The sequence below is a fragment of the Caulobacter sp. Root1472 genome, from assembly GCF_001426985.1.
GTDB classification, from domain to species: domain Bacteria; phylum Pseudomonadota; class Alphaproteobacteria; order Caulobacterales; family Caulobacteraceae; genus Caulobacter; species Caulobacter rhizosphaerae.
The window spans coordinates 54,657-102,968 of the sequence record NZ_LMFX01000007.1 but is presented as its reverse complement, the minus strand read 5'-3'; the positions used below and the strand labels follow the sequence as shown (position 1 = coordinate 102,968).

47 protein-coding genes and 1 pseudogene are annotated in these 48,312 nt (G+C 69.2%); 23 read left to right on the top strand and 25 right to left on the bottom strand.

What is annotated here, in order from left to right; all coding sequences use genetic code 11:
- Positions 1–266: 266 nt before the first annotated feature.
- From ASD47_RS26030 to ASD47_RS06785, 6 genes are all read right to left on the bottom strand, one after another.
- Entirely contained in the window at positions 267–719 is a 453-nt protein-coding gene (locus tag ASD47_RS26030; protein WP_082564501.1) for an SMI1/KNR4 family protein, read from the bottom strand.
- Positions 720–722: 3 nt separating this feature from the next.
- Positions 723–986: an HNH/ENDO VII family nuclease gene (locus ASD47_RS28145; RefSeq protein WP_369800263.1), complete on the bottom strand. Its 264-nt coding sequence runs from the start codon at positions 984–986 to the stop codon at positions 723–725.
- 217 nt (positions 987–1,203) lie between these two features.
- A partial coding sequence (locus tag ASD47_RS28140) for an RHS repeat-associated core domain-containing protein (protein WP_369800262.1) occupies positions 1,204–1,496 on the bottom strand: 293 nt, incomplete at its 3' end.
- A gap of 119 nt (positions 1,497–1,615) precedes the next feature.
- Positions 1,616–4,970: DUF6531 domain-containing protein (locus tag ASD47_RS28135; RefSeq protein WP_369800261.1), on the bottom strand; the 3,355-nt coding region annotated here is incomplete at its 3' end.
- 368 nt (positions 4,971–5,338) lie between these two features.
- Positions 5,339–5,770 carry a DcrB-related protein gene (locus ASD47_RS06790; protein ID WP_255355503.1) on the bottom strand — a complete coding sequence of 144 codons (432 nt, stop codon included), beginning with the start codon at positions 5,768–5,770 and terminating at the stop codon, positions 5,339–5,341.
- 192 nt (positions 5,771–5,962) lie between these two features.
- Complete coding sequence (locus tag ASD47_RS06785) at positions 5,963–6,766, bottom strand: hypothetical protein (RefSeq protein WP_056753432.1); 804 nt, start codon at positions 6,764–6,766, stop codon at positions 5,963–5,965.
- 136 nt (positions 6,767–6,902) lie between these two features.
- Here ASD47_RS06785 and ispG point away from each other — a divergent pair, with 136 nt between their 5' ends.
- Positions 6,903–8,042 (top strand): flavodoxin-dependent (E)-4-hydroxy-3-methylbut-2-enyl-diphosphate synthase, encoded by a 1,140-nt coding sequence (ispG, locus tag ASD47_RS06780; RefSeq protein ID WP_056753428.1) that lies wholly within the window; start codon positions 6,903–6,905, stop codon positions 8,040–8,042.
- 86 nt (positions 8,043–8,128) lie between these two features.
- A complete protein-coding gene (locus tag ASD47_RS06775; RefSeq protein WP_162251625.1) occupies positions 8,129–8,704 on the top strand; it encodes a YajG family lipoprotein in 576 nt (191 codons plus the stop codon).
- Between the two features lie 62 nt (positions 8,705–8,766).
- On the opposite strand, the gene ASD47_RS06770 is transcribed toward ASD47_RS06775, so the two are convergent.
- The 3 genes from ASD47_RS06770 to ASD47_RS06760 all read right to left on the bottom strand — a co-directional run bounded on the left by ASD47_RS06770 (position 8,767) and on the right by ASD47_RS06760 (position 11,216).
- Entirely contained in the window at positions 8,767–9,249 is a 483-nt protein-coding gene (locus ASD47_RS06770; protein WP_056753422.1) for a hypothetical protein, read from the bottom strand.
- Positions 9,250–9,370: 121 nt separating this feature from the next.
- Positions 9,371–9,757, bottom strand: a complete 387-nt coding sequence (locus tag ASD47_RS06765; protein WP_056753419.1) for an OsmC family protein — start codon at positions 9,755–9,757, stop codon at positions 9,371–9,373.
- Between the two features lie 70 nt (positions 9,758–9,827).
- A complete protein-coding gene (locus ASD47_RS06760) occupies positions 9,828–11,216 on the bottom strand; it encodes a PLP-dependent aminotransferase family protein (protein WP_056753416.1) in 1,389 nt (462 codons plus the stop codon).
- Positions 11,217–11,346: 130 nt separating this feature from the next.
- Here ASD47_RS06760 and ASD47_RS06755 point away from each other — a divergent pair, with 130 nt between their 5' ends.
- From ASD47_RS06755 to ASD47_RS06745, 3 genes are all read left to right on the top strand, one after another.
- Positions 11,347–12,021, top strand: coding sequence for a LysE family translocator (locus tag ASD47_RS06755; protein ID WP_056753413.1), 675 nt, complete (start codon positions 11,347–11,349; stop codon positions 12,019–12,021).
- Positions 12,022–12,242: 221 nt separating this feature from the next.
- Positions 12,243–13,022 (top strand): hypothetical protein, encoded by a 780-nt coding sequence (locus tag ASD47_RS06750; protein WP_056753410.1) that lies wholly within the window; start codon positions 12,243–12,245, stop codon positions 13,020–13,022.
- A gap of 116 nt (positions 13,023–13,138) precedes the next feature.
- Positions 13,139–13,624, top strand: a complete 486-nt coding sequence (locus ASD47_RS06745) for a molybdopterin-dependent oxidoreductase (RefSeq protein WP_056753407.1) — start codon at positions 13,139–13,141, stop codon at positions 13,622–13,624.
- A 42-nt stretch (positions 13,625–13,666) separates the two neighbouring features.
- Here ASD47_RS06745 and ASD47_RS06740 read toward each other — a convergent pair whose 3' ends face one another.
- A complete protein-coding gene (locus ASD47_RS06740; RefSeq protein ID WP_056753403.1) occupies positions 13,667–14,179 on the bottom strand; it encodes a DUF1993 family protein in 513 nt (170 codons plus the stop codon).
- A 161-nt stretch (positions 14,180–14,340) separates the two neighbouring features.
- Here ASD47_RS06740 and prfA point away from each other — a divergent pair, with 161 nt between their 5' ends.
- A complete protein-coding gene (gene prfA, locus ASD47_RS06735) occupies positions 14,341–15,411 on the top strand; it encodes a peptide chain release factor 1 (RefSeq protein ID WP_056753400.1) in 1,071 nt (356 codons plus the stop codon).
- 158 nt (positions 15,412–15,569) lie between these two features.
- Here prfA and ASD47_RS06730 read toward each other — a convergent pair whose 3' ends face one another.
- On the bottom strand, positions 15,570–16,532 hold the full coding sequence (locus tag ASD47_RS06730; protein ID WP_056753397.1) for a VCBS repeat-containing protein: 963 nt from the start codon (positions 16,530–16,532) through the stop codon (positions 15,570–15,572).
- Positions 16,533–16,788: 256 nt separating this feature from the next.
- Between ASD47_RS06730 and ASD47_RS06725 the strand changes: the two genes are divergently transcribed.
- Positions 16,789–19,584: a TonB-dependent receptor gene (locus ASD47_RS06725; protein ID WP_056753394.1), complete on the top strand. Its 2,796-nt coding sequence runs from the start codon at positions 16,789–16,791 to the stop codon at positions 19,582–19,584.
- Between the two features lie 132 nt (positions 19,585–19,716).
- Positions 19,717–20,583 carry an alpha/beta hydrolase gene (locus tag ASD47_RS06720; RefSeq protein ID WP_056753392.1) on the top strand — a complete coding sequence of 289 codons (867 nt, stop codon included), beginning with the start codon at positions 19,717–19,719 and terminating at the stop codon, positions 20,581–20,583.
- A gap of 152 nt (positions 20,584–20,735) precedes the next feature.
- Here the strand turns inward: ASD47_RS06720 and ASD47_RS06715 are convergent, their stop codons facing one another.
- Positions 20,736–21,260: a GNAT family N-acetyltransferase gene (locus ASD47_RS06715; RefSeq protein ID WP_056753389.1), complete on the bottom strand. Its 525-nt coding sequence runs from the start codon at positions 21,258–21,260 to the stop codon at positions 20,736–20,738.
- 184 nt (positions 21,261–21,444) lie between these two features.
- The gene (locus ASD47_RS06710) at positions 21,445–22,707 is read right to left on the bottom strand and encodes a YihY/virulence factor BrkB family protein (protein WP_056753387.1); all 1,263 of its coding nucleotides are present in this window, start codon (positions 22,705–22,707) and stop codon (positions 21,445–21,447) included.
- Positions 22,708–22,807: 100 nt separating this feature from the next.
- Here ASD47_RS06710 and ASD47_RS06705 point away from each other — a divergent pair, with 100 nt between their 5' ends.
- Positions 22,808–23,569: an MOSC domain-containing protein gene (locus tag ASD47_RS06705; RefSeq protein ID WP_156402139.1), complete on the top strand. Its 762-nt coding sequence runs from the start codon at positions 22,808–22,810 to the stop codon at positions 23,567–23,569.
- Here the strand turns inward: ASD47_RS06705 and ASD47_RS06700 are convergent.
- Positions 23,566–23,862 carry a type II toxin-antitoxin system RelE/ParE family toxin gene (locus ASD47_RS06700; protein ID WP_056753381.1) on the bottom strand — a complete coding sequence of 99 codons (297 nt, stop codon included), beginning with the start codon at positions 23,860–23,862 and terminating at the stop codon, positions 23,566–23,568. The two genes, ASD47_RS06705 and ASD47_RS06700, sit on opposite strands and share 4 nt — an antisense overlap.
- Complete coding sequence (locus ASD47_RS06695) at positions 23,859–24,110, bottom strand: type II toxin-antitoxin system ParD family antitoxin (RefSeq protein WP_056753378.1); 252 nt, start codon at positions 24,108–24,110, stop codon at positions 23,859–23,861. Before ASD47_RS06695 ends, ASD47_RS06700 begins: the two co-directional genes overlap by 4 nt.
- Positions 24,111–24,194: 84 nt before the next feature.
- Between ASD47_RS06695 and prmC the strand changes: the two genes are divergently transcribed.
- Together prmC and ASD47_RS06685 are read left to right on the top strand one after the other, a co-directional pair.
- Complete coding sequence (prmC, locus tag ASD47_RS06690; protein WP_056753375.1) at positions 24,195–25,043, top strand: peptide chain release factor N(5)-glutamine methyltransferase; 849 nt, start codon at positions 24,195–24,197, stop codon at positions 25,041–25,043.
- 307 nt (positions 25,044–25,350) lie between these two features.
- Positions 25,351–26,505, top strand: a complete 1,155-nt coding sequence (locus tag ASD47_RS06685; RefSeq protein ID WP_056753372.1) for a DUF4167 domain-containing protein — start codon at positions 25,351–25,353, stop codon at positions 26,503–26,505.
- A 116-nt stretch (positions 26,506–26,621) separates the two neighbouring features.
- Here the strand turns inward: ASD47_RS06685 and ASD47_RS06680 are convergent, their stop codons facing one another.
- Genes ASD47_RS06680 through ASD47_RS26545 form a run of 3 tightly spaced genes read right to left on the bottom strand, consistent with a single transcriptional unit; the run spans position 26,622 to position 27,672 of the window.
- The gene (locus ASD47_RS06680; protein ID WP_056753366.1) at positions 26,622–27,116 is read right to left on the bottom strand and encodes a hypothetical protein; all 495 of its coding nucleotides are present in this window, start codon (positions 27,114–27,116) and stop codon (positions 26,622–26,624) included.
- Positions 27,116–27,517, bottom strand: coding sequence for a hypothetical protein (locus ASD47_RS06675; RefSeq protein ID WP_056753363.1), 402 nt, complete (start codon positions 27,515–27,517; stop codon positions 27,116–27,118). The genes ASD47_RS06680 and ASD47_RS06675 overlap by 1 nt, the downstream gene beginning before the upstream one ends.
- 8 nt (positions 27,518–27,525) lie before the next feature.
- Positions 27,526–27,672, bottom strand: coding sequence for a hypothetical protein (locus tag ASD47_RS26545; RefSeq protein WP_156402138.1), 147 nt, complete (start codon positions 27,670–27,672; stop codon positions 27,526–27,528).
- Between the two features lie 156 nt (positions 27,673–27,828).
- Between ASD47_RS26545 and ASD47_RS06670 the strand changes: the two genes are divergently transcribed.
- The 7 genes from ASD47_RS06670 to ASD47_RS06640 all read left to right on the top strand — a co-directional run bounded on the left by ASD47_RS06670 (position 27,829) and on the right by ASD47_RS06640 (position 35,953).
- The gene (locus tag ASD47_RS06670; RefSeq protein ID WP_056753360.1) at positions 27,829–29,244 is read left to right on the top strand and encodes a M20/M25/M40 family metallo-hydrolase; all 1,416 of its coding nucleotides are present in this window, start codon (positions 27,829–27,831) and stop codon (positions 29,242–29,244) included.
- Between the two features lie 89 nt (positions 29,245–29,333).
- Positions 29,334–30,377, top strand: a complete 1,044-nt coding sequence (locus ASD47_RS06665; RefSeq protein WP_056753357.1) for a sensor histidine kinase — start codon at positions 29,334–29,336, stop codon at positions 30,375–30,377.
- Between the two features lie 10 nt (positions 30,378–30,387).
- Positions 30,388–30,726: a response regulator gene (locus ASD47_RS06660; RefSeq protein WP_082564498.1), complete on the top strand. Its 339-nt coding sequence runs from the start codon at positions 30,388–30,390 to the stop codon at positions 30,724–30,726.
- Between the two features lie 86 nt (positions 30,727–30,812).
- The gene (locus ASD47_RS06655; RefSeq protein ID WP_056753354.1) at positions 30,813–31,556 is read left to right on the top strand and encodes a M48 family metallopeptidase; all 744 of its coding nucleotides are present in this window, start codon (positions 30,813–30,815) and stop codon (positions 31,554–31,556) included.
- Positions 31,557–31,593: 37 nt separating this feature from the next.
- The gene (locus tag ASD47_RS06650) at positions 31,594–32,346 is read left to right on the top strand and encodes an RDD family protein (RefSeq protein ID WP_056753351.1); all 753 of its coding nucleotides are present in this window, start codon (positions 31,594–31,596) and stop codon (positions 32,344–32,346) included.
- A gap of 114 nt (positions 32,347–32,460) precedes the next feature.
- On the top strand, positions 32,461–35,055 hold the full coding sequence (clpB, locus tag ASD47_RS06645) for an ATP-dependent chaperone ClpB (RefSeq protein WP_056753348.1): 2,595 nt from the start codon (positions 32,461–32,463) through the stop codon (positions 35,053–35,055).
- A gap of 328 nt (positions 35,056–35,383) precedes the next feature.
- On the top strand, positions 35,384–35,953 hold the full coding sequence (locus ASD47_RS06640; RefSeq protein ID WP_056753339.1) for an OmpA family protein: 570 nt from the start codon (positions 35,384–35,386) through the stop codon (positions 35,951–35,953).
- Positions 35,954–36,132: 179 nt separating this feature from the next.
- Here ASD47_RS06640 and ASD47_RS06635 read toward each other — a convergent pair whose 3' ends face one another.
- The 3 genes from ASD47_RS06635 to bla all read right to left on the bottom strand — a co-directional run bounded on the left by ASD47_RS06635 (position 36,133) and on the right by bla (position 40,393).
- A complete protein-coding gene (locus tag ASD47_RS06635; RefSeq protein WP_056753337.1) occupies positions 36,133–36,768 on the bottom strand; it encodes a glutathione S-transferase family protein in 636 nt (211 codons plus the stop codon).
- 85 nt (positions 36,769–36,853) lie between these two features.
- A complete protein-coding gene (locus ASD47_RS06630; protein ID WP_056753335.1) occupies positions 36,854–39,364 on the bottom strand; it encodes an MASE1 domain-containing protein in 2,511 nt (836 codons plus the stop codon).
- 129 nt (positions 39,365–39,493) lie between these two features.
- Positions 39,494–40,393, bottom strand: a complete 900-nt coding sequence (gene bla / locus ASD47_RS06625) for a class A beta-lactamase (protein ID WP_056753332.1) — start codon at positions 40,391–40,393, stop codon at positions 39,494–39,496.
- A gap of 94 nt (positions 40,394–40,487) precedes the next feature.
- On the opposite strand from bla, the gene ASD47_RS06620 reads away from it, so the two are divergent.
- From ASD47_RS06620 to ASD47_RS06610, 3 genes are all read left to right on the top strand, one after another.
- On the top strand, positions 40,488–41,354 hold the full coding sequence (locus tag ASD47_RS06620; RefSeq protein WP_056753329.1) for a LysR family transcriptional regulator: 867 nt from the start codon (positions 40,488–40,490) through the stop codon (positions 41,352–41,354).
- Positions 41,355–41,524: 170 nt separating this feature from the next.
- On the top strand, positions 41,525–42,814 hold the full coding sequence (locus tag ASD47_RS06615; RefSeq protein ID WP_056753326.1) for an amidohydrolase family protein: 1,290 nt from the start codon (positions 41,525–41,527) through the stop codon (positions 42,812–42,814).
- Positions 42,815–43,009: 195 nt separating this feature from the next.
- Entirely contained in the window at positions 43,010–43,249 is a 240-nt protein-coding gene (locus ASD47_RS06610) for a hypothetical protein (protein ID WP_056753323.1), read from the top strand.
- Positions 43,250–43,278: 29 nt separating this feature from the next.
- Here the strand turns inward: ASD47_RS06610 and ASD47_RS28130 are convergent.
- From ASD47_RS28130 to ASD47_RS06595, 4 genes and pseudogenes are all read right to left on the bottom strand, one after another.
- Positions 43,279–43,379: pseudogene (locus ASD47_RS28130) on the bottom strand (hypothetical protein); the annotation flags it as partial.
- Between the two features lie 13 nt (positions 43,380–43,392).
- On the bottom strand, positions 43,393–44,277 hold the full coding sequence (locus ASD47_RS06605; protein ID WP_056753320.1) for a DMT family transporter: 885 nt from the start codon (positions 44,275–44,277) through the stop codon (positions 43,393–43,395).
- 80 nt (positions 44,278–44,357) lie between these two features.
- Positions 44,358–44,621, bottom strand: coding sequence for a GIY-YIG nuclease family protein (locus tag ASD47_RS06600; protein ID WP_369800260.1), 264 nt, complete (start codon positions 44,619–44,621; stop codon positions 44,358–44,360).
- A gap of 233 nt (positions 44,622–44,854) precedes the next feature.
- A complete protein-coding gene (locus tag ASD47_RS06595; protein ID WP_056753316.1) occupies positions 44,855–45,052 on the bottom strand; it encodes a hypothetical protein in 198 nt (65 codons plus the stop codon).
- 143 nt (positions 45,053–45,195) lie between these two features.
- Between ASD47_RS06595 and ASD47_RS06590 the strand changes: the two genes are divergently transcribed.
- Complete coding sequence (locus ASD47_RS06590) at positions 45,196–46,848, top strand: NAD(P)/FAD-dependent oxidoreductase (RefSeq protein WP_056753313.1); 1,653 nt, start codon at positions 45,196–45,198, stop codon at positions 46,846–46,848.
- 214 nt (positions 46,849–47,062) lie between these two features.
- Positions 47,063–48,217, top strand: coding sequence for an aromatic ring-hydroxylating dioxygenase subunit alpha (locus ASD47_RS06585; RefSeq protein WP_235525792.1), 1,155 nt, complete (start codon positions 47,063–47,065; stop codon positions 48,215–48,217).
- The last annotated feature ends 95 nt before the right edge of the window (positions 48,218–48,312 follow it).

Below are 48,312 nucleotides of genomic sequence, written 5' to 3'. Positions count from 1 at the left end.
GGGCGGGCTGGTCCGGCGCCGTCCGCCGCGCCAGGGCCAGCGGGCGGAAGCTGCCTGGCTCGTGCAGGTACAGCGTGGCCAGCGGATCGGCGGCCGCGCCGTGATCGCCTAGGTTGTTAAGTCGGTATCAGCTTGGTTGGGGGGCAGTCGCACTATGCTGTTTCCAGCGGCGGGAAGCATGGCCAAGCCCTCGGCAAAGGATTTCTGGGCCGCCTTTGTCAGGTCGGCCTTGATGACCTTCCTCATTTCTGGGGCGCCGAGTTGGCCTAGGTGAATAGCTTTATGCGCTTTTCGACGAATTCAAGAAAATTATCGGCATATTTCTCGCCAGTCGCTAACGATAGGACGGGGTATTCGTTTCCTTTTATGCCGTTTTCGGTTTGAAATACAAAAACACCGTCTATATCGCTATGGCATAAAGGTATTAGGTTCGAATCTAAACCATCTTTCCCAGCCAATTTATACATATATACAATATCGCCACCAACGATATCATCAGGAGTTTCAGCATAGACGCTGAAAATTTCCTCGCCGCCAATTTCTCCGCCACTGTAATTTGTGAGCCACCACTTATAAGACTCAGGCAGAGGGGTTCCGATATTTTTTTCGGCAGCGGCAATCCATTCGGGGTTCACGCCGTCGCCGAAATCCGCGAACTCAGCGATCGATCGATTATGCTCGATTAAATCGATGGTTTTCTTATAGGCAATTTCATCCATGGCTCAAAACCCCGTAGACCGATTCATCCAATAGCTTTCTCTCCATGAATTGAATGCGGATCGATCAATTCCTGAAGGAAGTTGCCCCGTATTGATGTGCAGAGTGCTGTAGTATTTCTGGTGCATGCTGCCCGATACCTCGGCTATTCCACCATTCTGAGTTTGTGTCAGGTGGTGAAGATTAACCGCCTTCCCGTCAGTTCCAATTGGCGCACGTCCGGTCGCCATACGCTCGATGTTGGTTCCCGTAACAGTTTTTCCCCTCACTTTCCAAGAGCTGGTCGCCTGCGGATCGAACAGGTCGTTCCTCTGGAAGACCTTATTTCCCTTGAATGTGGTGGAGGTCTTCCAAAATTTTGGAGTGAATGCACAACCGGCGAGGCCTAGCGGATCCACCCATGCATTGGGATCGAACACATACGCCGCCGCGTTCAGTCCGCCTTCGAGTCCGATCGGATCCGGCGTGACATACCGCGCGACGCCNCCTAGCGGATCCACCCATGCATTGGGATCGAACACATACGCCGCCGCGTTCAGTCCGCCTTCGAGTCCGATCGGATCCGGCGTGACATACCGCGCGACGCCKGGGTCGTAGTACCGGAAGCGGTTGTAGTGCAGGCCGGTCTCGGGGTCGGCGTACTGGCCCTGGAAGCGGATCGGGTTGTCGATCGCCGCCTCGGCCTTGCGGGCCACCGCGCCCCAGGCGGTGAAGTCCTCGCGCCAGGTGACCACGCCGTTGTCGTTGGTCAGCTCCTGCGGGGTCCCGGCCGCGTCCAGCTGGAAGTGGTGCAGCTGGGCGGGCTGGTCCGGCGCCGTCCGCCGCGCCAGGGCCAGCGGGCGGAAGCTGCCTGGCTCGTGCAGGTACAGCGTGGCCAGCGGATCGGCGGCCGCGCCGNCGGGCTGGTCCGGCGCCGTCCGCCGCGCCAGGGCCAGCGGGCGGAAGCTGCCTGGCTCGTGCAGGTACAGCGTGGCCAGCGGATCGGCGGCCGCGCCGCCGGCGTCGGCCGGCGCTTCGGCCAGCAGCACGTCGCCGTCCCAGTAGAAGACGGTCCGGGTCGGTGTCAGCGCGGGCGGCGCGGCGCCGGGCGCGGCGTTGGCGGCCGCCGGGGGCGCGTAGCCGGACTCCTTCCAGGCGCGCCGGCCCAGGGCGTCGTAGCCGAAGCGGGTGACGCGCAGGCCCTTGCGGGAGCGCTCGACCACCTCGGCCAGCATGCCGGCCCCGTCATAGGCGTAGCGCAGCTCGCGGCCGTCGCCGGCTCCGCGCAGCTCGCGGACGCGTCGGCCGTCGGCGTCGTATTCGAAGCGCCGGTCGCCCCACACCCGCAGCCGGTCTCCCGTCGCCACGCCCTCGACGCCCAGCGGGCCGGCGGGCAGGACGTTGCCGGAGGGATCGACGACGAACGCTTCCGGCGTCGCGCCGTCCACGCCCACCAAGCGGTCATTGACGTCGTAGCGGTAGCGCTTGGCGCCCCGTGCCAGGTCGTCGAGCGCCAGCAGCTGGCCGTAGGGATCGTAGGTGTAGCGGCGCTCGATCACCGGCGCGGCGGTCCCGCCGCGCAGGCCGCGCTGGTGGACCAGGAAGCCGGCCGCGTCGTACTCGCTGTGCACGTTCAGCGCCCCGGCCTGGCGGGCCACCTCCCGGCCGGCCTGGTCGCGCGCCACGGCCGCGACTTGGCGGCCGTCCAGCGACAGGGTGCTGAAGTCGTCGCCGGCGTCGTAGGCCACGGCGATGGTCCGGCCGTCGGGCAGCCGGGTGGCGATCCGGCGACCGCGCGCGTCGTAGCGGTGGACGAGTTCGACCTCGTCCTGCTTTTCGCTGACCAGCTGGCCGGCCGCGTCGTAGGTCAGGCTCACCGCGCGGTCGGCGGTGGTCGCGCCGATCATCCGCCCGGCGGCGTCCCAGGCGAAGCGGTGCAGCCGGCCGTCGGCGAAATTGGCCTGGATCACCCGTCCGGCCTCGTCGCGGCGGTAGCGGGCCGTTCCGGCGGCGTCGCGCCGTTCGACCAGTTGGTCGCCCGCGTCCCAGCCGTACTCGACCTGACGTCCGTCGAACCCGGTCTCGCGCACCACCCGGCCCGCCGGGTCGATGTCGAAGCGGTGGACCTCGCCCTTGGCGTTGGTCAGGGCGACCAGCTGCAGCGTGCCGTTGTAGGCGTAGCGCAGGGTGTCGCCGGCCGGGTCGGTGCGGCTGACCGGGAACGGCAGGCCGGCATAGTCCCAGGCCGTCTCGCGGCCGCGCGGATCGACGTGGCGGACCACCTGGTCCTCGGCGTCGTAGTCGAGCCGCACCTGGGCCCCGTCGCGGGCCCGGGTGATGGTGACGACATTGCCGTTGGCGTCGCGCTCGTAGCGGGTGGTCTCGCCGTCCAGGGTGACGGCGCGGGGGCGGCCCAGGGCGTCGTAGCGGACGTCGCGGCGGGCCTCGCGGCCGTCGCTCTCCCAGGCCAGCAGGCCCTGGGCGTCCCAGCCGTAGCGACGCAGCACGCCTTCGCCGTCGCGGATGGCCAGCGGCAGGCCGCGCTCGTCGCGGAGGAACCAGGTCTCGCGGCCCAGCGGGTCGGTGGTCGAGGTCAGCTGGCCGCGGTGGTCATAGGCGTAGTGGCTCACGCCGCCGGTGGGGTGGGTGGCGAACAGCGGCAGGCCAAGGCTGGGCGACGACAGCGAGGCGACGTCCTCGAGCTCGGCGAAGCCTGCCTGGATCGACGCGCCGTCGGGGGCGGTCTGGCGGACCAGCCGGTTCAGTTGGTCGTAGGCGAAGGCGGAGGTGCGGCCTTCGCCGTCCCTGTATTCCAGCAGGGCGCCGGCTTCGGACCACAGCCAGTGCTGTTCGTGGCCCAGCGGGCCGCGCTCCATCACCACCAGGCCGATCCGGTTGTAGGTGTAGAGGGTCACGGCTTCCTGGTCGTCGGTGACCAGGGTGACGTGGTCGTCGGGGCGGTAGTCGAACCGGCAATAGTACAGGCGGCCGTCGCCCCAGGTTTCGACGCACCGGGCCCGCCGGCCCAGGGCCGGGTCGTCCCAGCGGAAGTAGAACCGGAAGCCGCCGCGCCGCTGCTCCTCGACGATCAGGTGGGCGACGCTGCGATAGCGCGTGGCGCCGCCCCGGGCGTCCGTGGCCTGCACCAGGTCGCCTTCGGCGCTGTAGGCGTACGACACCAGGCGCTGGCGCGTCCCGGCCTCGGTGGGGTGGGGGGCGTCGATCTCGACGATGCGACCGGCCTCGTCGCTGAGCACCTGCAGGCGCCGGCCGCCGACATCGACCAGGGCCAGCAGGCGCCCGGCGGCGTCGCGCTCGACCTGGATCAGGTTTCCGGCCGCATCGCGCACGCCGGCCAGGCGGTGGAGCCCGTCGGCGTGGCGGCGGAAAACGTGGCTCAGGCCGTCGTAGCTGGCGATCCGGTAGCTGTCGCCCTCGGCGTGTAGGATCAGTCGTTCCGACAGGTTGATCATCGGCTCGCCCGGACGGGCCAGCGGGAAGAACGCCAGGCGGCCGTCCTCCAGGCGCGCCCTGGCCAGGCCCTCGCGCGGCAGCACTTCCAGCGCCATGTCGAACGGGTGCGACCAGCCCGAGCCGAGGTCGCCGTCGACGCTGGACGACGAGTTCCACCGCCGGGTCCAGGTCAGCGGCAGCGGACCGGGAAGCTCGAAGTCGGTGTGCTCGACGATCAGTTCGCCGGTCGCCACGTCGACCGGGTGGCCGCGCAGGCTGCGGATCGCGTTGCGCGCCCCGGGGATGCCGGCCAGCTCGCCCAGGGTCTCGCCGGCGATGCGTCCCTTCTCGCCCCAGAAGGCCTCGCCGATCGCCCCGCCGATCATCTTGCCGGCCATGGTGGAGACGAAGCCGAACGCCACGTTGCCGGCGAAGGCGGCGAGCCCCGCCAGGCCGCCGAGCGCCGCCCCGAAGAGCCCGGCCCCCAGGGCCACGCCGCCGCCGATGATCATCATCCACTTGGCGGTCGAGCTCATCCACTCGGGGATCTCGGGACTGATCGGCAGGAAGGTCCCGGGCTCGGCGCCGATGCTGACGTTCGGCGAGCCGGCGGCGATCGTGCCGTCGCACTCTGTCTTGTCGCCCTTGCGGGCCGCCGGCATGCCGTTGATGCCCACGGTCCTGCTGCCCTGGGCGATGCGCTTGGGGACCTGGCCGTGCTTGATGCAGGCCACGATGTCGATGACGCCGCGCGCCGCCGGCCGCCCGTTGATCAGGACGTTCGTCGAGCCGGTGAGGATCGGCCCGCTGGGCACGCTCATCAATCCGCCCAGGACCCCGCCCGCCATGGCGCCGGCTCCGACGCCGGCGACGATCCCCCCGAGCGCGGCCACGGCGGCGACCCCGGCGCACAGCGACAGCCCGCCGGTGAACGGCGCGGCGACCACCGCGCCCAGCAGGGCCACGCCCACCGCCAGGCCGACGGCGGCGCCGATCAGGAAGCCGAGCATCGCGTTGGAGTGCTCGATCTGGTCGCCCATCCGGGCGGCCGCCAAGGCGGCTTCCATCGTCAGGCCTCCGTGCCTAGAGCGTTTCCCGACGAAGCGGACACCGGTTCGTCGCCGGAAAATGCGTTGAAACAAACATCCAGAGCCCGTCCCGGCCTGACGCGGTCAGGTCGGGGCAGGCTCTAGAGCCACTTGAATCCGGCGAGCATGTCCACGAACAGCGGGTCGACCGCCTCGAAGTCGCTGTCCAGCGCGGTGTTCACCAGGGTGATCAGCCGCCCGTCGTCGAGCGGCACATAGATCTGGCGCTGGCGCAGCAGGCCCGAGCCGGCGTCCCAGCGGAACAGGATCTCCAGTCCCCTGCGGCCGTCCACCAGCACTTCCCGGCGGCCGATCAGCGAGAACTTCTTGGCCTGGCGGGCCAGGTCCGCGGCCTGGGCGTCGACGAACGCCTCGATGGTCTTGTCGGTGGGCAGACGGTCGTAGGTGGCCAGGATATTGGGAACCACCGCCTGGCCTGGCCGGGGCTGGGCGGACCACGCGATCATCCGTCGATCCTTCCAGTCGTCCGGGACGAGGAAAGAGAACTCGGCGGTTCGGCAATCTTGCGTCATGGCTTCTCCCGGACGGAACGCAGTGCAACGTTGAGTATGTCTTTTTCGCGGCCGATGCGACATCGAAACCGCGACCCGCGCGGGAAATCCGTCGCCGAAACCATCCCCGACCGGGCGCCCTCGAAACAGCCTCAGGCCGAACGCGCGGCGCAGCTAAGCGTTGCATTGGATGCGACCGCAGAGAGCGGGGGATCAGCCTCGGCCGCGGCCCGACTTCGCGAACAGCAGGTCCGACCAGTTCCAAGACCGCGATCCCAGCGCCAGGCGCGGCGCGCCGGGGGCGTCGCTGAGCGAGATCAGGATCAGGCCCCGCATCGGGTCGTCGCGGCAGGCCTTGGGCGCGAACGCCACCTCCAGCATGATCAGCTCGCGCACGCCGGCCAGGCCCTTGCCCTCCTGGCCCGGGCTCTGCACCCAGTCGCCGTTCCAGACCAGCACCGCCTTGCCTCGGGCCGCGGCCTCCGGGTGGGCCTGGGCCAGGGCGGCGCGGACGCGGGGGTTCTTGCGCAGGGCGTCCTGCAGCAGCCGGACCATGTCGCAGCCGCCGCCGCCCGGACCGCTTCCGGCGCCGCCGGCCCCCGATCCGGCGCCGGCGGTCGCCGCGCCGACCAGGTCCGCCTCGCCCAGTTCGGCCGCCACCACGGGCTTGGGCGCCGGCTTGGCGGGCAGGGGCTCGACCTGCGGCGGCGGAACCAGTTTCGGCGGGCGGACGGGCAGCCGGGGCGGCGAGACCTTGGCCGGGGCCGGATCGCCGGTCGGCTCGGGCGCCAGCTTCGGCGGCTCGGGCGGCGGGGGCGGCGGCTCGTACAGGGCGACGCTGATCGGCTCGGGTTCGGGGAGGGTCGGGGGCTGCACCCGCACCGCCATCACCGCCAGCAGCAGGGCCAGGTGGGCGGCGACGCTGATCCCGGCGGCGACCAGGCCGTCCGCCTTCGCGCGCCGGCGGGGACGCGGCGTCGGGACGAGGGGATCGTAGACCTGCGGCCGACCGCTCATCGAAACTCCGCTTTTTCGACGCATGGGGGCGTCCGTGGGACCGTCCAGAGACCACCCGCCCGCGTCAGGATCGTGGCGCCCGCGACATTTCCGTGATCCCCTTGGGTTCCGCCGCCAAACCCCTTAGATTGGCCGCATGTCCGCAGACCACACCCACATCCGCCCCTGGCGCCAGATCGCGCGCCGGCCATCGCGCAAGATCCGCGTCGGCAATGTCGAGGTGGGCGGCGACGCGCCGATCTCGGTGCAGTCGATGACCAACACCCTGACCAGCGACGCGGCCGCGACGCTGGAACAGATCCGCCAGCTGGAGGAGGCCGGCGCCGACATCGTCCGCGTGAGCTGCCCCGACACCGACTCGACGGCGGCGTTCAAGACCATCGCCCGCGAGGCCAAGGTGCCGCTCGTGGCCGACATCCACTTCCACTACAAGCGCGGCATCGAGGCGGCCCAGGCCGGGGCGGCCTGCCTGCGGATCAATCCGGGCAATATCGGCTCGCCCGACCGGGTGCGCGACGTCATCCAGGCGGCCCGCGACCACGGCTGCTCGATGCGGATCGGCGTCAACGCCGGCTCGCTAGAGCGCGAACTGCTGGAGAAGTACGGCGAGCCGTGCCCCGACGCCATGGTCGAGAGCGCGCTGAACCACGCCCGCATCCTGCAGGACCACGACTTCCACGAGTTCAAGATCTCGGTGAAGGCCTCCGATCCGTTCATGACCGTGGCCGCCTACTACCAGCTGGCCGAGCGCATCGACTGCCCGCTGCACCTGGGGGTCACCGAGGCCGGGGCCCTGCGCACCGGCACGGTCAAGTCGTCGATCGGCATCGGCTCGATGCTGTGGGCCGGCATCGGCGACACCATCCGCGTCAGCCTGGCCGCCGACCCGGTCGAGGAGATCAAGGTCGGCTTCGACATCCTCAAGTCGCTGGGCCTGCGCCACCGCGGCGTCAACATCATCGCCTGCCCGTCCTGCGCGCGGCAGGGCTTCAACGTCATCAAGACGGTGGAGGCCCTGGAACAGCGCCTGGCCCACATCAGCCAGCCGATGTCGCTGTCGATCATCGGCTGCGTGGTCAACGGCCCCGGCGAGGCCCTGATGACCGACCTGGGCTTCACCGGCGGCGGCGCGGGGTCGGGCATGGTCTACATGGCCGGCAAGCCCGACCACAAGCAGTCCAACGACGGCATGATCGACCACATCGTCGAACTGGTCGAGCAACGCGCGGCCCAGCTCAAGGCCGACGCCGAAGCCAAGGCGATCGCGGCGGAGTAGTCCCGCCGCAAGCTTGACTTTAGGTGGCATGATCGGAAATGTCCCAACCACGGCGATCATCGCCGTCGTGTTTTGGGGGCTTTCAAATGAGAATTCTGGCTATCGTCGCCTTGGCCGCGACCGTGACGGCTTGCGCCACGACCGAGGAGACGGTTCCCGTCGGCTACGTTCCGGCGCCGGCCGCCGCCCAGCCTGGCGCCGAGGCGATCCAGGTGACCGTCACCGCCGTCGACGCCCGCACCACCAACCGCGCGCGCATCTCCACCAAGATCAACGGCTATGGCATGGAGATGGCCCCGATCCGCGCGCAGGGCGAGGTGGCCGACATCGTCCGTGACGCCCTGAGCGCCGAGTTCAAGCAGCGCGGCTACAAGCTGGCGGCGGGCGGTCCCAAGGTCGAGGCCAAGGTCGCGACCTTCTACAACCAGTTCGGCGTCGGCATGTTCGCCGGCAAGGCCAACGCCGAGGTCAATCTCACGGTCGCGGTGACCTCGCCGTCGGGCGCTCAGGTCTACAGCCGGGACCTCACCGGCAAGGTGAGCAAGTCGGTGCAGATGGCCGGTGGCAAGAACGCCGCGATCGCGTTGAGCGCGGCCCTGGCCGAGGACTTCAAGACCCTGTTCGCCGACGAGGCCTTCATCAAGGCGCTGTCTGCGCAATAGAGGCGGGCCGAACGCAAAAAGGGCGCGGTGGGCCTTCGCCCTCGCGCCCTTTTCTTTGTCAGCTAGCGGGCGATGAAGGCGCGCTTGCAGATTTCCGCGCCGAAGCCCGACGACATCTGGCCCTCGGCGTCGGCCATGGCCGCCGCGGCGATCAAGCCGCCGCCGCCCGTCGAGCGGTCGATCTCATAGTCGGCCACCACCTTGTCGGTGGCCGGATCGATCAGCTGGGCGACGCCCTTGATCTTGTTGGACGAGCCCACCAGGATCGTCATGCCAGCGTTGGCCTTCTTGAAGTCGGTGATGTTGACCTTCAGCAGCAGGGGCTGGGTGCCTTTGGCGCAGGTCGCCAGCTTTTCGGAGACGTTCTTCTTGAACGTGGCCTCGAACTGCGGACCGGCGCCGGCGGGCGTGTTGACCGTGATGTCCTTGACGAAGGCGTTCTTCGAGATGTCCGAGGAAATCTGGGCGATGGTGTCGCCGCCCGAATTGGTGACGCAGCCGGCGGTCGCCGCGGCCATGGCGGTGACAAGGAAAATGCGACGCATAACAGCTCCAACAAGATAGATTGGCTGAAACTGCTTCAGCCCCCGAGCGAGACCATAGCAAAGCTTAAGGTTGCGACGGAAGCATTGATTGCGCTTAATTCCGGCTCAACCTGCGCGACGGCTAGCCCAGCGACGTCTGGATCGGCACGCCGCCCTTGATGGCCAGGGTCACCGGCGTGCGCTCGGCGACGTCGGCCAGCCGGGCGCGCTGGGCCTCGTCCAGCGGTCCCGCCGGGACCAGCACCCGCTCGATCCGCGGCGGGGTCTCGCCGCCGTGATAGTGCAGCCGCACCTCCAGCGCCTCCAGCGGCCACTGCTTGTGCTCGGCGTACATCTTCAGGGTCATGGCCGTGCAGGCGCCCAGGGAGGCCAGCAGCAGGTCGAACGGCGCGGGGCCGACGTCGGCGCCGCCGTTGCGCTCGGGCTCGTCGGCGGTCAGGGCGTGGCGGCCGGTGGTGATGGCGGTGGCGTAGCGGGCGTCGCTGATGCGGGCGGTGGCGGTCGCCATGGCGGTTCCTCCTGGTGGCGCGGAGCGGTGGTGTCGGGCGCCTTGGCGCTTGCGGCTAGAACAAATCGGCTCAGATCACCGCCCGCGACCGCTCGTCCACCCCGACCAGGGCCGAGGCGACCACCTGCAGGCCCTGTTCCAGCTCGGCCCGGTCCCGCGCCGCGCCCAGGCACAGGCGTACGCCGCTGGAGAGGCCCGGCTCGACGACGGGGGCGCTCGGCGGGGTGACCTCGACGCCGCCGCGCAAGGCGCGTCCGGCCAGGCGCTCGGCGTCCAGCTCGCCCATCGGCAGCCAGACGTGGGGACAGGACACCGAAGCGGGCGGCTCCATGGCCGCGCCCAGGATCCGGCGCGCCAGGGCCATGCGCGCGGTCATCTCGGCGACCACCTCGGCGACGATGGCGTCGGCCGTCCCGTCCTCGATCCACTGGGTGGCGATCAGCCCGCCGAAGGCCGGCGGGGCGTAAGCCAGGGCGCGAACCGCGCGCAACACCCGCTCCAGGGGCTCGCCGGGCGGGGTGATCAGGTAGCCGGCGCGCAGGCCCGGCGCCAGGGACTTGGACACCCCCGAGACGTGGAAGGTCCGCTCCGGGGCCAGCACCGCCAGGGGCGGCGGGTGGTTCGCGCCGGCATAGACCGCGTAGATGTCGTCCTCGACCAGCCACAGGTCGTGCTTGCGGGCGATGGCCACGATCTGGCGGCGGCGCTCCAGGCCCATGATCCGGCCGGCGGGGTTCTGCAGGGTCGGCAGCAGGACCAGGACCTTGGCGCCGCCGCGCGCCGCCTCGTCCAGGGCGTCGGGGCGCAGGCCTTCGGCGTCCATCGCCACGCCGCGCAACGAGAGCCCCTGGTGTTCGGCGATCGCCTTGACGCCCTGATAGGTCGAGGCCTCGCAGAGCACGGCGTCGCCCGGACGGGCCACGGCTCCCAGCGCCAGCGCCAGGCCCTGCTGGGCGCCGGCGCAGCAGACCAGCCGCGTCCAGTCCGCGCCCTCCAGCCCGCCGCTGCGCGCCAGCCAGGCCGCGCCGGCGCGCCGCTGGACCTCCAGCCCGGCCGGCGGGGCGTAGGCTAGGTGGTCCGCCAGGTCGGGTCGCCGCCGCAGCTTGGCCAGGGCGTCGGACAGCCGTTCGGCGGCCGGCTGGGGCGGGGCGGTGTTCTGGGCCAGGTTGATCGGACCCGAGGCGGCGGCGCGGGAGGCTGAGGCGCCGGCCGGGGCGGCGCCGCGCACGAAACTGCCGCGTCCCACATGCGCCTGGACCAGTCCGGCCTTCTCGGCCTCGACATAGGCCCGGGTCACCGTCCCCAGCCCAAGGCCCAGGCGGTGGGCCAGGTCGCGCTGCGGCGGCAGGCGGTCGCCGTCGCCCAGGGTCCCCGAGACGATGTCCCGCCGCAGGGCGTCCAGCAGGCGCTCGTACAGCGGCGCCGCGCCCGGGGGGAGGGTGGGGGTCCAGCCGGCCATCGGCGATCTCCATAATTGTCACTGGAACAATATAGGTTTTGACTCATGATGCAATTGGCCAGATGACCATGACATTCCCGCCACCGGCGCCCGTCCTTGTACGGGGCCGTCGTCTCGAGGAGCGTCCGTCATGACCGCCCAATTGCTGCTCGCCTTCGTCCTGTTCGCCTTCGCCACCGCCGGCACGCCCGGTCCCAACAACATGATGCTGCTGGCCTCGGGCGCGAACTTCGGCTTTCGCCGCACCGTGCTGCACATCCTCGGCATCAGCGTCGGCCTGGGCGTGATGGTGGCGGCCATGGGCCTGGGGCTGGGCGGCGTCTTCAAGACCTGGCCGGTGCTGCACGAGGTGCTGCGCTGGGTCGGCGGCGGCTACATGCTGTGGCTGGCCTGGAAGATCGCGACGACCAGGACCGTCGCGGACAAGGGCCCCGGCGCGCGGCCGATGACCTTCCTGCAGGCCGCCGCCTTCCAGTGGGTCAATCCCAAGGCCTGGGCCATGGCCCTGACCGCCGCCACCACCTACACGCCCGAGGGCTCGACGATCGGCGTGTTCTTCGTGGCCGGGACCTTCATGCTGGTCGGCGCGCCGTGCAGCGCCGCCTGGGCGGGCTTCGGCCAGGGCATGCGGCGGTTCCTGGACCGGCCGCCGGTGCTGCGGGCCTTCAACCTGACCATGGCGGCCCTGCTGGTCGTGTCGCTGTACCCGCTGGTGGTCGAGACCCGGCCGACGGGGGCTTCGAAGGAAGCGCCGCGCCTGCTGGCCGACCTGCCGCCGACGCCGCGCTGGTCGTCGCGGGGGTAGAGTCTCGCATGCCGACGCCGTGCGTGGCCCCGGTCCTTCGACAAGCTCAGGATGAGGACCATTGTGCAGGCCTCGGCAGTCGAAAACCTCATCCTGAGCTTGTCGAAGGACGAGGTTTTCGCATCCGGAGCTGGTGAAGACCTAGACCGCATTACCGAACCTTAAGTGGTGCGGCGCGGGCGGTTGGGGTCTGGTGCGGCGGCGAAAATCCGGAGTCCGCCATGTCCCTCGCCGTCCGTTCCGTCCTGCTCGCCGGGCTTGTTTTGGCGGGGAGCGCCGCCGCCAACCAGGCCCAGGCCGCCGTCACGCCCGTGCCCGTCGGCCAGCCGCTGGCCCGGTTCGACAACCTCAAGCCCGGCGCGCACCGCTACCTGCGCTTCAAGCAGACCGGCGAGACGGTGCGCGTCGCCGACGTCTGGACCCGCGAGGTCCGCTTCGAGGACCAGGACGGCCAGCGCCGCCTGCACATCGTCCAGCACTGGGACGGGGTCGGCGCCACGCCGTCCGACCGCCAGCTGGACAGCTGGTTCGAGGTCGGCACCTTCCGGCCCCTGACCCACATTCGCCGCACCCAGAAGGACGGCGTGGCCAAGGTCGAGGGCTACGCCTTCCAGCCCGACCGGATCGTCGGCCTCAAGGACCTGGAGGGCAACGCCGCCAAGGACTTCGAGGTCGCCTCGCCCCAGCCCAGCTTCAACTTCGAGACCGACATGGAGTTCGTCCAGGCCCTGCCCCTGGCGGCCGGCTACGAGGCCAGCATCGTCTTCACCCACCCCGGCGGCGGCCCGCCGGCGCCCTATCTGTTCAAGGTGGCGGGGTCGGAGGTGCTGGACCTGCCGGGCGGCGGCAAGGTCGACTGCTGGGTGGTGACCACCGACTACAACCATCCGGAGATGGGCGTGACCCGGTTCTGGTTCGCCAAGACGGGGCAGGTGATGATCAAGCAGATCTCGCCCCTGCCGGATGGGTCCGGCGTGCTGGGCAAGACGCTGCTGTATTGAGGTTTCGTGTGTCCGGACGGGGACGGGCGCATGCGCCTGTCCCCAATCCAGAGCGCGGGGCTTGCTTGAAAGCGCGCATCAGCCCCAGATCGGGCCTCCACACGAGGTCTCCGCCCATGCGTCCGCTGCTTCTCGCCGCCCTGATCGCCCCACTGGCCGTTTGGGCCGCGGCGCCGGCCCTGGCCCAAGACCTGAAGGTCACCGTCCAGGGGCGCGACTCCGTCACCCTGGCGCCGGCCGACTTGGCCGCCCTGCCGCGCGCCAAGGCGACGTTCACGGCCCACGGCAAGCAGATCACCTACGAAGGCGCGCTGCTGAACGCCGCCCTCAAGCAGGCCGGGGTGGTGTCGGGCGACCGGCTGATGGGCCGCTATCTGAACCAGGTGGTGATGGCCAAGGGGGCCGACGGCTTCACCGCGACCTATTCCCTGGGCGAGACCGACCCGATCTACCGGACCAATCCGGTGATCATCGCCGACCGCAAGGACGGCCAGCCGCTGGACGCCAAGGAAGGACCCTACCGCCTGGTCGTCGACGGCGACCTGCGCCCGGGCCGCTCGGTGCGGCAGGTGGTGTCGGTCGAAGTGAAGGCGGTTCCGTAGATCGGGACGGGGACAGGCGCATGCGCCTGTCCCCGATCCAGACTAGCCCTGCACCGGCCCCAGGTAGTCCAGCTTGCCGATCTGCACGCCCTTGTGGCGCAGGATGTCGTAGGCGGTGACCACGTGGAAGAAGAAGTTCGGCAGGGCGAAGCCGAACAGGTAGTCCTCGCCGGTGAAGGTCAGGACGCCGCCCGGCAGTTTCAGCTCGACGGTGCGGTCCTCGCTGCCCTCGAAGGCCGCGGCGTCGACGCTGCGGATATAGGCCAGGGTGTCGGCCACGCGCTTCTGGAGCTGGGCGAAGCTGGTCTCTTCGTCGGGCATGGCGGGGGCCTCGACGCCGGTCAGCCGGGACACCGCGCCCTTGGAGGCGTCCGACGCCCGCTGGACCTGGCCCGACAGCGGCAGCATGTCGTCGGCCAGGCGGGCGGCGACCAGGTCGTCGGGGTTCTGGCCTTGCGCCTTGGCGTGGGCCTCGCCCTTGTCGAGCAGGGTCGTCAGCACCTCGAGGGCGCGGACGAAGACGGGGACCGAGGCGCGATGCATCGACAGGGGCATGGAAGGCTCCGAAAGCGGGACGCGGCGTGGGGGATGTTTCGCCGCCCCCGGCAGATAGGGGCGCATGGTCAGGCTTTACAGGTCCGCCCCGCCAAGGGGTGACGCGAGGCGCTCGGAGCGGTAGAGAGACCGCCCGTTCCTCCACAGCGTGACGTTCCCCCTTGCGACTGCCCCAGGCCCGCCTCGACCAAGTTCTCGACCGCTTCCGTGAAGTCGAAGCCCGCATGGGCGCGGCCACGGACGGGGCCGAGATCGTCAAGCTCTCCAAGGAGCACGCCGAGCTGCGCCCGGTGGCCGAGGCCGTCGAGGCCCTGGCCAAGCTGAGCGCCGAGCGCGCCGACCTCGAGGAGATGGCCGGCGACCCGGAAATGGCCGCCATGGTCGCCGACGAGATCCAGGCCCTGGACGAGAAGCTGCCGGTCATGGAGCGCGAGCTGGCCCTGATGCTGGCCCCGCGCGACAAGGACGAGAACGCCTCGGCCATCCTCGAGGTGCGGGCCGGCACGGGCGGCGACGAGGCGGCCCTGTTCGCCGGCGACCTGTTCCGCATGTACCAGCGCTACGCCCAGCTGCAGGGCTGGAAGGTCGAGGTCGACAGCGTCTCCGAGGGCGAGATGGGCGGCTACAAGGAAATCATCGCCTCGGTCACCGGCGACGGCGTGTTCGGCCGCTGGAAGTTCGAGAGCGGCGTGCACCGCGTCCAGCGGGTGCCGGCCACCGAGGCGCAGGGGCGCATCCACACCTCGGCCGCCACCGTCGCGGTGCTGCCCGAGGCCGAGGACGTCGAGATCGAGATCAACGACAGCGACCTGCGGATCGACACCTACCGCTCGTCCGGGGCCGGCGGCCAGCACGTCAACAAGACCGACTCGGCCGTGCGCATCACCCACTTGCCGACCGGCGTGGTGGTGACCAGTTCGGAAAAGAGCCAGCACCAGAACCGCGCCCGGGCGATGAAGAACCTGAAGGCGCGGCTGTACGACATGCAGCGCGAGGCGCTGGACACCGCCCGCTCGGACGCCCGCAAGAGTCAGGTCGGCAGCGGCGACCGCTCCGAACGCATCCGCACCTACAACTTCCCGCAAGGGCGGGTGACGGACCACCGCATCAACCTGACCCTCTACAACCTGCCCAAGGTGATGGAGGGCGACGCCCTGGACGACATCATCAAGCCGCTGATCGCCGAGGACCAGGCCGCCCGCCTGGCCAGCCTGGAAGAGGGCGGGTTCTAGGGTCTGTGGGCAGCTGACGGCCTAGGGCCGAAGTCCTCGTCCTTCGACAAGCTCAGAATGAGGAATTCTACTCAACCGCCTTGCCAGTCGCCCTCATCCTGAGCCTGTCGAAGGACGAGGCCGCCGCCTTGCACGTTGCCGTGTGAGACTAGAAGGTTCTAGGGGCAGGACACCGAGAAGACGTCGGTCTTGCGGTCGCCGTCGAAGTCGCCGAAACGCAGGGCTGACAGCTCCGGGCCGACGGCGAGGTTGCGGAAGTTGGCCGCGCCGCCGGACGAGTACATCCATTGGTGGGCCGCGCCGCCCTTGGGCGCGGTCGAGAAGACGTCGGTCCTGCCGTCCCCGTCGAAATCCCCGAACTCCAGCGCGTCGAGCGGCGGGCCGACCGCGAGGTTGCGGAAGGCGCCCGCGCCGCCGGGCGAGTACATCCACTGATAGGCCCCGCCGCCCTTCGGCGTGGCGGTGAAGACGTCGGTCTTGTGGTCGCCGTCGAAATCACCGAAGCGCAGCGCGGTGAAGATCGGGCCGATGGCCAGGTTGCGGAAGCCGCCCACGCCGCCCGGCGAGTACATCCACTGGTAGGCGCCGCCGCCCAACGGGCTGGCCGAGAAGACGTCGGTCTTGCCGTCCCCGTCGAAGTCGCCGAACTGCAGGGCGGCGATCGCCGGACCTGCCGCGAGGTCCTGAAAATTGCCCGTGCCGCCTGACGACAACAGCCACTGGTAGGCGCCGTCGGCCTTGGGCGCCGCCGAAAAGACGTCAGTCCTGCGGTCGCCGTCGAAGTCGCCGAAGCGCAGGTAGAAGACATCCGGACCGACGGCGAGATCGCGGAAATTCGCCGCGCCGCCCGACGAGTACATCCATTGATAGGCACCGCCGCCCTTGTCGGCGACGGCGAAGACGTCGGTCTTGCGGTCGCGGTCGAAGTCGCCGAAGCGCAGGTCCCCGATGGGCGGGCCGACGGCGAGATTGCGGAAACCGCCGGCCCCGCCGGAGGAGTACATCCACTGGCAGGCCTGGGCCAGCGCGGCTGTCGGCGCCAGGGCCAGAGTCGACAAGGTCATGGCGGTCAACAGCCAGCGGATAACGCCGGAAGCCCAGGTGGCGGCGGTGCTGGTCATCGCAGGTCTCCGGGGCGTCCGGACTACAACCTTAAATAAAGAAAACGAAAAACTCTATCAAAAAGTGCCGAAAATCCGGAGCTGCGGGCCAGCATGTCGGGATGGAAACAAACGCAATCTCTCGACACGAAACCCCAATCGCGGCTATCGTCCCGTTTAACGGGAATGCATCCCATAATATGAAATGCCAATCGTGACCGGAACCGCTCGGCGGGCCCGACGTCGCGGGACGGCAAAGGATCGGGAGGAGACCATGATGAAGTCGATCAGATCGCGCCTTTGGCTCGGCGGCTCGGGGGCCGCCCTGACCGCCGCCCTGCTTTCGATTCCGGCCGCCGCCCTGGCCCAGACGCCCGCCGCCGCCCCGGCTTCGGCCGACCAGGTCGACGAGATCGTGGTCACCGGCATCCGCGCCTCGCTGCGCAGCGCCATGGACGTCAAGCGCCAGTCGCTGCAGGTGGTCGACACCATCTCGGCGGAGGACATCGGCGACTTCCCCGACAAGAACCTGTCCGAGGCCCTGCAGCGGGTCACCGGCGTGCAGATCAGCCGCCAGGACGGCGAGGGCCGGGGCGTCAGCATCCGCGGGGCGGATCCCAGCCTGAACCGCGTCGAGATCAACGGCTCGTCGGCCCTGTCCCTGACCGTCGGCGGCAGCGACCGCGCGGTCGATTTCCGCGACATTCCGGTGGAGTTCGTCTCGCGCCTGGACGTGGTCAAGTCGCCGACCGCCGACATGGCCGAGGGCGGCATCGGCGGCACCGTGCGGGTCATCACCCGCCGTCCGTTCGATAGCAAGACCCCATACCTGGCCGGTTCGGTCCAGGGCGTCTATTCGAACCTGGCCAAGGAATACGATCCCAAGTTCGCCCTGATCGGCAGCAAGACCTTCTTCGACGACAAGTTCGGCGTCCTGCTGTCGGGCACCTGGGAAAAGCGCCACCTCAACAGCAACAACGCCCGCACCACCGGCTGGATTCGCCGAGCGGCCACCGCCACGGGGGCCGGCGCGACGCCGGGCCGCAGCACCGACGTCAACGGCGACGGCGCGCTGGACTGGATCCCCGAGATCCCGCGCCTGATCATCGACCGCCGCGTGACCGAGCGGAAGGCGCTGAGCGGCGTGCTGGAATGGCGTCCGACCGACAACTTCAAGGCCTATCTGGACGCCACCTACGCCACCGCCAAGGAAGACGTGAACAGCAGCTTCCTGCAGCTGGGCGCCTCGGGCGGCTTGATCGACTACGCCAACACCACGCTCGGCGCGGACAACACGGTCAACCACATCGAGCTGACCAGCAGCGCGGCCTTCCCGATGGACCTGGCCTATCGCAACATCCTGGGCGACCTCAAGCGCACCCAGTACACCACCGCGCTGGGCGGCGAATGGAAGCTGGACCAGTGGACCTTCGACGCGCGCTTCGACTACTCCAACGCCGAGGTCCAGAACAACGAGATCAATTCCACCGCCACGGTGTTCGGCGTGCCGCGCGCCATCGTCGACTATAAGGGCGGTCAGCGCGCCCCGAACTTCTCGTTCCCGGGCCTGGACGTCACCAGCGGCCAGGGCGTCAACCGCCTGGACGCGCTGTTCAACCCGCGCAACAACACCTCGGACGAGACCGCCGAGCAGTTCAACGTCACCTACCGGCCCGGCATCTCGTGGCTGACCTCGATCAAGGCCGGGGTGCAGGGACGGCAGTTCGAGACCGATCAGATCCTGTATCAGCGCACCACCCGCCTGAACTGCCGCAACGAGGCGAGCAGCGGCGCGATCGGCGCCGTCGACGTGCCGTGCTCGACCATCAGCGGCATTGTCGACGCCAATTCCGTCACCAACGACATCCCGTTCTTCAAGACCGGCGACCTGGGCTATTCGGGCGGCGTCCGGTACTGGAACGACAACACCATGGCGACCTATGCGGCGACCCTGGCGGCCGCCGGCAGGGTCAACGACGTCCACGCCGTCAATCCCAATCCGAACACCGCCGCCAAGTATGGCGACCCCGGCACCTACCAGGCCTTCCTCGATACCTGGTCGGTCGAGGAGAAGACGAAGAGCGGCTACGTCCAGGCCAATTTCGACTTCTCGAACCTGCCGGTCGGGATCAGCGGGACCGTGGGCGTGCGGGTGGTCGACACCAAGACCACCTCGACCGGCTACAACCGGATCCAGACCGGGCCCGCCAGCGCGCCGATCGTCAACTTCGTCCAGGCCGCGCAGAACGGCGGCTACACCAAGACCCTGCCGTCGCTGAACCTGCGCTTCGAGTTCGTGCCGGGCCAGGTGATCGGCCGGATGGCGGTCAGCAAGGTCATGGCCCGGGCCGCGCCCAGCCAATTGGCCCTGCGCCGCAGCATCGACGTGGTCGGCTTGACCGGCTCGCGCGGCAATCCCGACCTGAAGCCGTTCGAGGCCACCGCCTATGACGCCGGCCTGGAATGGTACTTCAGCAAGGACAGCTTCATCTCGGCGACGGCGTTCCGGAAGGAGATCACCTCGTTCATCGTCAACCAGTCGTCGCCGGAAACCATCGACGGCACGGTCTACAACATCACCCGGCCGGTGAACGGGACCGAAAAGGTGATCATCAACGGCCTGGAGATCGGCGGGCAGTACGCCTTCGACTTCCTGCCCGCGCCGTTCGACGGCTTCGGCGTGCTGGCCAACTACACCTACCAGCAGGACAAGGGCTTCCGGGGGCGCAACCAGCTGACCGGCGAGATCCTGCCGTTCCCGGGCCTGTCGCGGAAGAGCTACAACGTCTCGCTCTACTACGAGAACGACAAGTTCAGCGTCCGCGGCTCGTACAACTGGCGCGACCAGTGGCTGATCACCCCGACCGGCCGCGGCAACCTGCCGGAGTTCAACGAGGCCTTCGGCTCGCTGGACGCCTCGGCCAGCTACAACGTCACCGACAAGATCACCGTCTTCCTGGAAGGGGTGAACCTGACGGACGAGGTGCGGATCGAGAACAACAACGCCGTACGCCGCATCGGCAACGAGACCTTCGGCTCGCGCTACTTCTTCGGCGTGCGGGCCAAGTTCTAGGCGACGGCGCGCCCTGGGACCCAGGCGCGCCAGGTGGAGCGACGCGTAAGCCTTCGTCAAACGGGGCCGCGTCGCTCAAACCGCCCCTTCCGACGGGACGGGGTCCTCTTTCTGTAAACGCGTGGCTTGCTCATGACCCAAACGCCGTTTGGCGAGACCTTCCGTTTCAATGTCTGGGACGATGAGGCCGGCGACGGCCTGGGGTTCACCCTGGCCGATCCGGCGGCGTCGCGGCTGGACCTGGAGGTGGCGGCCGTCGAGCGGCCCCAGGTCCTGGCCTTCGCGCCCGAGGTTCCGAACGGCGGGGCGATGCTGGTCGTGGCCGGCGGCGGCTACACCCAGCTGATGCTGGGCAAGGAAGGCGTCGAGGTGGCGCTGTGGCTGAACAGCCTGGGCTACCACGCCTTCGTCCTGGTCCACCGCTTTCCCGACGCGGCCGGCGGCCCGCAGGCGCCGGTCGACGACGCGGGCGAGGCGATGCGGCTGATCCGGGCCCGCGCGCCGGGCCTCGGCGTCGACACGGGTCGCGTGGGCGTCCTGGGGCTGTCGTCGGGCGGTCACCTGGCCGCTTGCCTGGCGGCCGCCTATCCCGACGCCTGGACCGCGCCGGCCTCGGCGGCGCCGGCCCAGAGCGCGCGGCCGGACGCCCTGGTCGTCGCCTACGGGCCGATCTCGACCAACGCTGCGGGGCGGGCCGTGGTCGCCGACAAGCCGCCGCTGGAGCCGGCCCAGAAGCAGGCGCTGTACGAGGCCCTGCAGCCGGACGCGGCGCTGATGGCCGACCCGCCGCCCGCGTTCATCGTCTACGCCGCGAGCGATCCCGTCGTGCCGGTCGAGAACGGCCTGCGCCTGCAGCGCGCCTATCTGGACCGCGGGGGACACGCCGAACTGCATGTCTTCGCGGAAGCCCCGCACGGCTTCGCCCTGCGCACGCCCGACCTGCCGGTCGGCGCCTGGCCGACCCTGTGCGCCCGCTGGCTGGAGGCGGTGGGGGTCTAGGGTCTGTGGACAGTTGACGGTTTTGAGCCGAATTCCTCGTCCTTCGACAAGCTCAGGATGAGGAATTCCACTCAACCGCCCTACCAATAGCCCTCATCCTGAGCCTGTCGAAGGACGAGGGCGGCGCCTCAGCGCCTAACGGTCCACAGACCCTAGAGCGCCTTTTCCAGCACTACGAACGACAGCTCGCGCTGCGGCTTGCCGAACCGCTCGCCGACGGGGAAGGGCTTGGTCTCGCCGGTCAGGGCGTAGCCCCGGCGCTGGTACCAGGCGATCAGGGTGTCGCGCAGATGGACGACGGTCATGCGCACGCGCCGGGCGCCCCGGTCCTTGGCGTAGGCCTCGCCGTGGGCCAGCAGCGCCCGGCCCAGCTGGCGGTCCTGCAGGTCGGGCCGGATGGTCAGCATGCCCAGGTACCAGGCGTCGGGCGTTTCGGCGTCGGGCTCGATCCAGACGCAGCCCAGCAGCGGGCCGTCGGCCTCGTCGCGCAGGGTCAGCAGCACGGCGTCGGGCGCCTCGGCCAGATCCTGGCGAAGGCTTTCCAGGTCGATGCGCTGGCCGTCGATATAGCCGGCCTCGGTGGTCCATCCGGCCTGGGCGCCCTGGCCGCGATAGGCGGAATTGACCAGGTCGACGAGGGCGGGGAAGTCGGTTTCGGCGGCGGGGGCGAAGATCATGGGTTCGATTTAGAGCATTCGTCGCTCGACTGAACCCTCACTTTTTCCGATCATCCCGGCGAACGCCGGGACCCAGATGGAATGGCTTTGAGGGTGAGGCCAAGCGCGCTGAGCTACTCCAGTCAGACTCTCCGCTACGGGATCTGGGTCCCGGCTTTCGCCGGGATGAGCGGTGTTTTGATGTTCAATCGGGTGCGTCCGGCGGGCGCTTGGCCTTGCCCAGGCCGGTGGCCTTGCCCCAGTAGCGGCCGGACACCCGCTTGACCGTGCCCGCCTCGCGCTGGATGAACTCCCAGGGGTGGAAGGCCAGGCCGACGGTGTCGGCCATGGCCGCGCCGCGCTCGCCCATCGGCTTCTCCGGGCCGGTGGTTGAGTCGATGGCGGTCTGGTGCTCGATCTCGGCGTTCAGCTCGGCCCCGACCAGCACGGTCATGATCGAGAACCACATCCAGACCATGAAGGCGATCACCGCCCCCAGCGGGCCGTAGGTGGCGTCGTAATGGGCGACGCGGTTGACATAGACCGAGAACACCAGCGATCCGCCCAGCCAGGCCGCCGCCCCGAACACCGATCCCCAGATCACCCAGCGCCAGCGGGGGCGGGCGCGGCAGGGGGCGAAGCGGTACAGCATGGCGAAGGCGAAGGCCGTCACCGCCAGCACGATCAGCCAACGCAGCGGGATCCAGAACGGCGCCGCCGCGCTCAGCCCGACCCGCTCGAGCACCACCGGCGCGGCGATCAGCACGCCGGCCAGCACCACCGCGTACAGCAGGGCGCAGAAGGTGAAGGCGTAGGTCCAGGCGGTCTTGGTGACGAAGTTGCGCTTCTCGTCCTCGTCATAGGCGATGTTCAACCCGTCGAAGAGCGCCTTCATGCTGGCGTTGGCCGACCAGATCGACAGCAGCAGGCTGAGCATGAAGGCCACGCCCAGCTTGGTCTGTTCCTGGCTGGCCAGGCGCAGCATCTGCTCGCCGATGATGTTGACGACGCTGGCGGGGAAGACGCTGGACATCTCCTGCAACTGCTTCTCGACCGCCCCGATGTCGGCGAACAGGCCGTACAGCGAGACGAAGGCGCCGATGGCCGGGAAGATGGCCAGCAGGGTGTAGAAGGTCACGCCGCCCGCCACCGCCGGCAGCCGGTCGACGCTGATCTCGCGGAAGGTGCGCCACAGGATGTCGCGCCAGCCCAGCACGGGGATGCGGTGCGGATGCCGGGCCGCCCGGCCGCGCATCGGCTCGGCCCGGTCGAAGTCGTGCGGCGGCATGGCCCGGTCCTCGGACAGGCCAGGGGGATGGTCCAGCGGCGTCTCGTTCGGCCCGTGGCCGGGCCGGGGCTTGGGCAGGACGAAGGGGACCAGGGCCAGCAGGGCGATCCAGGGGGCCAGGTGATAGGGCCGCGAGGCGATCCACGACCGGATCGGGCGTCGCGGAACGGTGTCTGTCATGGCCTGGCCCTCCGGTGGGGGAACACGTCCGGCCCGGCTCCGTTCCGCGCGGTCAGGCTTCACCTTGCCAAGCTCCGAGTCGTCGACGACCTTGCGCGTCATGCAAGCCCAGGTCGTCAGCCTCTATCGCCATCCCGTCAAGGGATTCACGCCCGAACGCCTGGACCAGGCCGAGCTGGTCGCGGGCCAGTGCTTTCCCTGCGACCGCCTCTATGCGGTCGAGGATGGTCCCAGCGGCTTCGATCCGGCCGCCCCGGCCCACATCTCGAAGATGAAGTTCGCGGTGCTGGCCAAGATCCCGCAGGTCGCCAAGGCCCGCACGGCCTATGACCCGGCGACCGGGGTGTTCACCGCCCGGGCCGAGGGGCGGGCCGACTTCGCCGGCGACCTGCGCGACGACGAAGGGCGGCGCGGGTTCGAGACCTGGCTGGCCGACCTGCTGGGTGACGCGGTCCAGGGACCGCTGCGGGTGATCGCGGGGCCGGGCGACTACCGGTTCATGGACAGCCGCAGCGGCTATGTCTCGATCGTCAACCTGGCCAGCGTCCGCGACCTGGCCGACAGGCTGGGCCGCCCCGTGGACCCCCTGCGCTTCCGCGCCAACCTCTATGTCGAAGGCTGGCCGGCCTGGGTCGAGAACGACTGGACCGGACGGACGATGCGGGTGGGCGAGGCGAGGGCGCAGGTGCTCAAGCCGATCGTCCGCTGCGCCGCCACCCACGTCGACCCGGTCACCGCCGAGCGCGACATCGAGCTGGTGAAGGCCCTGTTCGACCACTACGGCCACATGTTCTGCGGGGTCTACCTGAACGTGGAAGAAGGCGGGGCGGTGCGCGAGGGGGACGGGGTGGCCGTGGCTTAGTGCTCTGACAATGCGCGCGTGGCGTCCATGTTCTGATGCAGCACGCGGACGATCATGATCACGCCGTCCTGAAGGCGGTAGAGGATCATGTGTGAGCCGACAGGTCGCCTTCTGTAAGCCGGAAGGTCTTCGAGCACAGCTCCAATGGAGGGGCGTTCCGCTACAAGTTCTATCGCGGTCCGTATATCATGAAGATAAGCTGCGCCTCGCGTCGCACCCCACTGGCCGCGCGAATAGTCCCAGATGTTGTCGAGGTCACGACGGGCTTTGTGTGAAAGCCGGTAGGCCTTCACTCCGATACACCTTCGCTCTGGAGCTTTTCCGCGATGAAGGCGTCGAAATCGAAGTCCTCGATAAAGCCGCTTTCCTCGCCTTCGATCAATGCAGCGCGTAGAGCCGCCAATCGTGTTTCTCGCTCCTCCAGCAACCGCAGTCCTGCGCGTACGACCTCGCTGGCTGAGCCATAGCGGCCGTCGCTGATTTGGCCTTCAATGAAGGTCTGAAAATGGTCGCCTAGGCTGATAGAGGTGTTCTTGCTCATCGTATCCTCCGACTAGCAGAGTACCAAAAATTGGTACCCGTCTCAATATCGCCCTGTCGCTTCTGACGCGCTAAGGAGCCGCCCATGACCCTGACCCTCGTCAAAGCCTGGAACGCCGCCAAGGACCGTCTGAAGAACGTTCAGATCGACCAGCCGGCCATCGACGCCCGCCTGCTGCTGGAGGTGGCCGCCGACGTCACTCGCACCGACATCATCACCGATCCCTATCGGGTGCTGACCGAAGCCCAGATGGCGACGCTGGACGATTTCCTGAACCGCCGCGCCCGTCGCGAGCCGGTCAGCCACATCATCGGCCGCAAGGGGTTCTGGAAGATCCTGCTGCAGGTCAACAAGCACGTCCTGACCCCGCGTCCCGAGACCGAGGTCATCGTCGACGAGGTGCTGAAGGCCTTCCCCGAGCAGATGCCGTTCAACATGCTGGACCTGGGCGTTGGTTCCGGCACGATCCTCTTGGCGGTGCTGGCCGAACGTCCGGCCGCCAAGGGGCTGGGGATCGACGTCTCCGAAGAGGCCCTGGCGGTGGCCCGCGAGAACGCCGCCAACCTGGACCTGGCCGGCCGGACGGCCCTGCTGCGCGGCGACTGGACCAACGGCCTGGGCGACGACAGCTTCGACCTGGTGGTGTCCAACCCGCCCTATATCGCCACCGAGGTGATCGACACCCTGGAGCCGGAGGTCCGCGACCATGAGCCGCGCCTGGCCCTGGACGGCGGTCCCGACGGCCTGGACGCCTATCGCGTCCTGGCCGGCGAGATCCTGCGGGTGCTCAAGCCCGGCGCGATGTTCGCCGTCGAGATCGGCTACGACCAGTCCCAGGCGGTGGAGGACCTGTTCCGGCAGGCCGGCGCCCAGAATGTGCGGACCATCAAGGATCTGTCGGTCAACGACCGCGTTGTCACCGGTACGAAATAGCGGCCAAAGTCGCGGCCATGGCCCCGCCTTGAAAAATCCCTTGGAAACCCTGGCGTGAGGCGGTAGACGGATAAGGTCTCCTTCCAAAACGCCGGGTGACGGGAACAGCGGTCGTCTCGACGGCCGTAAGACTCCCCCGGCAGGCGCGAACGGCCGACCAGGCTGATCGCCGCGCCCGAACCGGGCGGAGGCTCTACGGAAACCAGCGTCTCTAGAACATCGAAGGCAGACCCTAACCGGGTTCACCCCGCTCCAGAGGCCAAACACCGGACGCGCTGATCGCCGCCGGACAGGTTCAGAAGAGAAGATGAGAGATTTCAAGGGCATGAAGCGCCAGCGCGGCCGCAACAATCGCGGTGGAGCGGGTAACGGCGGCAAGCCTCAGCAGCACAACGCCAACCGGGCCTTCGATTCGAACGGCCCCGAAGGCGTGAAGGTGCGCGGCGCGGCCCAGAGCGTCTACGAGAAGTACCAGCAGCTGGCCCGCGACGCGACGTCGTCCGGCGACCGGGTCCTGGCCGAGAACTATCTGCAGCACGCCGAGCACTATTTCCGCGTCCTGCGCGCCATCCAGCCGAATCGTCCGGTCAGCGACATCGTCGGCAAGGACGCCTATTCGGCCTACGAGATCGACTTCGAGGCCGAGCCCGAGGAACAGCCCGAGGCGTCGGAAGCGGTCCAGGCCGAGGCTCCGGCCGAGGGCGAGGGCGGCGAAGGCCAGGGCGGCGAACAGCGTCGCGACCGGTTCGAGAACCGTCCCCGCGAGGATCGCCAGCGCGACGACCGTCCCCGCGACAACCAGAACCGCGACCGTGACCGCGATGGTCAGAGTCAGGGTCAGGGCCGTCGCGACCGCTGGCGCGATCGTGACGATCGCCCCCGTGACGATCGCCCCCGTGACGACAGGCCCCGTGACGACAGGCCCCGCGACGACAGGCCCCGCGACGACCGTCCCCGCGATGACCGTCCCCGCGACGACCGGCCCCGGGAGGATCGCCCGCGCGATGATCGTCCCCGTGACGACCGCCCGCGGGAAGACCGCTTCCGCGACGAGCGTCCCCGGGAGGAGCGGCCCCGTGACGAGCGGCCCCGTGAGGACCGCGTTCGCGAAGACCGTCCGGTCGCCGCCGAGGGCGCCGAACAGCCGCAGGCCGAAGGCCGCCGCGAGCGTCCGCGCCGTGAACGGGCGCCGCGCGACCGCGATCCGATGGCGGTGATCGAGCCGCAGGCCACGCCGCTGACCAGCGAGGCTCCGGCCTCGCCGCTGCTGCGCAGCCAGGACGGCGACGTCAGCCACGCCCCGGCCTTCCTGGGCCGCAAGTCGACCCGCGCCGAGGCTCCGGCCGAAGCGGCTCCGGCGGCTCCGGCCGCGGCGGAGGGCGAGGCTCCGGCCAAGCCCAAGCGCCGCCGCGCCCCGCGCAGCTTCGAAGGCGCCGCCGCGCCGGGGTCGGAAGAGGCTTAAGCGCCTTCTGGTCGCCCGGTTTCTGGCCGCCCGGTACGCTGGGCGACACCCTCTCTGCTCTCAGCGTCATCCCGGGCCCTCGCGCCCGGGATTTCGGCGTGGGCCGCGATCCAGCCTCAATCGGTGGGTTTGACGGGATGATCCGGCGCGCCTGAAGGCGCCTTGTCCTTCAGGCCCAGCTGTTCCCGGATTCGCCTGGCCAGATCCCGGGTGTCCGGAACCGTCATGCCGCCGGCGATCTGCAGGCTGGACCCCGTGATCGGCTCCGCCAGATAGGGATCCGACAGCAGCGCGCCGTCCAGGCAGATCGGCAGCCTGTCGCCCACCCGCCCATCCTGCAGCGCCACGAACCGCGCCTGGCCTTGATCGCTCAGGTCGATCTGGACCAACGGCATGCCCAGGTCGCTGAACTGGGTCTCGACCTCCGTCACGTCGCCCGGCCCGAAGGTTTCGCCGGCGATCGAAAAGGCGCCGCCCGCCGGGCAGTGCATCTCGCTGGTCGCGGCGATCTTGTCCTGATCCTGCGCGAGGGCCGGCGCATCGATCGCGCCGAACCAGAAGGCCGATAGCGCGATCAGCGCCGCGAGCGCGACGGGCTTGGTGGCGGCCATCAGGCGGGAGGCTGCAACTGGCCGTCGTACTCGCATCCGATCAGCGTCTTGCCCGGAAACGCCGGATGACTGGTGATCTTCAGGGACGAGCGGTTCTTGAAGCGAAATCCCGATTCCGGATCCACCCGGGTCGAATCGTCGACGAGGCGTTCGCCCATGAAGCGCCCCGTCCCCGCAAGAACGTTGGTGACGCCCTGCGCCGCGCCGAGCGCGGTGGCGTCCGGCAGGTCGAGGACCGCCATCATCGCCGAACCCTTGAAGGCCACGGTGCTGGTGGTCTGGCCGAAGACGTTGAGCGGCTTGGGCAGGCGATAGGCCGAGAAGATCGGGCTTGGGGGCGGCAGCCTGACCCAGCCGCGCGCCTTGGCGCCGCCTGGGCTGTCGTCATCGCTGACCGACATCGAAAACCCTACATAGGGCCGCCGTCGATCTTGCAGGCCAGGATGTCGGCGATGTCGACCGTGGCCGGGTCGAACGACGCGGTCTCCGCGGCGTGGGCGGTCGCGACCGAGCACGACGCCAGCACGGCGAGCGCCGCCATAGACTTGATCCGCATGGTCCATCTCCTGTTCGGCGTTCGGCTTTGGTCCCTGATAGCCGACAATCGGGTCCTGGCAACGCAAGGATCGCCGCGGGCGTCGGCGGTCAACCTCGCCCATTGCGCTGGGCGGCGAACCCCGCCTAGCTTCGTTCCACACATTAGGGGACGACCATGCGCGGCAAGACCAAGAGCTTTCTCCTGACGGCGGCCGCCTTGTCGGCCTTGGCCGCGACCTCCGCCAAGGCGCAGGATTCGAGCGAGACGGCGTTCCGCGGCCTCTACAAGGAACTGGTCGAGATCAACACCACCGCCTCGGTCGGCAGTTGCACGGCGGCCGCCCAGGCCATGGGCGCGCGGCTGAAGGCGGCGGGCTTCCCCGACAGCGACGTGCGCGTGGTGTTCCCCGACGAGCACCCCAAGGCCGGCGCCCTGCTGGCCACCCTGCACGGCAAGGACCCCAAGGCCGGCGCCATCCTGCTGATGGCCCACATCGACGTGGTCGAGGCCAAGCGCGAGGACTGGGCGCGCGACCCGTTCAAGCTGGTCGAGGAAGACGGCTATTTCTACGCCCGCGGGGCCAGCGACGATAAGGCCATGGCCGCGATCTTCACCGACAGCCTGGTGCGCTACAAGCAGGAGGGCTTCAAGCCCCGGCGCGACCTCAAGCTGGCCCTGACCTGCGGCGAGGAGGGCGGCCAGTTCAACAGCGTGCCCTGGCTGCTGGAGAAGTATCCCGAGGCCATGAAGGCCGACTTCGCCCTGAATGAGGGCGACGACAGCCAGCTGGACGAAAAGGGCCAGCCCCGGCTGCTGGGCATCCAGGTCGGCGAGAAGGTCTACATGGACTACAATCTCGAAGTGACCAACGCCGGCGGCCACTCCTCGCGGCCGGTCAAGGACAACGCGATCTACCACCTGGCCAATGGCCTGGCGCGGCTGGGGGCCTACGACTTCCCGATCGCCCTGAACGACGCCACCAAGGGCTATTACGAGCAGAACGCCAGGATCGAGCCCGATCCCGAAGTGGCGGCCGCCATGCGGGCCATGGTCAAGGATCCCGCCGACGCCGCGGCCGCCGCCATCCTGGCCCGCGACCCGGGACGCAACAGCATGATGCGCACCACCTGCGTGGCCACCATGGTCGAGGCCGGCCACGCGCCCAACGCCCTGCCGCAGCGGGCCAAGGCCAACGTCAACTGCCGCATCCTGCCGGGCAATGATCCCAAGGTCGTCCGCGACCAGCTGGAGCAGATCGTCGCCGACCCGGCCGTCAAGATCACCCTGGCCGCCGACCCGGATCCGGTCAGTCCGCCACCGCCGCTGACGCCCCGGATCATGGCCCCGGCCACCAAGGTCGCGAGCAAGATCTGGCCGGGCGTGCCCTTCATCCCGGCCATGCTGACCGGCGCCACCGACGGCCGCTTCACCAACGCCGCCGGCGTGCCGACCTACGGCCTGTCGGGCCTGATGTCCGGCGTCGACGGCGACCACATCCACGGCCTGAACGAGCGTATCCAGGTCAAGGCGCTGATGAACGGCCGCCAGTTCCTGTACGAGGTGGTCAAACTTTACGCGGACGGGAAATAGATCCAGCGCTCCAGTTCCCGTTTAGGATAAGTTCCTAGGCGGATCACAACTTCGACGCTAAGCTTGGGTTCGCTGAAGGGGGCGACCCCATGCCCGGAGCTGCGAACATCGAACGCGGAAGCGACGCCAGCCCAGGCGATGTCGAGGCGCGCTATCGCGCCATCGTCGACACCGCCGTCGATGCGATCGTGGTGATCGACGAAATGGGCCGGGTCGAGGCCTTCAACCCCGCGGCCGAGCGCCTGTTCGGCTATACGTCGGCCGAGATGTTCGGGCGCAACATCCACATCCTGATGCCCGAGCCCTACCACGCCGAGCACGACGGCTATCTGGGCCGCTATCGCCAGACCGGCGAGCGGCGGATCATCGGCATCGGCCGCGAGGTCTCCGGCCGGCGGCGCGACGGCTCGACCTTTCCGCTGGAGCTGTCGATCGCCGAATGGCGCGAGAACGGCAAGCGCTTCTTCACCGGGGTGATGCGCGACGTCACCGAGCGCAAGCGGGCCGAGGAGCTGCAGCTGCTGCTGGTCAACGAGCTCAATCACCGGGTCAAGAACACCCTGGCCACCGTGCAGTCCGTGGCCGGTCAGACCCTGCGCAACGCCACCGACCTCAACGGGGCCCGCGATTCCCTGAACACCCGGCTGCTGGCCCTGGCCCGCGCCCACGACATCCTGACCCGCGAAAGCTGGGACGGGGCGGACCTGCGCGACGTGGTCGCCTCGCTGATCGGCTCGCACGGGGATTCCGCCCGGTTCAGGACCGACGGGCCGCCCCTGCGGCTGGCGCCCAAGGCGGCGCTGTCGTTGTCCCTGGCCCTGCACGAACTGATGACCAATGCGACGAAGTATGGCGCGCTGTCCAACGAGGCCGGGCGGGTGGCCCTGACCTGGGCGCGCGTCAAGGACGACGGGGTCGAGCGGCTGAAATTGCGTTGGGAGGAAATCGATGGTCCTGCGGTCAGCACGCCAAGCCGCCAGGGCTTCGGCAGCCGCCTCATCACGGGCGGATTGGCGCGGGAGCTGGGCGGTGAGGTCCGGCTCGACTACCCGCCGACCGGCGTCGTCTGCACGATCACGTCCGAATTCGCCAAGCCCGGAGAGCCCAGCCGCTTCACCCGCGGCGCCGCCTGAGCCGCTTCGCGTGCTGGTCGTCGAGGACGAACTGTTCGTCGCCATGCTGGTCGAGGACCTGCTGGGCGACCTGGGCTGCGCGATCATCGGGCCGGTCTGTTCGGCGACCGAGGCCGAGGCGGCGGCGCGCGCCGCGGTCTTCGACTTCGCCCTGCTGGACGTCAATCTCGACGGCGAGACCTCGTTCGCCGCCGCCGACGTGCTGCGCGAACGCAGGATCCCGTTCGCCTTCGTGACCGGCTATGGCGAGCAGGGCGTGCGCCCGGACCTGCGCGACGTTCCGGTGCTGTCCAAGCCGATCGACCCCCGGCGCCTGGCCCAGGTGATCGAGTCGTCCCGGGGCGACTGACAGGGCCGGCGCCCGTCTGGCGCGTGGACAAGCGGGGCGCCGATCCGCCAAGGTGGGGCCGTTCCTTTCGCCGCCGGAGTCCCGCCTTGCGTCCCGCGTTCGCCGCCCCGATCCTCGCCGCCCTGGCCCTGTCCGCCTGCGCCTACAATCCCGAACTTGGCCGCCAGCAGATGACCATCGTCAACGACGCCAGCCTGGCCCAGGCCGGCGAGCAGGCGTGGAGCCAGGCCCTGGCCACCAGCAAGGTCAGCGCGAACCGCGCCGCCAACACCCGGGTGCGGGCGGTCGGCCAGCGGGTGGTCGAGGCCGCCGGCCTGGGCCAGCGGCCGTGGGACTATGCGGTGTTCGAGGACAACGCCCCCAACGCCTTCGTCCTGCCCGGCGGCCATGTCGGGGTCACCACGGGCCTGCTGAACCTGGTCGACAACGACGACCAGCTGGCCGCCGTGATCGGCCACGAGGCCGGCCACGTGGTCGCCCGCCACGCGGCCGAGCGGCAGTCGCAGACCCTGACCTCCAGCCTGGTGCTGGGCGTGCTGGGCGCGGCGGCCGGCTCGTCCGACGCCGCCCGGGCGATCTCCAGCTACGGCGGGGCCGGCGCCAAGTACGGCTTCCTGCTGCCGTTCTCGCGCAAGCAGGAGCTGGAGGCCGACCGCCTGGGCGTCGACTTCATGCAGCGGGCCGGCTACCGCCCGCGCGAGGCGGTGATCCTGTGGCTGCACATGCAGGCCAACGGCGGCCCCAACACCCCGCAGTTCGCCTCGACCCACCCGTCGGACGCCGCCCGCATCCAGGCGCTGGAAGCCTATATCGCCCAGCGCGGATGGTAGGCGCACGACCTTTGCAAACCTTCAAGCCGGGGGGCTGATGACCGAATCCCATGAGCCGACCGCTCGAAAGCGCCTGTCGGGCGGCTTTTGGCGGCGCGCGCTGGCCGCGCTGATCGACTGGATCTTGGTGGGCGCGCTGGTGTCGACGGTCGGCGCTGTGGCTTACGGCCAAACCGGCGGTCAGGTCCGTGTACAGCAGGCCGTCCTGATGACGACCGCCTGCGCCCCGACCAGGACGGCGCCCAGAGGGCTGGAACTGCCGGTGGGGTTCCGGATCGACAGCGCGGTGCTCTGCACGTCGCGATTCTTCGGACGCGAAGTCAATCGCTTCGTTAGGCTCAATCAGGTCCAGCAGTCGGGCAACGTGATCACGACGACGTGGCGCGCCGGCGCCGTCGACCTGGACGGGCGATTTTTGCCGCGCGTCTTCTTCGCCGACAGCCTAACCGGAATCCTGCTGCTGGTCGGCCTGACCCTGTCCGAGGGGCTGGTTGGGACGAGCCTGGGCAAGGCCCTGGCGGGGGTTCGGGTCGTCGATACGCGCACTGGAAAGTCCACCCTGCGCGGCGCCCTGATCCGCAATCTGGTGGTCTACGGCCTATGGGCGACCTTCAACCTGGTGTCGATCCTGAGCGCGATAGGCCTGGTCGACCTCGGCCTTGGAGGTGCGAGCCTGGTCGCGTCGATCGTGTTCGGGCTGGCCGTGCTGGCGGTGTTTATCGCCATGGCCTTCCAGCGACCGGATCCGTTCTATGATCGCTGGGCTGGCGTTCAGGTCCGCCGGCGTTAGAGAGTCTGGGTGGGCGCCCTTGTGTGGCTGAACGGCCACACCTAAATCCCGTCCTGGGCGGCTCGTGCTCAAGCGAGGCGAGCGGCCCAAATCCGCCCATGGAGGGGATACCGCATGAAGATCGATCTCTATTCCGACCGCGCCAAGTCCGCGGTCCAGTCGGCCCAGAGCCTGGCCCTGGCCAAGGGGCACCAGCAGCTGGGGCCCGAACACCTGCTGAAGGTCCTGCTCGAGGAGAAGGACGGCCTTTCCCGCACCCTGATCCAGAACGCCGGCGGCCGGCCCGACGCGGCCGACGCGGCCGTCGACGCCCTGCTGGCCAAGACCCCCCGCGTCGACGGCGCCGGCGGCCAGCTCTACATGAAGCCCGATACCGCCCGGGTGTTCAGCGCGGCCGAGGAGGGGGCGAAGAAGGCCGGCGACGCCTTCGTCACCACCGAGCGCCTGCTGATCGCCATCGCCAAGGAAGGCGGCGACGCGGCCAAGATCCTGAAGGAGGCCGGAGCGACGGCCCAGGGCCTCGAGACCGCCGCCGCGGCGATCCGCAAGGGCCGCACGGCCGACAGCGCCTCCAGCGAGGACGGCTATGACGCCCTCAAGCGCTACGCCCGCGATCTGACCCAGGCGGCCCGCGACGGCAAGATCGACCCGGTGATCGGCCGCGACGAGGAGATCCGCCGCACGATCCAGGTGCTGAGCCGCCGCACCAAGAACAACCCCGTCCTGATCGGCGAGCCGGGGGTCGGCAAGACCGCCATCGTCGAGGGCCTGGCCCAGCGCATCGTCAACGGCGACGTGCCCGAGAGCCTCAAGGACAAGAAGCTGCTGTCGCTGGACATGGGCAGCCTGATCGCCGGCGCGAAATATCGCGGCGAGTTCGAGGAGCGGCTGAAGGCCGTGCTCGGCGAGGTCACGGCCGCCGAGGGCTCGATCATCCTGTTCATCGACGAGATGCACACCCTGGTCGGGGCCGGCAAGAGCGACGGGGCGATGGACGCTTCGAACCTGCTGAAGCCCGCCCTGGCCCGCGGCGAGCTGCACTGCGTGGGCGCCACCACGCTGGACGAGTACCGCAAGCATGTCGAGAAGGACGCGGCCCTGGCCCGTCGCTTCCAGCCGGTGTTCGTCAGCGAGCCGACGGTGGAGGATACCGTCTCGATCCTGCGCGGCCTGAAGGAGAAGTACGAGGTGCACCACGGGGTGCGGATCTCGGACTCCGCCATCGTCGCCGCCGCCACCCTCAGCAACCGCTACATCGCCGACCGCTTCCTGCCCGACAAGGCCATCGATCTGGTCGACGAGGCCGCCAGCCGGGTGCGGATGCAGATCGATAGCAAGCCCGAGGAGTTGGACGAGATCGACCGCCGCCTGGTGCAGCTGAAGATCGAGCGCGAGGCGCTGTCGAAGGAAACCGACGCCGCCTCAAAACAGCGCCTGGAGAACCTGGAGGTCGAGATCGATGACCTGCAGTTCCGCAGCGACGAGATGACCGCGCGGTGGAAGGCCGAGAAGGACAAGGTCGGCGGCGCCGCCCAGGCCCGCGAGGCCCTGGACCGGCTGCGCGCCGACCTGGCGACGGCCCAGCGGGCCGGCGACTTCGCCCGGGCCGGCCAGATCCAGTACGGCGAGATTCCGGCCCTGGAGCGCCGGCTGGCGGAAGCCGAGGCCGGCGAAGGCGGCGCGGGCGCCCAGAAGGCCCTGACGCCGGAAGTGGTCGACGCCGAGCAGATCGCCGCCGTGGTCAGCCGCTGGACCGGGGTGCCGGTCGAGAAGATGCTGGAAGGCGAGCGCGAGAAGCTGCTGAAGATGGAGGACGCCCTGCGCGGCCGCGTCGTCGGCCAGGACGAGGCGTTGGAGGCGGTGTCCGACGCGGTCCGCCGCGCGCGGGCCGGCCTGCACGACCCGTCCAAGCCGATCGGCTCGTTCCTCTTCCTGGGCCCGACGGGCGTGGGCAAGACCGAGCTGACCAAGGCCCTGGCCGAGTTCATGTTCGCCGACGAGCATGCGATCACCCGCATGGACATGTCGGAATACATGGAAAAGCACTCGGTCAGCCGGCTGATCGGCGCCCCCCCCGGCTATGTCGGCTACGACGAGGGCGGGGCGCTGACCGAGGCCGTGCGCCGGCGTCCCTACCAGGTGGTGCTGTTCGACGAGATCGAGAAGGCCCACCCGGACGTCTTCAACGTGCTGCTCCAGGTGCTGGACGATGGCCGTCTCACGGACGGGCAAGGCCGGACGGTCGATTTCAGGAACACCCTGATCATCATGACCTCCAACCTCGGGGCCGAGTTCCTGGCCAACCAGGAGGACGGGTCCGACGTTGAGGAGGTTCGTCCGCTGGTGATGAACACGGTGCGCGGCCACTTCCGCCCCGAGTTCCTCAACCGGATCGACGAGATCATCCTGTTCAAGCGCCTGTCACGCGCGAACATGGGCGACATCGTCCGCATCCAGCTGCAGCGGGTGGACAAGATGCTGGCCGAGCGGCGCATGACCCTGGCGCTGGACGCCGAGGCCCTGCAGTGGCTGGCCGACAAGGGCTATGATCCGGTCTACGGCGCGCGGCCGCTCAAGCGCGTGATCCAAAAGGACCTGATCGACCCGATCGCCAAGAAGCTGCTGGCCGGCGACCTGGAGGACGGCGGGGTGATCGCCGTCGGCGCCGGGGCGGATGGCCTGGCGATCGGCAAGGCGACGTTGCAGTAAATACCAGCTCAACCGAATCCTTGGCGGGCGCGTCCGATGGGCGCGCCCGCTTTTCTGTCTGGCGGAGACGGAAAAACAGGTCCAGGATGGCGGCTCAGCCCTAGCATATTACAAATATTTATTGGGAACCTTTGTTCAGGTTCTGCGTACGCGCGCGCTATTTAAGAGTGGGTGCAACGCCTTCTCCGCAATGGCCAAGTCTGTCCAGAACAGGCCCAGAATTCGCCTCTTTCGAATGTCGATTTTGACCTGACGAAGCGCCGCTGCTGGGGTGTGGGACGGCTCAGCTTGGCGCTCGGCATTGAAACAACAGGCGGAAGGGTGTGCCATGATTAGCATGAATTATAAGATGATGATGGTGAGCGCTCTGGTGGCCGGCGGGTTGTCGGTCAGCGGCTGCGCGACCAAGGGTTATGTCAACGATCAGGTCGGCGTGGTGAACACGCGGGTCGACGGGACCGAGACCAAGCTGGCCGAGGTCGACCGGACCAGCCAGGAAGCGCTGAAGCGCGCGACCGACGCCGGCAAGCTGGCCGAGGGCAAGTTCCTGTACTCGGTGGTGCTGAGCGACGACTCGGTGAAGTTCCCGCTGAACCGCTACGAGCTGTCCCCTGAGGCCGAGCAGCGCCTGGCTGACTTCGCCTCGAAGCTGAAAGGCGACAACAAGAACGTCTATCTGGAAATCCAGGGCTTCACCGACGCCACCGGCGATCCGAAGTACAACGAGAGCCTGGCCGGCGAGCGGGCCGAGACGGTGCGCAAGTTCCTCAGCAAGCAAGGCGTGCCGCTGAACCGCATGGCGACGATCTCGTACGGCGAGGATGACCCCGTCGCCCCCAACGACAACCCCGACGGCCGCGCCCAGAACCGCCGTGTGGTGATCCAGGTTCTGGCCTAGAGCATCGCGCGGAAAAGTGGACGCCGGTTTTCCGCAAAAGCGATGCGAACACAGAGCCTGGAGCAAGCCACGCGATCCTATATCGCGCGGCTTGCTCTAGGACTTTTGAGTTCAGGTTCACTCTTGGGGACAGGCGCATGCGCCTGTCCCCGTCCCATGTTCAGCCCGCGTCGAAGGGCTCAAGCGTCTTCCTTGGCCTTGGCGATCAGCGCGTCGTCGATCTGGGAGGCCCGCCTGGCGGCCGGGCGCTGGCTGATCCCCGCCCAATAGGCCTCGAAGGCCGGGCGCTTCTCGATCGAGCCGAACATCATGCCCCAGCCGATCTGCGAGCCCACATAGACGTCGGCGGCCGAGAACGCGTCGCCGACGATGTACGGCTTGCCGCTCACCGCCGTTTCCAGGGCGTTCAGGGTGTCTTCCAGGCAGCCATAGCCGGCCGTGGCGCGGCGTTCGGGCGGCACCTCCACCCCCAGCGCCTTGTTGGTCACCGCCGCCTCCACCGGCCCGCAGCCGAACATCAGCCAGCGATAATAGGTCCCGCGAGCGGGTGAGCCGACCGGCGGGGCCAGGCCGGCCTCGGGGAAGGCGTCGGCCAGATAGGCGCAGATCGCCGCCCCCTCGGTGACGGTCACGCCGCGGTGGGTGATCGCCGGCACCTTGCCCATCGGATTGACCGCCAGGTACTCCGGAGCCTTCATCGTCGAGGCGTAGTCGAGCACGACGGTGCGATAGGGGGCGCCGACCTCTTCCAGCATCCAGCGGACGATGCGGCCGCGCGACATCGGGTTGGTGTAGAAGACGAGTTCGTCGCTCATGGTCGGACCTCCTGAAGGAGGCGCAATCCTAGCGTGCGCGGGCCGGCGCGCAATCTCGGAAACCGATGTTCTTCCAGGTCGCGGGTCAGGCCGAGGCCGGGAGGCTCCTGGGCGGCGCCTTGGCCATGGCGCTGTTGAGGGCGTCAACCAGGCTGGCGGCGGTCATCGGCTTGGACACCGCGCCGTCGAAGACCCCGCCTGGGCCGCCGGTCCGCGCGTCGGCCGAGAAGGCGATGATCGGCGCGCCGGCGTTGGGGCCGCCTCCGCCGCGGATGCGCAGGGCCGCCTGGGCGCCGTCCAGGCGCGGCATGCGCAGGTCCATCAGGATGACGTCGAACGGGCGAACCGCGGCGGCGGCGACGCCCTCCTCGCCGTCCACCGCCTCGGACACCTGCGCGCCCAGGGCGGTGAGGATGGCGTTGACCAGTTCGCGGTTGGCCGGGTTGTCGTCGACGACCAGCACGTGGCAGGCCGGCGGCAGCGCTGGAACGGCGGCCTCATGGTCGGCGAGCGTCTTGGCCTCCGCGGCGGACGGCGCCACGACGTCGAAGCTGAAGCAGGCGCCCTGGCCCGGATCGCTGACCACGCCGATCTGGCCGCCCATCGCCTCGACCAGGCCCTTGCAGATGGCCAGGCCCAGGCCGGTCCCGCCGTGCTTGCGGGTCAGGCCGGCGTCGACCTGGGAGAAGCGGCGGAACAGCAGGTCGACGGCCTCGGGCGCGATGCCGGGCCCGGTGTCGCGCACCGAGACGCGCAGCCGCCCGGCGGCGTCGTCATAGGCGGCCGTGACGGTGACCGACCCGGCCTCGGTGAACTTCACCGCGTTGCCGATCAGGTTCAGCAGCACCTGGCGCAGGCGGCCGCCGTCGATCAGCAGGTTGGCGGGCAGGCCGTCCAGCCCGTCGGCCCGCAGGGCCACGCCCCGGGCCTCGGTCTCCAGCGAGAACAGGTCCAGGGCCTCCTCGATCAGCGGCGCGGGGGCGACGGGCTCCAGTTTCAGCTCCAGCTGGCCGGCCTCCAGCTTCGAGAAGTCCAGGATGTCGTTGATGGTGGCCAGCAGCGCCTTGCCGCCGCTCAGCACCCGGCCGATGAAGCGGCGTGCGTCGGGCGACAGCTCCGGCTCGTCGTCGACCAGCCGGGCGAACCCCAGCACCGAGGTCAGGGGCGTGCGCAGCTCGTGGCTCATATTGGCCAGGAACTCGCCCTTCGCCGCGGCGGCCGCCTCGGCCGCGTTGCGGGCCTCGCGCAGCTGCTGCTCCATGGCCTTCTGCTCGGTGACGTCGCGGACGATGTCGCTGATGCCCAGGACCGCCCCGGTCAGCGGGTCGCGCTGCAGGCTGGGGCGGGATTCCAGCCAGATCATCCGCCCGTCCTTGCGGATCGCGCGGTACTCGACCCGCGTGGGGCCGTTGTCGTGATGCGCGGCCAGATGGGCGATGTGTTCGATGACGATGGCGCGGACGGCCTCGCGGTCGTCCTCGTGCACGGTGGTCATCCCTTCGCGGCCGACCAGCTCCTCCGGCGCGTAGCCCAACATGGCGACGCAGGCCGGCGAGACGTACTGGATGACGCCGCGCAGGTCGCTGTGGACGATCAGGTCCTGGGCGTCTTCGGCCAGTTGGCGGAAGCGCGCCTCGCTGCGGAACACCGCGGCATTGGCCTCGGTCATCTTCTGCAGCATCTGGCGCCGGTGGCGCTGGATCGAGGCCACGGGCAGGCTGATGAAGATCGCCACGGCCAGGAACAGTTGCAGCACAATGGCCTGGTCGGTCGACCCCGCCCGCAGCAGCGTGATCGGCCCGTGGCCGGCCATGGTGAAGATCACCGCCACCACGGCCACCAGGGTCGCGCTGAGCGCCGCGCCCAGCACCTCCAGCCGCCAGGCGACCAGCAGCATGACCGGCGGGATCATGAACAGCAGCGGCCGGTTCTGGGCGAAGACGCCGACCGTCACGACCAGCAACAGCAGCAGGCTGGCCGCGCCGCTGGCGGAGAGCGGCCGCTCGCGCAGATAGTGGCGCATGCGGACCATGGCCAGCAGGCAGGGCGTGATGGTCATCAGGCCCAGGATGTCGCCCAGCGACCACAGGCTGATATTGGCCAGCAGCACGCCGCCGCGCATCGCCGTATGGAGCGAGGCGGCCAGGACGCTGGTGGCGAGCGGGCCGGCCAGGCCGCAGATCAGGGCGAAGGTGATCATGTCCCGGGCCCGGCCCAGGTCGATCGTCTCGCCGATCACGCGGCGCACGCCCCAGGCGCAGACCAGAACCTGGACGATGTTGCAGCTGACCAGCACGACATTGATCGCGAGCAGGTCGTGGACATGGGCGCCGGCCGCCAGTCCGCCGGCCAGGCATCCCAGCAGCACGGCCGGCCAGTGGCGGTTGCGGCACGACAGCAGGCAGGCCACGCCGAAGCCGTTGGACAGCCAGATCGGCGCCACCTGGCCATAGTTGCGGGGGAATTCGACGCAGAGATAGGCCAGCAGGGCGTAGCCGACCGCCGCGCCCACGGCCAGGACCAGGGTCTTCAGAATGTCGCCGCCCGTCCAGCGCCAGATCGGCCCGGTCGAGGCGGGGGAGGTCGTCTCTGTCATCACCCTGCTTTCGCGGGCGCCCGACCTTGGCTGGTGTCAGGACGCCCGTGAAGCACGCATAGGCTTAAGGGCTTAAAGAACAGTGGCTTGCGGCGCGGCCCATCGCCGCGACGCTGGGTGGGACCGCCTTTAGGACCCGAAACCGGCCGCGACGACCAGTCGGGCGACCTCGGCGATCACGGCGTTGCGGCCGTCGTCGGCGAGGGTGGAGCGGCTCAGATAGGCGGTGATCAGCAGCGGCGGGCGACCGGGAGGCCAGATCACGGCGATGTCGTTGGTGGTCCCGACCTTGCCGTCGCCCCAGCTGCCGGTCTTGTCGCCGACCTTCCAGCCGGCGGGCAGGCCAGCCCTCAGCCGCTTGTCGCCGGTCTGGTTGGCCACCAGCCAGGCGACCAGTTGCTGGCGCGAGGCCGATGACAGGACCGGGCCCAGGGCCAGGGCGCGCAGGGCGCCCAGCATGGCGTTGGGCGAGGTGGTGTCGTGGAGCTCGCCGGGCCGCACCACGTTGAGGTTCGGCTCGTAGCCGTCCAGGCGGGTCACCTTGTCGCCCAGGCCGCGCAGGAAGGCGGTCAGGGCCGGCGGGCCGCCGAAGGTGTAGAGCAGGATATTGGCGGCGGCGTTGTCGCTGAGGGTGACGGTCGCCTCGCACAGCGCGCCGACCGTCATGCCGTCGGCGACGTGCTTCTCGGTGGCCGGCGAATGGGCCAGCAGCACGTTTCGGCCGTACACGATCCGCCGGTCCAGCCGCTCCTGCCCCTGGTCGACCCGCTTGAGCACCAGGCCCGCGACCAGGGCCTTGAAGGTGCTGCACATCGCGAAGCGCTCGTCGCCGCGATAGGCGAAGGTCCTGCCGTCGGCGGTGTCCAGCACGGCCACGCCCAGCCGCCCGCCGCTGCGCGCCTCCAGGGCGGCCATACCCCGGCTAATGCCGCTGGTCAGGCGCGCCGTCGCGACCGCGCCGGCGGGGGAGGCCAAAGAAAAGGCGGGCAGGGTCGAGATAGCCGTTAATACTTGCCGTCTGTCGATCATCGGATCCTCCATGGGCGGGAAGATGGGCGAGGCGGGACCTTGGGATCAAACGATGATACTTCGGTTCAGTCCCTAGAATATTTTGGGTGTCGAGATGAGTCGCGCGCAGCTTCCCCTGAACGCCCTGCGGGCCTTCGAGGCCTCGGCCCGGCACCTGTCCTTCACGCGGGCGGCCATCGAGCTGTGCGTGACCCAGGCCGCCGTCAGCCACCAGGTCAAGGGCCTGGAGCAGCGGCTGGGGACCAGCCTGTTCCGCCGCCTGCCGCGCGGCCTGGCCCTGACCGACGAGGGGCTGGCCCTGCTGCCGCCGGTGCGCGACAGCCTCGACCGGATGGGCGACGTGCTCGAGCGGTTCGCGGCCGGGCGGGTGATGGAGGTGCTCAGCGTCGGGGTGGTCGGCACCTTCGCCGTCGGCTGGCTGCTGCCGCGCCTGCCGGCCTTCCGCGAGGCCCATCCGTTCGTCGACCTGCGCCTGTTCACCAACAACAACCGCATCGACATCGCCGGCGAGGGCCTGGACTGCGCCGTGCGGTTCGGCGACGGGGCCTGGCACGGAACCCAGGCCGTCCCGCTGTTCGCCGCGCCCATGACCCCGCTGTGCGCGCCCCTGGTGGCCGAACGGCTGAAGTCGCCCGAGGCCCTGAGCGCCGAGGTCCTGCTGCGCAGCTACCGGGCCGACGACTGGCCCGACTGGTTCGCGGCCGCCGGCCTGGTCCCGCCGCCGATCCGCGGGCCGGTGTTCGACAGCTCCTGGGTGATGGTCGAGGCGGCGATGCAGGGCGCCGGCGTGGCCCTGGCCCCGTCGATGATGTTCGCCCGCGACCTGGAGCAGGGCCGGCTGGTGCGGCCGTTCGCCCTGGAGGTGGGGGCGGGGATGTACTGGCTCACCTGGCTGAAGTCGCGGGCGGTCACGCCGGCCCTGGCGGCGTTCCGGGACTGGATGGCCGAACAAGCCTCGTGAAGGCCGCTCATCCCGGCGCATGATGGGGCAAGCTCGACGCTCGTGGCGACGCCCCGAGACAAGGTCTGGACTTCCCCGCCCCCGCCGAGGTCTTCTCCGGGGTGTCGCACTTCGAATGGGGATCCACATCCCGACCTTCGCCGGGATGAGTGGATCGTGGGGATGCTCTCGTGAAGATCGAAACCGCCGTCCTGGCCGCCGTCCTGGCGCTCGCGCCGCTCGCCGCTTCCGAAGCCGCCTGGGCCGCCCCCGTCTATGTCCACGCCGGCAAGCTGGTCGACACCCTGCAGGGCAAGGTCCTCAGCGACCAGATGATCACCATTGACGGCGAGCGGATCGTCGCGGTCGCGCCGTGGAAGGCCGCCCCGGCCGACGGCAAGGTCATCGACTGGTCGACCCGCATGGTGCTGCCGGGCCTGATCGACATGCACACCCACCTCTGCGACCAGGAGCAGACCGAGAACATCGCCGAGCCGCTGCTGACCACCGCCGCCTACCAGGCCTATATCGGCGCCGCCCATGCGCGCCTCACCCTGGAGGCCGGCTTCACCAGCGTGCGCGACGTCGGGACCTGGCGGGCCTTCGGCGACGTGGCCCTGCGCGACGCCATCAACGCCGGCCTGGTTCCCGGGCCCCGCATGTCGGTGGCCGGGGCCTATATCACCATCCCCGGCGGCGGCGGCGAGATCACCGGCCTGGCCGCCGACGTCAAGATCCCCGACGAGATGCGGACCGGCGTGGTCGAGGACGCCGCCGATACCCATCGCAAGGCCGCCAGCATCCTGGCCCATCACGCCGACTTCCTGAAGCTGATCGCCACCGGCGCGGTCCTGACCGTCGGCACCGAGCCGGGCGCCCAGGAGCTGACCGAGGACGAGATGCGGGCCGCCGTCGAGGAGGCCGCCCGCCGTGGGACTTACGCCACCGCCCACGCCCACGGGGCCGAAGGCATGAAGTCGGCCATGCGGGCCGGGGTGCGCTCGATCGAGCACGGCTCGCTGATGGACGACGAGGCCATCGCCATGATGAAGGCCCGGGGCGTGTTCCTGGTGGCCGACATCTATGACGGCGACTGGATCGACGCCTATGGCAAGGCCCACGGCTGGCCGGCCGAGACCCTGCGCAAGAACTTCGACACCACCCAGGCCCAGCGCGACGGCTTCCGCAAGGCGGTCAAGGCCGGGGTCAAGATCGCCTACGGCACCGACGCGGGCGTCTATCCCCACGGCCTCAACGCCCGGCAGATGACGTACATGGTCCGCTACGGCATGACCCCGATGCAGGCCATCCAGTCGGCCACCACCGTGGCGGCCGAGCTGATGAAGAAGACCGACGTCGGCGCCGTCGCCCCCGGCCGCTACGCCGACCTGATCGCCGTGGACGGCGACGCGCTAGCGGACATCTCGGTGCTCGAGCACGTCGGCGCGGTGATGAAGGGCGGGGTGGTGGTGAAGGATTGAACCCTCTCCCTCTGGGAGAGGGCCCGGTCAGGTTTCTCACCCTCCCGCCTTATTGTTGCTGCCAGATTCACCAATGACGCTCTTGGCGCGGCTCCTGCAGTGTGCAATGCAACAAGATGTTGCTGTGCAGCATTGATACAGCTGTCACGCCGGCGCGGTAAGACCGACGCTTGAGTGAACCAAGGAGTGAGTACAATGGCCGCCGAACACACCTATTTCGTCCGACCTGTCTCCGGCGTCTGGCACGTCACCTGGAATGAATCGCTCGATCTGATCGGCTCCTATCCCTGCCAGCCGGAAGCGGTCGGCGTCGCCGAGATGCTGGCCCGCCACATGCGCGCCCAGGGCAAGACCGCCCGGGTGTCGGTGTCCGAGCCGGAAGCCCGCCGCACCAGCTGGGGCCGCACCAACCTCGGCGCCCAGGCCGCCGCCTAAAGCGGATCGACCTTCAAACCCCTGCGTGGTCCTTGTCCTTCGACAAGCTCAGGATGAGGGCCATTTACAGCCCCGTGCGTAGAAAAACCTCATCCTGAGCTTGTCGAAGGACGAGGTTTTCGCCTCCCAAGGCTGAAGACGCCCTAATCGTGCAGCGGCGCCTCTGCGGACTGGCGCGACGGGTCGGTCGCGACCGTCCCGACGGAGGCGGCGATCACGAAGGCGATGGCCAGCCATTGGCGGGCCACCAGGTGCTCGCCCAGCACCATCAGGCCGGCCAGGGCCCCGACCGCCGGCTCCAGGCTCAGCATCACCCCGAAGCTGCGCCGGGAGATGGCGCGCATGGCGACCATCTCCAGCGAATAGGGCACGGCGCTGGACACCACCGCGACCGCCAGGCCCAGGCCCAGGGCGTACGGGTTCAGCAGGGCCGCCCCGGCCGCGGCGACGCCGAACGGGGCCACGACCGCCGCCGCCGTGGCCATGCCCAGGGCCACCGAGCGGCCGCCGTGCAGGTGCCCGGTCCGCTGGCCGGCCACGATGTACAGCGCCCAGAACACCGCCGCCGTGGCGGCGTAGGCCACGCCCACGGGGTCGAGGTTCAGGCTGGCGTCGCCCAGCGGCAGCAGCAGGCCAAGGCCCGCGGCGGCCAGGCCGATCCAGGCGAAGTGGATCAGCTTGCGGGCGTGGACCAGGGCCAGGCTCAGCGGGCCGGTGAACTCGATAGCGATCGCCACGCCCATCGGGATGGTGCGCAGGGCCATGTAGAAGCACAGGTTCATCGCCCCCATGACCGCGCCGTAGGTCACGACCGCGACCAGGTCGCTGCGGTTCATCGCCATGCGCCAGGGCCGCCAGACCAGGCACAGCACCAGGGCCGAGAACCCCACCCGATAGGCGCTGGTCCCCTGCGCCCCGACCAGCGGGAACAGCGCCTTGGCGAACGACGTCCCGACGCTCAGCGACACCATCGCGCCGGCCAGGCAGAGATAGGGCGCGGCGGCGCGAAGGGCGGACGGACGGGACATGCGGCGGTTCTAGCAGGGACGGGCGGCGAACTCACACCTGTCGAGGAACCGGCGTCCATTCGAACGTCGCCGAATAGAGATCATCCCATCGCGGATTGTCCCGTTCGATCAGGTTGATCTTCCACTGCCGCCGCCATTCCTTCAGGGACCGCCTCGGTCATCAGGTCGTGGAGCTCGAACCAGACCAGGCGGCGCAGGCCGCACCGCCGGGTGAACCCCGGAAACGCGCCTTCCCGATGCTGGATCATCCGCGTGTGAAAGGCGCTGGTCACGCCGATATAGAGCGTCCCACGATAGTGGTCGGCCATGATGTAGACGGCGATCCAGGGTTCACGTCCGACCATGGGCTGAGTTCTGCGAGGCTTTAGGGCCTCATAAGTTGCCATTTTGTTCTCGCCTTAGCGACCGTCATCCCGGGCCTCGTGCCCGGGACCCCTGGTTCAGCCGACGGTGAAGAACAATGGCGCGCCAGCGCGCCACACCCCCGCACCTGCGGCGGACGGAGGGGTCCCGGGCACGAGGCCCGGGATGACGGTTGAAAGGTGGTACCAAGGCGCAAAAACGCTCTGGCCTTCAGCTAGAACGCCTCGTCTTCCTCGGCGCCTTCGCCGTCCTCGCCGCCCATGGCCGCTTCCAGGCTTTCGATGATGTCGTCCATCTGGTCCGGCGTGATCGAGACGTAGAGCGCCTCGCCGCCGACGGCCGAGACCAGCAGGCGGTAGCCGTCCTCGGTTTCCTGCAGGCTGAAGGTTTCGAGAAGCTGCAGCTTGGCCATGGGGAGTCTCGTCGATCGGAAAGGGAAGGCGCGGATATAGGGCCGGAGATCCGGTTTCGCCATCATCTCCGCATAGGGGCGTCCGGCGCTTGCCTATTTTACAGTCGTATAGCAAGCTCGCCCCACATCCCGGGGAGACGACCATGGCCACCGCCACCCAGCAGCGCGACGCGATCATCATCGGGGGCGGGCACAACGGCCTGGTCTGCGCCTTCTACCTGGCCAGCGCCGGGCTGAAGGTCACGGTCTGCGAGGCGCGCGACGTGGTGGGCGGGGCGGCGGTGACCGAGGAGTTTCATCCCGGCTTCCGCAACTCGGTGGCCAGCTACACGGTCAGCCTGCTCAGCCCCAAGGTCATCGCCGACATGGACCTGCACGGCCATGGCCTGCGGATTCTGGAGCGGCCGATCTCCAACTTCCTGCCCATCGACGACAACACCTATCTCAAGCTGGGCGGCGGGCTGGAGCGCACGCAGGAGCAGTTCCGCAAGTTCTCGGCCCGCGACGCCGAGCGCCTGCCGGCCTATTACGCCATGCTCGACGAGATCGGCGACGTGCTGCGCGACCTGGCCGGCGAGACCCCGCCGAACCTGACCGACGGCCTGCCGGGCCTGCTGCGCGGCCTTCGCCAAGGCTCGCGGCTGGCCGGCCTGTCTCTCGAACGCAAGCGCGACCTGCTGGACCTGTTCACCAAGAGCGCCCGCGACTTTCTCGATGGTTGGTTCGAGAGCGACGCGGTCAAGGCCAGCTTCGGCTTCGACGCCGTGGTCGGCAACTTCGCCAGCCCCGACACCCCCGGTTCGGCCTATGTGCTGCTGCACCACACCTTCGGCGAGGTGAACGGCAAGAAGGGCGCCTGGGGCCACGCGGTCGGCGGCATGGGAGCGATCACCCAGGCCATGGCCAGGGCCTGCCGCGCCAAGGGCGTGGAGATCCTGCTGAACGCCAAGGTCGAGGGCGTCCACGTCGAGGACGCTCCGAAAGGAGCCGGCAAGCGGGTGGTCGGCGTCCAGCTGGTCGACGGCCGCCAGATCATGGCCCCGATCGTCAGCTCCAACCTCAACCCCGCCCTGCTCTATGGTTCGCTGGTCGCCCCGTCGGCCCTGCCCGTCCCGTTCAGGAAGGCGATCAGGGGCTACAAGAACGGCTCGGGCACCTTCCGGATGAACGTGGCCCTGTCGGAGCTGCCCGACTTCACCTGCCTGCCCGGCAAGGCCGTGGCCGAGCACCACCAGTGCGGCATCGTGATCTCGCCGACCCTGGACTACATGGACGCGGCCTATCGCGACGCCAAGGCGACCGGGATCAGCAAGCGGCCGATCGTCGAGATCCTGATCCCCTCGACCCTGGACGACAGCCTGGCCCCGCCCGGCCAGCACGTGGCCAGCCTGTTCTGCCAGCAGTTCGCCTGGGACCTGGGAGGCGGCCGATCCTGGGACGACGAGCGCGAGGCGGCCGCCGACCTGATCATCGACACGGTCAACCAGTGGGCCCCCAACTTCAAGGCGGCGGTCCTGGGGCGGATGATCCTGTCGCCCGTGGATCTCGAGCGAAAGTTCGGCCTGGTCAACGGCGACATCATGCACGGCCACATGTCGCTGGACCAGCTGTGGGCGGCCCGGCCGGTGCTGGGCCACGCCAGCCACCGGGCTCCGATCAAGGGGCTCTACATGTGCGGCGCGGGGTGCCACCCGGGCGGCGGGGTCTCGGGCAATCCGGGGCGCAACGCGGCGCGGGAGATCCTGCGGGACCGAGACTTCGCCACGGCGGTGAAGCTGAGCGTGGTGGGGCGGTGATGTTCAGATCCGAGCAGATCACGAATGGGGACATGCACATGTGCATGTCGCCGGCCGCATTCAAAACATCCGCTCATCCCGGCGAATGCCGGGACCCAGATCCTATGGATGAGAGGCTGATTGGAAGAGCGCAGCGCTCTTGGCGTCAGCCACACCGCTATTCCATCTGGGTCCCGGCATTCGCCGGGATGAGCGGTTTCAAGGAGGGCTGGTGATGGACCTGAACCTCCCCAACCACGACCCCGACGCGGACTGGGGCCTCCCCGGCTGGCTCTATGCCAACGAACGCTTCTTCCGCGAGGAGCAGGACAGGGTCCTGCGGCCGTCCTGGCAGATCGTCTGCCACCTGAACGACATCCCGAAAGCCGGCGACTTCCACACCTTCGACTTCCTGGGCGAAAGCACCGTCGTCGTGCGCGGCAAGGACGGCGGGGCGCGGGCGTTCGCCAATGTCTGCCGCCACCGGGCGGCCCGGCTGCTGGACGGGCCAAGCGGGCAATGTGGCAAGGGGGGCGGCCGGATCGTCTGCCCCTACCACGCCTGGACCTACGGCCTGGACGGCCGGCTGATCGGCGTGCCCCACGCCGAGACCTACCCCGCCCTGGAGATGGACAAGCAGGGCCTGGCGTCGGTGCAGGTCGAGGTCTATCGCGGCTTCGTCTTCGTGCGGCTCGAGGGTGACGGCCCGTCGGTGGCCGAAATGATGGCCCCCTACGACCACGAGCTGGCGCCCTACCGCTTCGAGGACATGGTCCCGTTCGGCCGCGTCACCCTGCGGCCGCGCGAGGTCAACTGGAAGAACATCAGCGACAACTATTCCGACGGCCTGCACATCCCGGTCGCCCATCCCGGCCTGACCCGGCTGTTCGGGCGCGGCTACGGCGTCGAGGCCCAGACCTGGGTCGACAAGATGTGGGGCCATCTGGTCGAGGAGCCCTCGAACAATCCCTCCGAGCGCATGTACCAGGCCGTCCTGCCCGACGCCCCGCACCTGCCGCCCGAGCGCAAGCGGCTGTGGACCTATTTCAAGCTCTGGCCCAACCAGGCCTTCGACATCTATCCCGACCAGGTGGACTTCATGCAGTTCATCCCGGTCTCGCCGACCCGCACGATGATCCGCGAGATCGCCTACGCCCTGCCTGACGAGCGGCGCGAGATGAAGGCGGCGCGGTATCTGAACTGGCGCATCAACCGCCAGGTCAACGCCGAGGACACGGGGCTGGTGGCCCGGGTGCAGCAGGGGATGGCGTCGCGCAGCTTCACCGCTGGGCCGCTGGCCGAGACCGAGGTGTCGCTGCGGAGTTTCGGCCGCAAGCTCCGGGCCCTGATCCCGCAGGCCCGGCTGCCCCGGCCGCCGGAGGGGTGGTGAGCTTCGCCCCGTTCCATTCCCCCGCCCCAACCGTTCGTCATCCCGGGCCTTGTGCCCGGGACCCCTCTGTCCGCCGCAAGTGCGGGGGTGTGGCG

Excerpts from the sequence above, each read along its gene's own strand:
- ASD47_RS26030 (WP_082564501.1), bottom strand. The coding sequence starts at position 719 with ATGGATGAAATTGCCTATAAGAAAACCATCGATTTAATCGAGCATAAT.
- ASD47_RS06790 (WP_255355503.1), bottom strand. The coding sequence starts at position 5,770 with ATGACGCAAGATTGCCGAACCGCCGAGTTCTCTTTCCTCGTCCCGGAC.
- ASD47_RS06785 (WP_056753432.1), bottom strand. The coding sequence starts at position 6,766 with ATGAGCGGTCGGCCGCAGGTCTACGATCCCCTCGTCCCGACGCCGCGT.
- ispG (WP_056753428.1), top strand. The coding sequence starts at position 6,903 with ATGTCCGCAGACCACACCCACATCCGCCCCTGGCGCCAGATCGCGCGC.
- ASD47_RS06775 (WP_162251625.1), top strand. The coding sequence starts at position 8,129 with ATGAGAATTCTGGCTATCGTCGCCTTGGCCGCGACCGTGACGGCTTGC.
- ASD47_RS06770 (WP_056753422.1), bottom strand. The coding sequence starts at position 9,249 with ATGCGTCGCATTTTCCTTGTCACCGCCATGGCCGCGGCGACCGCCGGC.
- ASD47_RS06765 (WP_056753419.1), bottom strand. The coding sequence starts at position 9,757 with ATGGCGACCGCCACCGCCCGCATCAGCGACGCCCGCTACGCCACCGCC.
- ASD47_RS06760 (WP_056753416.1), bottom strand. The coding sequence starts at position 11,216 with ATGGCCGGCTGGACCCCCACCCTCCCCCCGGGCGCGGCGCCGCTGTAC.
- ASD47_RS06755 (WP_056753413.1), top strand. The coding sequence starts at position 11,347 with ATGACCGCCCAATTGCTGCTCGCCTTCGTCCTGTTCGCCTTCGCCACC.
- ASD47_RS06750 (WP_056753410.1), top strand. The coding sequence starts at position 12,243 with ATGTCCCTCGCCGTCCGTTCCGTCCTGCTCGCCGGGCTTGTTTTGGCG.
- ASD47_RS06745 (WP_056753407.1), top strand. The coding sequence starts at position 13,139 with ATGCGTCCGCTGCTTCTCGCCGCCCTGATCGCCCCACTGGCCGTTTGG.
- ASD47_RS06740 (WP_056753403.1), bottom strand. The coding sequence starts at position 14,179 with ATGCCCCTGTCGATGCATCGCGCCTCGGTCCCCGTCTTCGTCCGCGCC.
- ASD47_RS06730 (WP_056753397.1), bottom strand. The coding sequence starts at position 16,532 with ATGACCAGCACCGCCGCCACCTGGGCTTCCGGCGTTATCCGCTGGCTG.
- ASD47_RS06725 (WP_056753394.1), top strand. The coding sequence starts at position 16,789 with ATGAAGTCGATCAGATCGCGCCTTTGGCTCGGCGGCTCGGGGGCCGCC.
- ASD47_RS06720 (WP_056753392.1), top strand. The coding sequence starts at position 19,717 with ATGACCCAAACGCCGTTTGGCGAGACCTTCCGTTTCAATGTCTGGGAC.
- ASD47_RS06715 (WP_056753389.1), bottom strand. The coding sequence starts at position 21,260 with ATGATCTTCGCCCCCGCCGCCGAAACCGACTTCCCCGCCCTCGTCGAC.
- ASD47_RS06710 (WP_056753387.1), bottom strand. The coding sequence starts at position 22,707 with ATGACAGACACCGTTCCGCGACGCCCGATCCGGTCGTGGATCGCCTCG.
- ASD47_RS06705 (WP_156402139.1), top strand. The coding sequence starts at position 22,808 with ATGCAAGCCCAGGTCGTCAGCCTCTATCGCCATCCCGTCAAGGGATTC.
- ASD47_RS06695 (WP_056753378.1), bottom strand. The coding sequence starts at position 24,110 with ATGAGCAAGAACACCTCTATCAGCCTAGGCGACCATTTTCAGACCTTC.
- prmC (WP_056753375.1), top strand. The coding sequence starts at position 24,195 with ATGACCCTGACCCTCGTCAAAGCCTGGAACGCCGCCAAGGACCGTCTG.
- ASD47_RS06685 (WP_056753372.1), top strand. The coding sequence starts at position 25,351 with ATGAGAGATTTCAAGGGCATGAAGCGCCAGCGCGGCCGCAACAATCGC.
- ASD47_RS06680 (WP_056753366.1), bottom strand. The coding sequence starts at position 27,116 with ATGGCCGCCACCAAGCCCGTCGCGCTCGCGGCGCTGATCGCGCTATCG.
- ASD47_RS06675 (WP_056753363.1), bottom strand. The coding sequence starts at position 27,517 with ATGTCGGTCAGCGATGACGACAGCCCAGGCGGCGCCAAGGCGCGCGGC.
- ASD47_RS26545 (WP_156402138.1), bottom strand. The coding sequence starts at position 27,672 with ATGCGGATCAAGTCTATGGCGGCGCTCGCCGTGCTGGCGTCGTGCTCG.
- ASD47_RS06670 (WP_056753360.1), top strand. The coding sequence starts at position 27,829 with ATGCGCGGCAAGACCAAGAGCTTTCTCCTGACGGCGGCCGCCTTGTCG.
- ASD47_RS06665 (WP_056753357.1), top strand. The coding sequence starts at position 29,334 with ATGCCCGGAGCTGCGAACATCGAACGCGGAAGCGACGCCAGCCCAGGC.
- ASD47_RS06650 (WP_056753351.1), top strand. The coding sequence starts at position 31,594 with ATGACCGAATCCCATGAGCCGACCGCTCGAAAGCGCCTGTCGGGCGGC.
- clpB (WP_056753348.1), top strand. The coding sequence starts at position 32,461 with ATGAAGATCGATCTCTATTCCGACCGCGCCAAGTCCGCGGTCCAGTCG.
- ASD47_RS06640 (WP_056753339.1), top strand. The coding sequence starts at position 35,384 with ATGATTAGCATGAATTATAAGATGATGATGGTGAGCGCTCTGGTGGCC.
- ASD47_RS06635 (WP_056753337.1), bottom strand. The coding sequence starts at position 36,768 with ATGAGCGACGAACTCGTCTTCTACACCAACCCGATGTCGCGCGGCCGC.
- ASD47_RS06630 (WP_056753335.1), bottom strand. The coding sequence starts at position 39,364 with ATGACAGAGACGACCTCCCCCGCCTCGACCGGGCCGATCTGGCGCTGG.
- bla (WP_056753332.1), bottom strand. The coding sequence starts at position 40,393 with ATGATCGACAGACGGCAAGTATTAACGGCTATCTCGACCCTGCCCGCC.
- ASD47_RS06620 (WP_056753329.1), top strand. The coding sequence starts at position 40,488 with ATGAGTCGCGCGCAGCTTCCCCTGAACGCCCTGCGGGCCTTCGAGGCC.
- ASD47_RS06610 (WP_056753323.1), top strand. The coding sequence starts at position 43,010 with ATGGCCGCCGAACACACCTATTTCGTCCGACCTGTCTCCGGCGTCTGG.
- ASD47_RS06605 (WP_056753320.1), bottom strand. The coding sequence starts at position 44,277 with ATGTCCCGTCCGTCCGCCCTTCGCGCCGCCGCGCCCTATCTCTGCCTG.
- ASD47_RS06600 (WP_369800260.1), bottom strand. The coding sequence starts at position 44,621 with ATGGTCGGACGTGAACCCTGGATCGCCGTCTACATCATGGCCGACCAC.
- ASD47_RS06595 (WP_056753316.1), bottom strand. The coding sequence starts at position 45,052 with ATGGCCAAGCTGCAGCTTCTCGAAACCTTCAGCCTGCAGGAAACCGAG.
- ASD47_RS06590 (WP_056753313.1), top strand. The coding sequence starts at position 45,196 with ATGGCCACCGCCACCCAGCAGCGCGACGCGATCATCATCGGGGGCGGG.
- ASD47_RS06585 (WP_235525792.1), top strand. The coding sequence starts at position 47,063 with ATGGACCTGAACCTCCCCAACCACGACCCCGACGCGGACTGGGGCCTC.